The 53,928-nt window shown below is 68.3% G+C and carries 65 protein-coding genes and 3 tRNA genes (2 of these 68 running past the window's edge); 38 read left to right on the top strand and 30 right to left on the bottom strand.

Going from position 1 to position 53,928, the window contains the following annotated elements:
* From nuoF to QM634_RS07365, 10 genes are all read left to right on the top strand, one after another.
* Positions 1-1,864: the 3' portion of an NADH-quinone oxidoreductase subunit NuoF gene (gene nuoF / locus QM634_RS07410; RefSeq protein ID WP_415042127.1), read on the top strand. The gene continues 209 nt to the left of window position 1, outside the view; the window shows 1,864 of its 2,073 coding nt (coding positions 210-2,073); the start codon falls outside the window, past its left edge; it ends in the stop codon at positions 1,862-1,864.
* Positions 1,861-4,233, top strand: a complete 2,373-nt coding sequence (locus tag QM634_RS07405) for an NADH-quinone oxidoreductase subunit G (RefSeq protein WP_415042126.1) — start codon at positions 1,861-1,863, stop codon at positions 4,231-4,233. Before nuoF ends, QM634_RS07405 begins: the two co-directional genes overlap by 4 nt.
* Positions 4,230-5,480: an NADH-quinone oxidoreductase subunit NuoH gene (gene nuoH, locus QM634_RS07400; protein ID WP_415042125.1), complete on the top strand. Its 1,251-nt coding sequence runs from the start codon at positions 4,230-4,232 to the stop codon at positions 5,478-5,480. The genes QM634_RS07405 and nuoH overlap by 4 nt, the downstream gene beginning before the upstream one ends.
* Positions 5,473-6,027, top strand: coding sequence for an NADH-quinone oxidoreductase subunit NuoI (gene nuoI / locus QM634_RS07395; RefSeq protein WP_415042124.1), 555 nt, complete (start codon positions 5,473-5,475; stop codon positions 6,025-6,027). The genes nuoH and nuoI overlap by 8 nt, the downstream gene beginning before the upstream one ends.
* Positions 6,024-6,821: an NADH-quinone oxidoreductase subunit J gene (locus tag QM634_RS07390; protein WP_415042123.1), complete on the top strand. Its 798-nt coding sequence runs from the start codon at positions 6,024-6,026 to the stop codon at positions 6,819-6,821. Before nuoI ends, QM634_RS07390 begins: the two co-directional genes overlap by 4 nt.
* A complete protein-coding gene (gene nuoK, locus QM634_RS07385) occupies positions 6,818-7,117 on the top strand; it encodes an NADH-quinone oxidoreductase subunit NuoK (RefSeq protein ID WP_415042122.1) in 300 nt (99 codons plus the stop codon). Before QM634_RS07390 ends, nuoK begins: the two co-directional genes overlap by 4 nt.
* A gap of 7 nt (positions 7,118-7,124) precedes the next feature.
* A complete protein-coding gene (nuoL, locus tag QM634_RS07380) occupies positions 7,125-9,014 on the top strand; it encodes an NADH-quinone oxidoreductase subunit L (protein WP_415042121.1) in 1,890 nt (629 codons plus the stop codon).
* Complete coding sequence (locus tag QM634_RS07375) at positions 9,011-10,702, top strand: NADH-quinone oxidoreductase subunit M (RefSeq protein ID WP_415042120.1); 1,692 nt, start codon at positions 9,011-9,013, stop codon at positions 10,700-10,702. The genes nuoL and QM634_RS07375 overlap by 4 nt, the downstream gene beginning before the upstream one ends.
* Complete coding sequence (gene nuoN, locus QM634_RS07370; RefSeq protein WP_415042119.1) at positions 10,699-12,348, top strand: NADH-quinone oxidoreductase subunit NuoN; 1,650 nt, start codon at positions 10,699-10,701, stop codon at positions 12,346-12,348. Before QM634_RS07375 ends, nuoN begins: the two co-directional genes overlap by 4 nt.
* A 150-nt stretch (positions 12,349-12,498) precedes the next feature.
* The gene (locus QM634_RS07365; RefSeq protein WP_415042118.1) at positions 12,499-13,515 is read left to right on the top strand and encodes a zinc-dependent alcohol dehydrogenase family protein; all 1,017 of its coding nucleotides are present in this window, start codon (positions 12,499-12,501) and stop codon (positions 13,513-13,515) included.
* A gap of 66 nt (positions 13,516-13,581) precedes the next feature.
* Here the strand turns inward: QM634_RS07365 and QM634_RS07360 are convergent.
* The 4 genes from QM634_RS07360 to QM634_RS07345 all read right to left on the bottom strand — a co-directional run bounded on the left by QM634_RS07360 (position 13,582) and on the right by QM634_RS07345 (position 15,050).
* Positions 13,582-13,669: transfer RNA gene (locus tag QM634_RS07360), tRNA-Ser, on the bottom strand.
* Between the two features lie 93 nt (positions 13,670-13,762).
* Positions 13,763-13,978 carry a hypothetical protein gene (locus QM634_RS07355; protein ID WP_415042117.1) on the bottom strand — a complete coding sequence of 72 codons (216 nt, stop codon included), beginning with the start codon at positions 13,976-13,978 and terminating at the stop codon, positions 13,763-13,765.
* A gap of 91 nt (positions 13,979-14,069) precedes the next feature.
* Positions 14,070-14,534: a nucleoside deaminase gene (locus tag QM634_RS07350; protein ID WP_415042116.1), complete on the bottom strand. Its 465-nt coding sequence runs from the start codon at positions 14,532-14,534 to the stop codon at positions 14,070-14,072.
* Positions 14,535-14,537: 3 nt separating this feature from the next.
* Positions 14,538-15,050: a tRNA adenosine deaminase-associated protein gene (locus QM634_RS07345; RefSeq protein WP_415042115.1), complete on the bottom strand. Its 513-nt coding sequence runs from the start codon at positions 15,048-15,050 to the stop codon at positions 14,538-14,540.
* Between the two features lie 66 nt (positions 15,051-15,116).
* Here QM634_RS07345 and QM634_RS07340 point away from each other — a divergent pair, with 66 nt between their 5' ends.
* Entirely contained in the window at positions 15,117-16,070 is a 954-nt protein-coding gene (locus QM634_RS07340; protein ID WP_415042114.1) for a prephenate dehydrogenase, read from the top strand.
* 85 nt (positions 16,071-16,155) lie between these two features.
* Here QM634_RS07340 and aqpZ read toward each other — a convergent pair whose 3' ends face one another.
* Together aqpZ and QM634_RS07330 are read right to left on the bottom strand one after the other, a co-directional pair.
* A complete protein-coding gene (aqpZ, locus tag QM634_RS07335) occupies positions 16,156-16,902 on the bottom strand; it encodes an aquaporin Z (protein ID WP_415042113.1) in 747 nt (248 codons plus the stop codon).
* A gap of 77 nt (positions 16,903-16,979) precedes the next feature.
* Complete coding sequence (locus tag QM634_RS07330; protein ID WP_415042112.1) at positions 16,980-17,423, bottom strand: ester cyclase; 444 nt, start codon at positions 17,421-17,423, stop codon at positions 16,980-16,982.
* A 78-nt stretch (positions 17,424-17,501) separates the two neighbouring features.
* On the opposite strand from QM634_RS07330, the gene QM634_RS07325 reads away from it, so the two are divergent.
* The 10 genes from QM634_RS07325 to QM634_RS07280 all read left to right on the top strand — a co-directional run bounded on the left by QM634_RS07325 (position 17,502) and on the right by QM634_RS07280 (position 25,184).
* Positions 17,502-18,137 carry a TetR/AcrR family transcriptional regulator gene (locus QM634_RS07325; RefSeq protein WP_415042111.1) on the top strand — a complete coding sequence of 212 codons (636 nt, stop codon included), beginning with the start codon at positions 17,502-17,504 and terminating at the stop codon, positions 18,135-18,137.
* Between the two features lie 176 nt (positions 18,138-18,313).
* On the top strand, positions 18,314-18,616 hold the full coding sequence (locus QM634_RS07320; RefSeq protein ID WP_415042110.1) for an urease subunit gamma: 303 nt from the start codon (positions 18,314-18,316) through the stop codon (positions 18,614-18,616).
* A gap of 15 nt (positions 18,617-18,631) precedes the next feature.
* Positions 18,632-19,108 carry an urease subunit beta gene (locus QM634_RS07315; protein WP_415042109.1) on the top strand — a complete coding sequence of 159 codons (477 nt, stop codon included), beginning with the start codon at positions 18,632-18,634 and terminating at the stop codon, positions 19,106-19,108.
* Positions 19,109-19,131: 23 nt separating this feature from the next.
* On the top strand, positions 19,132-20,850 hold the full coding sequence (locus QM634_RS07310) for an urease subunit alpha (RefSeq protein ID WP_415042108.1): 1,719 nt from the start codon (positions 19,132-19,134) through the stop codon (positions 20,848-20,850).
* Positions 20,851-20,867: 17 nt separating this feature from the next.
* Positions 20,868-21,470: an urease accessory protein UreE gene (ureE, locus tag QM634_RS07305; protein WP_415042107.1), complete on the top strand. Its 603-nt coding sequence runs from the start codon at positions 20,868-20,870 to the stop codon at positions 21,468-21,470.
* On the top strand, positions 21,457-22,173 hold the full coding sequence (locus tag QM634_RS07300; RefSeq protein ID WP_415042106.1) for an urease accessory protein UreF: 717 nt from the start codon (positions 21,457-21,459) through the stop codon (positions 22,171-22,173). Before ureE ends, QM634_RS07300 begins: the two co-directional genes overlap by 14 nt.
* A gap of 13 nt (positions 22,174-22,186) precedes the next feature.
* Complete coding sequence (gene ureG, locus QM634_RS07295) at positions 22,187-22,819, top strand: urease accessory protein UreG (protein ID WP_415042105.1); 633 nt, start codon at positions 22,187-22,189, stop codon at positions 22,817-22,819.
* A gap of 8 nt (positions 22,820-22,827) precedes the next feature.
* Positions 22,828-23,733 (top strand): urease accessory protein UreD, encoded by a 906-nt coding sequence (locus tag QM634_RS07290; RefSeq protein ID WP_415042104.1) that lies wholly within the window; start codon positions 22,828-22,830, stop codon positions 23,731-23,733.
* A 14-nt stretch (positions 23,734-23,747) separates the two neighbouring features.
* The gene (locus QM634_RS07285; protein WP_415042103.1) at positions 23,748-24,773 is read left to right on the top strand and encodes an urea transporter; all 1,026 of its coding nucleotides are present in this window, start codon (positions 23,748-23,750) and stop codon (positions 24,771-24,773) included.
* A 60-nt stretch (positions 24,774-24,833) separates the two neighbouring features.
* Positions 24,834-25,184, top strand: coding sequence for an ArsR/SmtB family transcription factor (locus QM634_RS07280; protein ID WP_415042102.1), 351 nt, complete (start codon positions 24,834-24,836; stop codon positions 25,182-25,184).
* Here the strand turns inward: QM634_RS07280 and QM634_RS07275 are convergent.
* Positions 25,159-25,629, bottom strand: coding sequence for a hypothetical protein (locus QM634_RS07275; RefSeq protein ID WP_415042101.1), 471 nt, complete (start codon positions 25,627-25,629; stop codon positions 25,159-25,161). The two genes, QM634_RS07280 and QM634_RS07275, sit on opposite strands and share 26 nt — an antisense overlap.
* A 57-nt stretch (positions 25,630-25,686) precedes the next feature.
* The gene (locus tag QM634_RS07270) at positions 25,687-26,820 is read right to left on the bottom strand and encodes a PEP/pyruvate-binding domain-containing protein (RefSeq protein ID WP_415042100.1); all 1,134 of its coding nucleotides are present in this window, start codon (positions 26,818-26,820) and stop codon (positions 25,687-25,689) included.
* Positions 26,821-26,886: 66 nt separating this feature from the next.
* Here QM634_RS07270 and QM634_RS07265 point away from each other — a divergent pair, with 66 nt between their 5' ends.
* Positions 26,887-27,273, top strand: coding sequence for a MarR family transcriptional regulator (locus QM634_RS07265; protein WP_415042099.1), 387 nt, complete (start codon positions 26,887-26,889; stop codon positions 27,271-27,273).
* Entirely contained in the window at positions 27,270-27,908 is a 639-nt protein-coding gene (locus QM634_RS07260) for a hypothetical protein (protein ID WP_415042098.1), read from the top strand. Before QM634_RS07265 ends, QM634_RS07260 begins: the two co-directional genes overlap by 4 nt.
* A 142-nt stretch (positions 27,909-28,050) precedes the next feature.
* Here QM634_RS07260 and QM634_RS07255 read toward each other — a convergent pair whose 3' ends face one another.
* Both QM634_RS07255 and QM634_RS07250 read right to left on the bottom strand, forming a co-directional pair.
* The gene (locus QM634_RS07255) at positions 28,051-29,301 is read right to left on the bottom strand and encodes a tyrosine-type recombinase/integrase (protein ID WP_415042097.1); all 1,251 of its coding nucleotides are present in this window, start codon (positions 29,299-29,301) and stop codon (positions 28,051-28,053) included.
* Positions 29,277-29,696, bottom strand: coding sequence for a helix-turn-helix domain-containing protein (locus QM634_RS07250; RefSeq protein ID WP_415042096.1), 420 nt, complete (start codon positions 29,694-29,696; stop codon positions 29,277-29,279). The genes QM634_RS07255 and QM634_RS07250 overlap by 25 nt, the downstream gene beginning before the upstream one ends.
* Before the next feature lie 120 nt (positions 29,697-29,816).
* Between QM634_RS07250 and QM634_RS07245 the strand changes: the two genes are divergently transcribed.
* The 5 genes from QM634_RS07245 to QM634_RS07225 all read left to right on the top strand — a co-directional run bounded on the left by QM634_RS07245 (position 29,817) and on the right by QM634_RS07225 (position 33,059).
* The gene (locus QM634_RS07245; protein WP_415042095.1) at positions 29,817-30,002 is read left to right on the top strand and encodes a helix-turn-helix domain-containing protein; all 186 of its coding nucleotides are present in this window, start codon (positions 29,817-29,819) and stop codon (positions 30,000-30,002) included.
* Between the two features lie 85 nt (positions 30,003-30,087).
* Positions 30,088-30,474 carry a hypothetical protein gene (locus QM634_RS07240; RefSeq protein WP_415042094.1) on the top strand — a complete coding sequence of 129 codons (387 nt, stop codon included), beginning with the start codon at positions 30,088-30,090 and terminating at the stop codon, positions 30,472-30,474.
* A 235-nt stretch (positions 30,475-30,709) separates the two neighbouring features.
* Entirely contained in the window at positions 30,710-30,961 is a 252-nt protein-coding gene (locus QM634_RS07235) for a hypothetical protein (protein ID WP_415042093.1), read from the top strand.
* Entirely contained in the window at positions 30,954-31,322 is a 369-nt protein-coding gene (locus QM634_RS07230; protein ID WP_415042092.1) for a hypothetical protein, read from the top strand. Before QM634_RS07235 ends, QM634_RS07230 begins: the two co-directional genes overlap by 8 nt.
* A gap of 60 nt (positions 31,323-31,382) precedes the next feature.
* Positions 31,383-33,059, top strand: a complete 1,677-nt coding sequence (locus QM634_RS07225; protein WP_415042091.1) for an AAA family ATPase — start codon at positions 31,383-31,385, stop codon at positions 33,057-33,059.
* A gap of 199 nt (positions 33,060-33,258) precedes the next feature.
* On the opposite strand, the gene QM634_RS07220 is transcribed toward QM634_RS07225, so the two are convergent.
* The 7 genes from QM634_RS07220 to QM634_RS07190 form a co-directional block, all read right to left on the bottom strand.
* Positions 33,259-33,963, bottom strand: coding sequence for a PaeR7I family type II restriction endonuclease (locus QM634_RS07220; RefSeq protein WP_415042090.1), 705 nt, complete (start codon positions 33,961-33,963; stop codon positions 33,259-33,261).
* A complete protein-coding gene (locus tag QM634_RS07215; protein ID WP_415042089.1) occupies positions 33,960-34,676 on the bottom strand; it encodes a PaeR7I family type II restriction endonuclease in 717 nt (238 codons plus the stop codon). Before QM634_RS07215 ends, QM634_RS07220 begins: the two co-directional genes overlap by 4 nt.
* A gap of 10 nt (positions 34,677-34,686) precedes the next feature.
* Complete coding sequence (locus QM634_RS07210; RefSeq protein ID WP_415042088.1) at positions 34,687-36,321, bottom strand: Eco57I restriction-modification methylase domain-containing protein; 1,635 nt, start codon at positions 36,319-36,321, stop codon at positions 34,687-34,689.
* A gap of 53 nt (positions 36,322-36,374) precedes the next feature.
* Positions 36,375-36,830, bottom strand: a complete 456-nt coding sequence (locus QM634_RS07205; RefSeq protein WP_415042087.1) for a hypothetical protein — start codon at positions 36,828-36,830, stop codon at positions 36,375-36,377.
* Positions 36,827-37,447: a MerR family transcriptional regulator gene (locus QM634_RS07200; RefSeq protein WP_415042086.1), complete on the bottom strand. Its 621-nt coding sequence runs from the start codon at positions 37,445-37,447 to the stop codon at positions 36,827-36,829. Before QM634_RS07200 ends, QM634_RS07205 begins: the two co-directional genes overlap by 4 nt.
* A gap of 372 nt (positions 37,448-37,819) precedes the next feature.
* Positions 37,820-37,892: transfer RNA gene (locus QM634_RS07195), tRNA-Arg, on the bottom strand.
* Between the two features lie 35 nt (positions 37,893-37,927).
* A tRNA-Ser gene (locus QM634_RS07190) sits at positions 37,928-38,019 on the bottom strand.
* Positions 38,020-38,107: 88 nt separating this feature from the next.
* Between QM634_RS07190 and hisC the strand changes: the two genes are divergently transcribed.
* On the top strand, positions 38,108-39,172 hold the full coding sequence (hisC, locus tag QM634_RS07185) for a histidinol-phosphate transaminase (RefSeq protein ID WP_415042085.1): 1,065 nt from the start codon (positions 38,108-38,110) through the stop codon (positions 39,170-39,172).
* A 132-nt stretch (positions 39,173-39,304) separates the two neighbouring features.
* Here hisC and QM634_RS07180 read toward each other — a convergent pair whose 3' ends face one another.
* Positions 39,305-40,288, bottom strand: a complete 984-nt coding sequence (locus QM634_RS07180; RefSeq protein WP_415042084.1) for an alpha/beta hydrolase — start codon at positions 40,286-40,288, stop codon at positions 39,305-39,307.
* Positions 40,289-40,442: 154 nt separating this feature from the next.
* On the opposite strand from QM634_RS07180, the gene QM634_RS07175 reads away from it, so the two are divergent.
* On the top strand, positions 40,443-40,916 hold the full coding sequence (locus QM634_RS07175; RefSeq protein WP_415042083.1) for an acyl-CoA thioesterase: 474 nt from the start codon (positions 40,443-40,445) through the stop codon (positions 40,914-40,916).
* Here the strand turns inward: QM634_RS07175 and QM634_RS07170 are convergent.
* Positions 40,889-42,136 carry a hypothetical protein gene (locus tag QM634_RS07170; RefSeq protein ID WP_415042082.1) on the bottom strand — a complete coding sequence of 416 codons (1,248 nt, stop codon included), beginning with the start codon at positions 42,134-42,136 and terminating at the stop codon, positions 40,889-40,891. The genes QM634_RS07175 and QM634_RS07170 overlap by 28 nt on opposite strands.
* A gap of 10 nt (positions 42,137-42,146) precedes the next feature.
* Positions 42,147-43,247 (bottom strand): acyltransferase family protein, encoded by a 1,101-nt coding sequence (locus QM634_RS07165; RefSeq protein WP_415042081.1) that lies wholly within the window; start codon positions 43,245-43,247, stop codon positions 42,147-42,149.
* A 296-nt stretch (positions 43,248-43,543) separates the two neighbouring features.
* On the opposite strand from QM634_RS07165, the gene QM634_RS07160 reads away from it, so the two are divergent.
* Positions 43,544-44,524 carry an alpha/beta hydrolase gene (locus tag QM634_RS07160; RefSeq protein WP_415042080.1) on the top strand — a complete coding sequence of 327 codons (981 nt, stop codon included), beginning with the start codon at positions 43,544-43,546 and terminating at the stop codon, positions 44,522-44,524.
* 49 nt (positions 44,525-44,573) lie between these two features.
* Here the strand turns inward: QM634_RS07160 and QM634_RS07155 are convergent, their stop codons facing one another.
* Genes QM634_RS07155 through rpmB form a run of 5 tightly spaced genes read right to left on the bottom strand, consistent with a single transcriptional unit; the run spans position 44,574 to position 45,998 of the window.
* Entirely contained in the window at positions 44,574-44,990 is a 417-nt protein-coding gene (locus QM634_RS07155; RefSeq protein WP_415042079.1) for a hypothetical protein, read from the bottom strand.
* A gap of 20 nt (positions 44,991-45,010) precedes the next feature.
* Positions 45,011-45,277 (bottom strand): 30S ribosomal protein S18, encoded by a 267-nt coding sequence (gene rpsR, locus QM634_RS07150; RefSeq protein WP_415042078.1) that lies wholly within the window; start codon positions 45,275-45,277, stop codon positions 45,011-45,013.
* Between the two features lie 12 nt (positions 45,278-45,289).
* Entirely contained in the window at positions 45,290-45,595 is a 306-nt protein-coding gene (rpsN, locus tag QM634_RS07145) for a 30S ribosomal protein S14 (RefSeq protein ID WP_415042077.1), read from the bottom strand.
* A complete protein-coding gene (gene rpmG / locus QM634_RS07140; protein WP_415042076.1) occupies positions 45,595-45,762 on the bottom strand; it encodes a 50S ribosomal protein L33 in 168 nt (55 codons plus the stop codon). The genes rpsN and rpmG overlap by 1 nt, the downstream gene beginning before the upstream one ends.
* A complete protein-coding gene (gene rpmB / locus QM634_RS07135; protein ID WP_415042075.1) occupies positions 45,762-45,998 on the bottom strand; it encodes a 50S ribosomal protein L28 in 237 nt (78 codons plus the stop codon). Before rpmB ends, rpmG begins: the two co-directional genes overlap by 1 nt.
* A gap of 67 nt (positions 45,999-46,065) precedes the next feature.
* On the opposite strand from rpmB, the gene mrf reads away from it, so the two are divergent.
* The 5 genes from mrf (at position 46,066) to QM634_RS07110 (ending at position 49,666) form a co-directional block, all read left to right on the top strand.
* Positions 46,066-47,385 (top strand): ribosome hibernation factor-recruiting GTPase MRF, encoded by a 1,320-nt coding sequence (gene mrf, locus QM634_RS07130; RefSeq protein ID WP_415042140.1) that lies wholly within the window; start codon positions 46,066-46,068, stop codon positions 47,383-47,385.
* The gene (locus tag QM634_RS07125; protein ID WP_415042074.1) at positions 47,382-47,627 is read left to right on the top strand and encodes a type B 50S ribosomal protein L31; all 246 of its coding nucleotides are present in this window, start codon (positions 47,382-47,384) and stop codon (positions 47,625-47,627) included. Before mrf ends, QM634_RS07125 begins: the two co-directional genes overlap by 4 nt.
* Positions 47,628-47,797: 170 nt before the next feature.
* On the top strand, positions 47,798-48,178 hold the full coding sequence (locus QM634_RS07120) for a carboxymuconolactone decarboxylase family protein (protein WP_415042139.1): 381 nt from the start codon (positions 47,798-47,800) through the stop codon (positions 48,176-48,178).
* Positions 48,179-48,190: 12 nt separating this feature from the next.
* On the top strand, positions 48,191-48,349 hold the full coding sequence (locus QM634_RS07115) for a hypothetical protein (RefSeq protein ID WP_415042073.1): 159 nt from the start codon (positions 48,191-48,193) through the stop codon (positions 48,347-48,349).
* Between the two features lie 27 nt (positions 48,350-48,376).
* Entirely contained in the window at positions 48,377-49,666 is a 1,290-nt protein-coding gene (locus tag QM634_RS07110; protein ID WP_415042072.1) for a serine hydrolase domain-containing protein, read from the top strand.
* On the opposite strand, the gene QM634_RS07105 is transcribed toward QM634_RS07110, so the two are convergent.
* The 3 genes from QM634_RS07105 to QM634_RS07095 form a co-directional block, all read right to left on the bottom strand.
* A complete protein-coding gene (locus QM634_RS07105) occupies positions 49,632-50,159 on the bottom strand; it encodes a hypothetical protein (RefSeq protein ID WP_415042071.1) in 528 nt (175 codons plus the stop codon). The two genes, QM634_RS07110 and QM634_RS07105, sit on opposite strands and share 35 nt — an antisense overlap.
* Before the next feature lie 314 nt (positions 50,160-50,473).
* Positions 50,474-50,656 carry a hypothetical protein gene (locus QM634_RS07100; protein WP_415042070.1) on the bottom strand — a complete coding sequence of 61 codons (183 nt, stop codon included), beginning with the start codon at positions 50,654-50,656 and terminating at the stop codon, positions 50,474-50,476.
* Between the two features lie 121 nt (positions 50,657-50,777).
* Positions 50,778-51,617 (bottom strand): esterase/lipase family protein, encoded by an 840-nt coding sequence (locus QM634_RS07095; protein WP_415042069.1) that lies wholly within the window; start codon positions 51,615-51,617, stop codon positions 50,778-50,780.
* 168 nt (positions 51,618-51,785) lie between these two features.
* Between QM634_RS07095 and QM634_RS07090 the strand changes: the two genes are divergently transcribed.
* On the top strand, positions 51,786-51,962 hold the full coding sequence (locus QM634_RS07090) for a hypothetical protein (protein ID WP_415042068.1): 177 nt from the start codon (positions 51,786-51,788) through the stop codon (positions 51,960-51,962).
* Positions 51,963-52,001: 39 nt separating this feature from the next.
* Here the strand turns inward: QM634_RS07090 and QM634_RS07085 are convergent, their stop codons facing one another.
* Positions 52,002-52,382 (bottom strand): hypothetical protein, encoded by a 381-nt coding sequence (locus tag QM634_RS07085; RefSeq protein ID WP_415042067.1) that lies wholly within the window; start codon positions 52,380-52,382, stop codon positions 52,002-52,004.
* Positions 52,383-52,459: 77 nt separating this feature from the next.
* On the bottom strand, positions 52,460-53,191 hold the full coding sequence (locus QM634_RS07080; RefSeq protein ID WP_415042066.1) for a glucose 1-dehydrogenase: 732 nt from the start codon (positions 53,189-53,191) through the stop codon (positions 52,460-52,462).
* 147 nt (positions 53,192-53,338) lie between these two features.
* Here QM634_RS07080 and QM634_RS07075 point away from each other — a divergent pair, with 147 nt between their 5' ends.
* Positions 53,339-53,928: the 5' portion of a diacylglycerol kinase gene (locus QM634_RS07075; protein WP_415042065.1), read on the top strand. The gene runs 481 nt beyond the window's last position; 590 of the gene's 1,071 nt are visible here — the first part of the coding sequence; it begins with the start codon at positions 53,339-53,341; its stop codon lies beyond the right edge, outside the window.

The raw sequence follows: 53,928 nt of genomic DNA, 5'->3' as shown, positions 1-53,928 counted from the left end.
GCACCTGGTGCAGTCCCGCGACGGCTACCTCACCAAGGCCGGAATCGCGTTCTGCGCCGACCGGCTCGGTCTCACCCGCGCCCAGGTCGCCGCCGTCGCGACCTTCTACTCGATGTACCGCCAGCGGCCCACCGGCGAATACCTCGTCGGCGTCTGCACCAACGCCACCTGCGCGGTGATGGGCGGCGACGACATCCTCGCGACGCTGTCCGAGCACCTCGGCGTGCAGCCCGGCGAGACGACCTCGGACGGGCGCATCACCCTCGAGCACGTCGAGTGCAACGCGGCCTGCGACTACGCCCCCGTCGTCATGGTCAACTGGGAGTACTTCGACGACCAGTCCCCGACCTCGGCCGTCGAACTCGTCGACGACCTGCGTGCCGGCGTCGACCTCGCGCCCAGTCGCGGCGTGCCGACTCTCTGCTCCTTCCGCAAGGTGTCCCGCCTGCTGGCCGGCGCGGACACCCCCGAGCCGCCCCACCCCGACGACCGCACGCCGTTCAGCCTCGGCGAGCGGATCGTCGAACCGCCGAAGCCGCCCGTGCTGAGCAGCAACTGGGGGCAGCCGCAGTCGTGGACGCTGGAGAGCTACCGCTACGCCAACGGGTACCACGGCCTGCGCGAGGCGCTGACCCTGTCGCCGGACGAGGTCATCGAGATCGTCAAGGCCTCCGGGCTGCGCGGCCGCGGCGGTGCCGGCTTCCCGGTCGGCACCAAATGGTCGTTCATCCCGCAGCGCTCGAATGAGCCCGCTCGCTCCGCTCCCGGCGCTCAGGGCGACGACAAACCCCACTACCTGGTGGTCAACGCCGACGAGTCCGAGCCCGGCACCTGCAAGGACATGCCGCTCATGCTGGCCTCGCCGCACACGTTGATCGAGGGCATGATCATCGCCAGCTACGCGATCCGCAGCAACCACGCGTTCATCTACGTCCGCGGCGAGGTCGCCTCGGTCATCGCCCGGCTGCGCGACGCCGTCGCCGAGGCCTACGACGCGGGCCTGCTCGGCCCGAACATCCTCGGCTCGGATTTCGACCTCGACATCGTCGTGCACGCCGGCGCCGGCGCCTACATCTGCGGCGAGGAGACGGCGCTGCTCGATTCGCTCGAGGGCCGCCGCGGCCAGCCCCGCCTGCGCCCTCCCTTCCCCGCGGTCGCCGGCCTCTACGCCAGCCCGACCGTCGTCAACAACGTCGAGTCGATCTCCAGCGTCCCGGCCATCCTGCGCAACAGCGCCGACTGGTTCCGACAGATGGGCACCGAGAAGTCCCCCGGCTTCACGCTGTACTCGCTGTCCGGGCACGTGGCCAACCCCGGGCAGTACGAGGCCCCGCTGGGCATCACCCTGCGCGAGTTGCTCGACCTCGCCGGCGGCATGCGCCCGGGCCACGAGTTGAAGTTCTGGACCCCCGGTGGGTCGTCGACGCCGCTGTTCACCGCCGATCACCTGGACGTGCCGCTGGACTACGAGGGCGTCGCCGAGGCCGGATCGATGCTCGGCACCAAGGCGCTGCAGCTGTTCGACGAGACGACCTGCGTGCTGCGCACGGTGCTGCGCTGGAGCGAGTTCTACAAGCACGAGTCCTGCGGCAAGTGCACGCCCTGCCGCGAGGGCACCTACTGGCTCGTCGAGATGATGCAGCGACTCGAGGACGGGCAGGGCCGCCCCGGCGACCTGGACAAGCTCCTCGACATCACCGACAGCATCGTCGGCAAGGCCTTCTGCGCACTCGGCGACGCGGCCGGTGCGCCGATCACCTCGTCGCTGCGGCTGTTCCGCGACGAGTACCTCGAACACGCCCGCCTGGGTCGGTGCCCCTACGACCCGGCCGACTCGGTGACCTACCGGGGAGGTGCGCGATGACGACGGTCGAGACGAACCTGGTGACCCTCACCATCGACGGGCAGTCGATCACGGTGCCCAAGGGCACCCTGGTGATCCGCGCCGCCGAGATGCTCGGCATCGAGATCCCCCGCTTCTGCGACCACCCGCTGTTGGACCCGGTCGGCGCCTGCCGGCAGTGCCTCGTCGACGTCGAGGGGCAGCGCAAGCCGATGGCCTCGTGCACCACGACCGTCGCCGACGAGATGATCGTGCGCACCCAGGCCACCTCCGACGACGCGGCGCGCGCCCAACACGGGGTGATGGAGCTGCTGCTCATCAACCACCCCCTCGACTGCCCCACCTGCGACAAGGGCGGCGAATGCCCCCTGCAGAACCAGGCGATGGGCGCGGCCAGCCCCGACACCCGGTTCGACGGCGAGAAGCGGCGGTACACCAAGCCGGTGAAGCTCTCGGCCGAGGTGATCCTCAACCGCGAGCGCTGCATTCTGTGCGCGCGCTGCACCCGGTTCGCCGACGAGATCGCCGGGGACCCGCTCATCGACCTCGCCGACCGCGGCGCGCTGCAGCAGGTGAACGCCTATGAGGACGACCCCTTCGACTCCTACTTCTCGGGCAACACCGTGCAGATCTGCCCGGTCGGGGCGCTGACCAACACGACCTACCGCTTCCGCGCCCGGCCGTTCGACCTGGCGTCGACGCCGAGTGTCTGCGAGCACTGCGCCGGCGGCTGCGCCCAGCGCACCGATGAGCGCCGCGGCAAGGTGCTGCGCCGCCTCGCCGGCGACGATCCCGCCGTCAACGAGGAGTGGAACTGCGACAAGGGCCGCTGGGCGTTCGCCTACGCGCAGCAGGCCGACCGGCTGACCGTGCCGCTGGTCCGCGGCGACGACGGCCAGCTGCACCCGTCCTCCTGGCCGAACGCGCTGGCGGTCGCCGCCGCCGGACTCGCCGACACCCGTGCGGGCGTGCTCGTCGGGGGCCGCGCGACGGTGGAGGACGCCTACGCGTACAGCAAGTTCGCCCGGACGGTGCTGGGCACCAACGACGTCGACTTCCGCGCCCGCGCCTGCAGCGAGGAGGAAACCGACTTCCTCGCCCACCAGATCGCCGCCGCCGGAATGCCGGTGACCTACACCGACCTGGACACGGCGCCCGTGGTGCTGCTCGCCGGCCTCGAGCCGGAGGAGGAGTCGCCGATGATCTTCCTGCGGCTGCGCAAGGCGGTGCGCGCCGGGCGGACCAAGGTGTTCTCGATCGCGCCGTGGTCCACGCGCGGGCTGACCAAGATGTCCGGCACGCGGATCGACTGCCTGCCCGGCGGCGAGGCGACCGCCCTCGCGGACTCGTACACCCAGCAGCTGCTGTCCACCCCCGGGGCGGTGCTGCTGCTCGGCGAGCGGCTCGCGCTGAGCCCGGGAGCCCTGACGCTCGCGGCCACCGTCGGCGAGCACACCGGGGCCGCCCTCGCCTGGGTTCCGCGCCGCGCCGGGGAGCGCGGGGCCGCCGACGTCGGCGCACTGCCCAACCTGCTGCCCGGCGGTCGCCCGGTCGCCGACGCACAGGCCCGCGCCGAGATCGCGGCGGTCTGGGGGACCGACGACCTGCCCGACCACCTGGGCCGCACCGCACCGGCGATCCTCGACGCCCTCGCCGGACAGCGGCTCGACACGCTGCTCGTCGGCGGGGTCGAACTCGACGACCTGCCCGACGTGGAGACCGCGCGGGCCGCACTGTCGGCGGCACGCTTCGTCGTCAGCCTCGAACAGCGGCCGTCGGCGGTCACCGAGTACGCCGACGTGGTGCTGCCGGTGGCCGCGGTCGCGGAGAAGTCGGGCACCTTCGTCGACTGGGAGGGCCGCCCCCGCGCCTTCGGTCCGTCGGTCGACGGCCGCGGCGCGATGTCCGATCACCGGGTCCTCGGCGCCCTCGCGAAGGAGGCCGGCATGCCGTTGGCCTGCGACACCGCCGAGGACGTGCACGCCGAGCTGCAGCGCATGGGCGCGTGGACCGGCAAGCGGGCCGACCTGCCCGCCGCACCGAGTCCGGAACCGGTCGCCCCCAACACCGGGCACGCGCTGCTGGCCAGTTGGCGACTGCTCCTGGACGCCGGGCGCATGCAGGACGGCGAGCCCAACCTCGCCGCGACCGCCCACGCGCCGGTCGCCCGACTGTCGGCGGCCACCGCCGCGCAGACCGGCGCGACCGATGGGAAGAGGCTGACCGTCACCGGCAAGACCGGGTCGGTCACCCTGCCGCTGGTCGTCACCGACATGCCCGACGGGGTCGTGTGGCTGCCGATGAACTCGCCCGGCTGCCGAATCTACCCGGACCTGGGGGCCCGCCCGGGCGACGTCGTCGCACTCTCGAGCGAGGAGGCGCGCGGATGACCTTCCCTAACCTGGACTCCTTCGGCCACGACCCGTGGTGGCTGGTCGTCGCCAAAGCGGTGGTGGTCTTCGTCTTCCTGGTGCTGACCGTCCTGGTCGCGATCCTCGCCGAGCGCAAGGTCATGGCCCGGATGCAGCGCCGCCTCGGGCCCAACCGCGTCGGCTGGCACGGGGCGCTGCAGAGTCTCGCCGACGGCGTGAAACTGGCGCTCAAGGAGGGCCTCACCCCGGTCGGCGTGGACAAGCCGATCTACCTGCTCGCGCCGATCATCGCGGTCATCCCGGCGGTCACCGCCTTCGCGGTCATCCCGTTCGGGCCGATGGTGTCGGTCTTCGGCCATCACACTCCGCTCCAGCTGACCGACCTGCCGGTCGCCGTGCTGTTCATCCTGGCCATCACCTCCATCGGCGTGTACGGCATCGTGCTGGCCGGCTGGTCGTCGGGCAGCACCTACCCGCTGCTGGGCGGACTGCGCTCGACCGCGCAGGTCATCTCCTACGAGATCGCGATGGGCCTGTGTTTCGCCGCGGTCTTCCTGCTGTCCTCGACCATGTCGACGTCGGAGATCATCAGCAGCCAGCACCGGCACTGGTTCATCCTGCTGCTCCTTCCGTCGTTCGTCATCTACGCCATCTCGATGGTCGGCGAGACGAACCGCGCGCCCTTCGACCTGCCCGAAGCCGAGGGCGAACTCGTCGGCGGCTTCCACACCGAGTACTCGTCCCTGAAGTTCGCGATGTTCATGCTCGCCGAGTACATCAACATGACGACGGTGTCCGCCCTGGCGACGACGCTGTTCCTCGGCGGATGGATGGCCCCGTGGCCGCTGAGCCTGCTCCCCGGCGCGAACTCGGGCTGGCTTCCGGTGGTGTGGTTCGTCGCCAAGGTGTGGGTGTTCATGTTCGTGTTCATCTGGCTGCGCACGACGCTGCCGCGGCTGCGCTACGACCAGTTCATGAACCTGGGCTGGAAGGTGCTGATCCCGACCTCGCTGGCGTGGGTGGTCGTCGTGGCGCTGATCCGGGCGGCGACGATGCACTCCGCCGACGGCACGCGCGCGCTGATCCTCGCCGGTGCCGGCGTCCTGGTCGCCGTCGCCCTGCTCGCCGGGATCGTCCGCGCGATGCGCGCCCCCGCCGAGGCACTCGCGCCACCACCCGCTGCGCCGGGCGTCGACGCCGGATTCCCGACGCCGCCGCTGCCCGCGGCCCGATCCGCCCGAGTCCCGGAGGTGAGCAATGTCTGATTTCGGCAAACCGATCGCCGGCTTCGGCGAGATGTTCCGGGGGATGTTCCGCGAACCGGTCACCCAGCAGTACCCGGAGGAACCGGCCAAGGTCGCACCGCGCTACCACGGCCGCCACCAGCTGAACCGGTACGACGACGGGCTGGAGAAGTGCATCGGCTGCGAACTGTGCGCGTGGGCCTGCCCGGCGGACGCGATCTTCGTCGAGGGCGCCCAGAACAGCGACGAAGAGCGCTACTCCCCCGCCGAGCGGTACGGCCGGGTGTACCAGATCAACTACCTGCGCTGCATCGGCTGCGGGTTGTGCATCGAGGCCTGCCCGACGCGGGCCTTGACGATGACGAACGAGTTCGAGCTCGCCGACGACAACCGCGCCGACCTCATCTACGAGAAGGACCGGCTGCTGGCCCCACCCCCGTCGGGCGCGGAGCCGACGCCGCAGCACAAGCCCGCGCGGGCCGTCGACTATTACCTCGGTCGGGCGGGACGGGCCGGCGAGGGAGAGGCGACCGCAGACCCGGAGGAATCCGCGGAGTCGCCGCGATGACGGCGGCGCTGGGTGCGACGAGCGTGGGCTTCGTCGCCGAACTGGCCCGCACCTCGACCGGGGAATCGGTGCAGTTCTGGGTACTCGGCGTGATCGTCGTGCTGGGCGCCCTCGGGGTGGTCGTGTCACCGAAGGCCGTGTACTCGGCACTGTTCCTCGCCATGACGATGCTGATCCTGGCGGTGTTCTACATCGCGCAGGGCGCCCTGTTCCTCGGCGTCGTGCAGATCGTCGTCTACACCGGCGCGGTCATGATGTTGTTCCTGTTCGTCATCATGCTGATCGGCGTCGACTCCTCCGACTCGTTGAAGGAGACCATCCGGGGGCAGCGGTTCGTCGCCGTCGGCCTGGGATTGGGATTCGGCGCCCTGCTGATCGCGGGCATCGGCCGGGCCGCGCTCGACGCCTTCCTCGGCTTCGGCACCGAGACCGGCGGCAACCAGGCCGTCGTCGAGCTCGCCGAACTGATCTTCGGCAAGTACCTGTGGGCCTTCGAGCTCACCGGCGCGCTGCTCATCACCGCGACGCTGGGCGCGATGGTCCTCGCGCACCGGCCCCGGATCACCGCGCGACCGACCCAGCGGGAGATGTCGATCGCCCGGTTCCGCGCCGACTCGCCGGTCCCGCCGACGCCACTGCCCCCGTCGGGAGTCTTCGCCCGGCACAACTCCGTCGACACCCCCGCGCGGTTGCCCGACGGCTCGCCGGCGCACCTGTCGGTGAACCGGACCCTGGGCGGCGGCTCGGACGACACTCCGGCCGCCGACCGACCGATCGAGAGCGAGGACTCGTGAACCCCGCCAACTACCTGTACGTCGCCGCGCTGCTGTTCACGATCGGCGCCGCCGGCGTCCTGTTGCGGCGCAACGCGATCGTCGTGTTCATGTGCGTCGAGCTGATGCTGAACGCGGCGAACCTGTCGTTCGTGACCTTCGCACGGATGCACGGCACCCTCGACGGACAGGTCATCGCGTTCTTCACCATGGTGGTCGCGGCGGCGGAGGTCGTCGTCGGGCTGGCCATCATCATGACCATCTACCGGACCAGGCGCTCGGCGTCGGTCGACGACGCGAACCTGCTGGCCCGGTGAGGCGTCGATGAGCAACACGTCCATCCAGCTCCTGCCGCTGGTGCCCGCGCTGCCGGCCGCCGGCGCCGCGGTGACGCTGCTGGTCGGTCGGCGCGGCGATCGGTGGGGACATTGGCTCGCCACCGCGGTGGTCGGCGCCTCCTTCGTGCTGTCGGTGACCCTGTGGTTGCGGATGCTGCGGCGCGACGAGGAGGACCGGTCGATCACCAACGTCCTGTACAGCTGGATCCCGGTCGACAAGCTGCGAGTGGACTTCGCGCTCTACCTCGACCAGCTCTCGGTGTGTTTCATCCTGCTGATCACCGGTGTCGGGCTCCTCATCCACGTCTATTCGATCGGGTACATGAGCCACGACCCGGATCGTCGACGGTTCTTCGCGTACCTCAACCTGTTCCTCGCGGCGATGCTGGTGCTGGTGCTGGCCGACAACTACGTCCTGATGTACGCCGGCTGGGAGGGGGTGGGCCTGGCCTCCTACCTGCTGATCGGGTTCTGGCAGTACAAGAAGTCCGCGGCGACGGCGGCGAAGAAGGCCTTCGTCGTCAACCGGGTCGGCGACATGGGCTTTGTGATCGCGCTGATGATCGTCTTCGCCAACCTCGGCTCCTTCAAGGTCACCGAGGTGCTGGCGTGGGCGCACACCGCATCGGAGTCCACGCTCACGGCGCTGGGCCTGATGTTGCTGCTGGCCGCCTGCGCCAAGTCGGCGCAGGTGCCCCTGCAATCGTGGCTGGGAGACGCGATGGAGGGTCCGACGCCGGTCTCCGCGTTGATCCACGCGGCGACGATGGTCACCGCCGGCGTCTACCTGATCGTGCGCTCGGGGGCCGTGTTCGAGGAGGCCCCGACCGCGCAGACGGTGGTGCTGGTCGTCGGGGCGGTGACGGTGCTGTTCGGCGCGATCATCGGCTGCGCCAAGGACGACATCAAGAAGGCGCTGGCCGCGTCGACGATGAGCCAGATCGGCTACATGGTCCTGGCCGCCGGACTCGGACCCGCCGGGTACGTGTTCGCCATCGCGCACCTGCTCGCCCACGGCTTCTTCAAAGCCGGCCTGTTCCTCGGCTCCGGCGCGGTGATGCACGCGATGGGCGACGAGACCGACATGCGCCGCTACGGCGGGCTGCGCACCCGGATGCCGATCACCTTCGCCACTTTCGGCCTGGCCTACCTGGCGATCATCGGGATCCCACCGCTCGCCGGGTTCTTCACCAAAGACCACATCATCGAGGCCGCCTTCGGCGCGGGCGGGGTCCGCGGGCCGCTGCTCGGCATCGCGTGCGTGCTCGGCGCCGCACTGACCGCCTTCTACATGACCCGCGTGATGCTGCTGACCTTCTTCGGCGAGCCGCGGTGGGACGACGGCGCGCAGCCGCACGAGGCGCCGCCGTCGATGACCGGCCCGATGATCGTGCTGGCCGTCGGGTCGGTCGCGTCGGGGGCGCTGCTGATCATCGGCGGCCGGTTGACGCACTGGCTCGAGCCGGTCACCCGCGAGGCCCACCACGAGCTGCCGGTGCCCGCCTGGCTGGTCAGCCTCGGCGTGCTGGCGGTCGTGGCCGCGGGAATCGCGCTGGCCTGGTACCGGTACCGCGAAACGGTGCCGCGGACCGCACCCGCCGGCTCGCCGCTGACCCGCGCGGCGCGGGCCGACCTCTACGGCGACCGCATCAACGAGACGGTGCTGATGGTGCCCGGCCAATACCTCGCCAAGGGGCTGCGCGTCGTCGAGGACCGCGGATTCGCCGGTGCCGAGCAGGGTCTGGCGCTCGGCGTCGGCGGAGGGTCGCAGCTGTTGCGGCGGGCGCAGAACGGATACGTGCGGTCGTATGCGCTGACGATCCTGTCCGGCGCGGTCATCGTCGTCGCGGTCGTGGTGGGGGTGGCGCTGACATGAACTCGATTCCGTGGCTGAGCATCCTCTGGCTACTGCCCGCGCTCGGCGCGATCGGCGTCGCGCTGATCCGCACCGGTGAGCACCGTCGACACTGGCCGGTGTACGCGGGGCTGACGGTCTCGGTCCTCACGCTCGGCTGGTCGATCGCGACGGCCGCCGCCCACCATCGCGGACCGCGGTTCGACCTGACCGAGTCGCACCGGTGGATCCCGGCGATCGGTGCGCGCTACGACCTGGGCCTGGACGGCATCGGCCTGGTGCTCGTCCTGCTGACCACCGCGCTGGTGCCGCTGCTGCTCCTCGCGTCCCGGCACGTGGGACGCGACGCGTCGGAGACCGACCCGAGCATCTACGTAGCGTTGACGCTGGCCGTGGAGGCGATGGTGCTGCTCAGCTTCGTCGCCACCGACATCCTGCTGTTCTACCTCGTCTTCGAGGCGATGCTCATCCCGATGTACTTCCTCGTCGGCGGCTGGGGCGAGCTGGACCGGGCGGTGCGGGCGCGGGCCGCGCTGAAGTTCCTGCTGTACAACCTCTTCGGCGGTCTGGTGATGCTCGCCGGCGTCATCGGGCTGTGGGTGTTGACCTCGCGCGCCGGGCTCGGCGACGACGGCGGCGGCACCTTCGGGCTGGCCGAGATCACCAAGGCGATCGCCGACGGCAAGGTCGACGTCGGGGGCGGCGCCGGGATTGCGATCTGCGGCGCCTTCCTCTTTGCCTTCGCGGTGAAGGCGCCGGTCTGGCCGGTGCACGCCTGGCTGCCCGACGCGGCCGTCGCCGGCACCCCGTCCACGGGCGTGCTGATGATGGCCGTGATGGACAAGGTCGGCACCTTCGCGATGCTGCGCTTCGTCGTCGGCCTGTTCGGCGAGACCTCGAAGGTCTTCGCCCCGTGGATGTGCGGGCTCGCGGTCGTCAGCATCGTCTACGGGCTGATCCTGGCGATCGCGCAGACCGACGTCATGCGGTTGATCGCCTACACGTCCATCTCCCACTTCGGCTTCATCGTACTCGGCGTCTTCGCACTGAACCCGCAGTCGCAGGCCGGGGCGACGCTGTACATGGTCAACCACGGTATCTCGACGGCCGCGCTGTTCCTGGTGGCCGGCTTCCTCGTGCACCGACGGGGCAGCCGGGAGATCGCCGACTTCGGCGGGGTGCAGAAGGTCGCGCCGGTGCTGTCCGCGGTGTTCCTGGTCGCCGGCCTGGCGACGATCTCACTGCCCGGTCTCGCGCCGTTCGTCTCCGAGTTCCTGGTGATGGTCGGCAGCTTCACCCGGTATCCGGCGGCCGCGATCGTGGCGACCGTCGCGCTCGTCGGGTCGGCGATCTACGTCCTGTGGACCTACCAGCGGATGTTCGGCGGCCCCCCGGTCGACGGTGTGACGGGCATGGCGGATCTGGGCGGTCGGGAACGGTCGGTGCTGCTGCCCCTCGTCGCCGCGCTGCTCGTGCTCGGGTTCTGGCCGGCACCGGCGCTCGACGCGGTCACGCCGTCGGTCGACCACACACTCAAGGCGGTCTCGGCTCCCACGCCCGCACCACCGCCCGCACCCGCCCCGGCACCGCCGGTCGCACCGCCGCAACCGCCCGCGCCGCCCCCTGCGCCGATCGGACCGATGGGCCCGCCGGAGTACACCGCGCCCGGACCGGTCATTCCCGAACCGCAGGAGGGGGAGCAAGGATGAGCACCGTCTCCCAGGCGGCGGCCATGGTCGCGCCCAGCATCGACTACCGCGCCCTGTCCCCGATGCTCGCCGTCTTCGGCGCGGCCGTCCTGGCCGTCCTCGTCGACGCCTTCGCACCGAAGCGCTGGCGGGCCGGCGCCCAACTCGGGGTCGCGCTGCTCGGGCTCCTCGGCGGTCTCGGCTGCATCATCGCGCTCGGGCTGGCCCACGGCGACCAGCGCTCGACGATGAGCGGCGCGGTCGTCGTCGACAGTCCCGCACTCTTCGCCCAGGGGGTGATCGTCGCCGTCGGCATCCTGACCGTCCTGGTCTGCAGCGAGCGCCGGCTCGACAACGTCTGGGCACCGGTGGCCCTCGCCTCGTCGGTGCCCGTCGCCGGCGGGCGGGCCGACGACGACCTCGTGGCCGACCCGTTCACCCCGGCCGCGTCGACGGTGCCGGGATCGGAGGGCGAGCTGGCCGCCGGTCGGGCCGGTTCGCGCACGACCGAGGTCTATCCGCTGGCGCTGTTCGCCACCGGCGGCATGATGCTGTTCGGCGCCGCCGGCGATCTACTCACGATGTTCATCGCCCTGGAGGTCTTCTCGCTGCCGCTCTACATCCTGTGCGGCGTGGCCCGTCGGCGACGGTTGCTGTCCCAGGAGGCGGCACTCAAGTACTTCCTGCTCGGTGCATTCTCGTCGGCCTTCTTCCTGTTCGGCGCGTCATTCGTCTACGGCGCGACCGGCACCCTGTCGCTGGCCGAGGCGGGCAAGTCCATCGCCGGCGCGGCCGATTCGACGCTGGCGTTTATCGGACTGGGGCTGCTGGCGGTGGGGCTGCTGTTCAAGGTCGGCGCGGTGCCGTTCGGCTCCTGGGTGCCCGACGTCTACCAGGGGGCGCCGACGCCGATCACCGCCTTCATGGCGTCGGCCACCAAGGTGGCGGCCTTCGTCGCGCTGGCCCGCGTGTTCTACGTGACGTTCCCGTCGTTGGTGCACGAGTGGCGCCCGGCGCTGTGGGTGGTCGCGATCGCGACGATGGTGATCGCGACGGTGATGGCGGTCAGCCAGGACGACATCAAGCGCATGTTCGCCTACTCGTCGATGGTGCACGCCGGGTTCATCCTGCTCGGCGTCATCGCGCTGAGCGAGGCCGGGTTGGCGGCCGTCCTGTTCTACCTCGCGACCTACGCCTTCTCCGCCTTCGGCGGCTTCGCGCTGCTGTCGGTGGTGCGCGACGGCGCCGGGCGCGAGGCCACCGACTTCGACTCGTGGGCCGGCATCGGCCGCAGCCGACCGCTCGTCGGCGCCCTGTTCGCACTGTTCCTCCTGGCGTTCGCGGGCATCCCGATCACCACCGGGTTCATCGCGAAGTTCGTCGTGTTCGCCGCCGCCGGGAAGTCCGGCGCCTGGGCGCTGGTCATCGTCGGCGTGTTGGCCAGTGCGGTCGCCGCCTACTTCTACCTGCGGGTCATCGTCGCGATGTTCTTCACCGAGCCCGCCGACGACGCCGACGAGGTGCAGGTCCGCCAGCCGAGCCTGGCCACGACCCTCCCGATCGCCCTCTGCGCGCTGGTCACGATCGGCTTCGGCATCGCCCCCGAACCCCTGCTGCACCTGGCGCAGCTCTCCTCGACCTTCCTGGGAGCCTCCTTCCCGCAGTAGCCCCCCCTTCCCCCTCCGCCGAGTGGGCGCTGATTTTCCGCCGAGTGGGCGGTCAATCCCGCCGAGTGGGCGCTGATTTTCCGCCGAGTGGGCGGTCATTCGCGCCGAGTGGGCGCTCGGGCCATGCGTCGACGGGCATATCGTGGAGTCATGCGCGGAACAATGATCCACGGCCCCGAAGACGTCCGATCCGAAACGATCCCGGACCCGGCCATCATCGAACCCACCGACGCCATCATCGAGACGTCGGCGACGTGTGTCTGCGGCTCGGACCTCTGGTACTACCGCGGCATCAACACCTTCGAGCAGCCGTGGGCCATCGGCCACGAATACGTCGGGGTCGTGCGCGAGGTGGGATCGGAGGTCACGACCGTCAAGCCCGGCCAATTCGTGATCGGCTCCTTCTTCGCGTCGGACAACACCTGCCCGCACTGCCTGGCCGGCTACCAGTCCGGGTGCGCGCAAGCGGTGCCCGTGACGGGCTGCCAGTCCGAGGCCATCCGCATCCCGTTGGCCGACGGCACCCTGGTCCCGACCCCCGACACCCCCTCGGCCGAGATGCTCCCCGACCTCCTCACGCTGTCCGACGTGATGGGCACCGGCTGGTATGCGGCCCGCGCGGCCGGCGTGCGGCCCGGGCACACGACCGTGGTCGTCGGCGACGGCGCGGTCGGACTGTCGGCGGTACTGGCCGCCAAGGAGCTGGGTGCCGAGCGGATCATCGCGATGTCGCGCCACCCGCAGCGACAGGCGGTGGCACAGGAGTTCGGCGCCACCGACATCGTCACCGAACGCGGCGACGAGGCCGTCGAGCGCGTCAAGGAGCTGACCGGCGGCATCGGCGCGGACAGCATCGCCGAGTGCGTCGGCACCGACGAGGCGATGAGCACCGCGCTCGGCGCGGCCCGACAGGGCGGCGGCGTCGGATTCGTCGGCGTCCCACACGGCGTGAAGCTCTCGGCCGGGAAACTCTTCGCCAACCACGTCCGATTGCAGGGCGGCGGCGCGCCGGTCCGCGACTACCTGCCCGACCTGATCAGCCGCGTCTACTCCGGTGACTTCCACCCCGGTCGCGTCTTCGACCTCAAGGTGCCGCTGGCCGACGTCGCCGACGCGTATCGGGCGATGGACGACCGCACGGCCATCAAGGCGTTCCTGACGCCGTAGCCCGTCGACCCGGAAACGGCAGAACCCCCGGCTGCGAGCGGCGAGCCGGGGGTTCTGTTCTTCCTGCGGTGGCGGGGGGATTCGAACCCCCGGTACGGGGTTACCGCACACAGCATTTCGAGTGCTGCACCTTCGGCCGCTCGGACACGCCACCGCCGAAAACAGTACCGCAGGCGCCCGCCGACACTAAATCAGCAGGTCACCTGCGGTACAGATGTGCAGCCTCGACGGCCGCAGGGGAAACGACTTACTTGTCGCCGCCGGTCAGCTTGTCCTTGAGCTCGCCGAACTTCTCCTTGGCGCCCTCGACGACCTCGTTGACCTTCTCGTTGTTGGCCAGGTCGCCGAGCTTCTCCTTGGCGTTGTCCACGACCTCGCTGACCTTCTCGTTGTTGGCCAGGTCGCTGACCTTCTCCTTGGCAGCGTTGACGGCCTCGGTGACCTTGTCGCTCGCATCAGACATGGGGTGCTCCTTCAAGTCGCGGAATGTTCTGACCCGCTAAATGTGCCACGTCCCCTGGGCCGCGTCCACGTTTCACAGTGGATACCCAGGTTCAACGATCGCGGTGATCGGAAAAGAACTCCGTCAGCAGCGCGGCGCACTCGTCGACCAGCACCCCGCCGCGGACCTCCGGCCGGTGCGACAGGCGCGGATCGCGCAGCACGTCCCACAGCGATCCGACCGCCCCGGTCTTCGGCTCCCACGCACCGAACACGACCTTGTCGATGCGCGCGAGCCCGATGGCGCCGGCGCACATCGTGCACGGTTCGACGGTGACCGCCAGCGTGCAACCGCCCAGGCGCCACCCGTCGCCGAACCGCTGCGCGGCCGCCCGCAGGGCGAGCACCTCGGCGTGGGCGCACGGGTCGCCGTCGGCCTCGCGCCGGTTGCCCGCGCGGGCGAGTTCGAATCCCTCGGGGTCGATGACGACCGCGCCGATCGGCACGTCGTCGGGACCGGATTCGGCGGCGGCCTCGATGGCCAGGCGGACCAGCCGCTCGTCGTCGCGGGCCGCCATCGCCTAGTGGCCCAGCGAGTCGAGGACCTTGCCCAGCTCGTCGGCGAAGCCCATGCGCGCGGCGATCATGCCGATCTGCTCGTCGGCGTACAAGTCGGTGTCGCCGACGATCACGCTCATCACCGCGTCGGGCAGCCCCAGGTCCGACAGCACGGCGAGGTCGCCCTCCTCCCACGGCTCGACGTCGTCGAGCTCGTCGGGGTCGTAGTCCGGGATGTCGACGTCGAGGGCGTCGAGCACGTCGGCCGCGACGTCGTAGTCGAGTGCGGCGGTGGCGTCGGAGACGAGCAGTCGGGAGCCGCCGGGAGCCGGCCGCACGACGATGAAGAACTCGTCGTCGACGTCGAGCAGGCCGAAGGCCGCCCCGGCCGCGCGCAGGTCGCGCAGTTGCCGCTCGGCGTCGTCGAGGTTGGTCAGCGCCGACGCGTCGAGCGGGGTGACCTTCCAGGCGGTCTCCTCGCGCACGACCGCCACTGCGAAGCCCTCGGGTTCGGAATCACTCGCGCTCGCGGCCATGCTGGTCACCGTAGTCGCACCGGCAGCCTTACCCAAGTCGTCTTCACAATGTGACACGCTGGAGCGGTGACGGATTCATCGCGCCCGCCGGTCTGCGTTTTGGGGCTGGGCCTCATCGGCGGTTCGGTGCTGCGCGCGGTGGTCCGCGAGGGGCGAACGGCCTTCGGCTACAACCGATCTGAGGATGGCGCGGCGGCCGCGCGCGCGGACGGGTTCGACGCCGACACCGACCTGGAGGCGGTGCTGCGGCGCGCCGCCGACGAGGGTGCGCTGATCGTCGTGAGCACGCCGGCGACCACGCTCGACGACCTGCTGCCGACGGTCGCTCGGCTGGCCCCCGACTGCCTCCTCACCGACGTCGTCAGCGTGAAGGAACCCGTCGCGCAGGCCGTCCAGCGGTGCCACCCGGGCGCCCGCTACGTCGGCGGGCACCCGATGGCCGGGACGAGCCAATCCGGTTGGGCGGCCACCGACCCCGACCTGTTCGTCGACGCGATGTGGATGGTGACCACACAGGACGACACCGATCCGGCGGCCTGGCTCACCGTCGCGACCCTGGCGCGCGACTGCGGCGCCCAGGTCGTGCCCGCGGCCAACGACGCCCACGACCGGGCCGTCGCCGCGATCTCCCACCTGCCGCACCTCACCGCCGCCGCGACCGCCGCCGTCGGGGCCGGCGAGAGCGGACTGGCGCTGCGCCTGGCGGCCGGCAGCTTCCGCGACGGGACGCGCGTCGCCGGCACCGCGCCCGCGTTGCAGCGGGCGATGCTCGAGGCGAACCGCATCGCGCTGCTGAACGCGCTGTCGGAGACGATCGACCGGCTGGTCGCGGCCCGCGACGAGCTGCGCGACGCCGGAACGGTCGCCACCCTCGTCGACGACGGGCACCGCGCCCGGCTGGCCTACGAGGAGATGGCGTCGACGCCCGCCCCCGCCATCGCCGACGTCGAGCCGGGCGACGACGGCTGGGCCGCACAGATGCGCCGCCAGGCCCACCTCGGCCACACCTGGCAGCGCTGACCCCGCACAAACCCCGCACAACGGGACAGACCCGACACCTTCTCGGTGTCGGGTCTGTCCTGAACCGCTGGGTTTACGATCGGGCCTAGACCTCGACCTTCAGCTTCTCGTCGGTGAACAGCAGCACGTAGGCCGCCGCACCGATCGCCGCGCCCACGAGCGGGGCGAGCCAGAAGACCCACAGCTGATCCGCCGCACCGGCCTGGTTGAAGAACGCGACGCCGGTCGAGCGCGCCGGGTTCACCGAGGTGTTGGAGATCGGGATCGAGATGAGGTGGATCAGGGTCAGCGTGAAGCCGATGGCGATGCCGGCGAAGCCCTTGGGGGCCCGCTTGTCGGTGGCACCGAGGATCACGATGAGGAAGAACGCGGTCAGCAGGATCTCGGCGATGAGCACCGAGGCCAGCGAGTAGCCGTCGGGCGAGTGCGCGCCGTAACCGTTGGCGGCCATGTCCCCGACCCGTTCGAATCCGGGACGGCCCTTGGCGATGCCCCACAGCGCGGTGCCGGCCAGCAGACCACCGATGACCTGGGCGACCCAATAGGGCAGCAGATCCTTGGCGGGCATGCGCCCGGCGACGACGGCGCCCAGCGAGACAGCCGGGTTGAAGTGGCCGCCGGAGATGTGGCCGACGGCGTAGACCATGGTCAGCACGGTGAGGCCGAAGGCCAGCGCGACGCCGATGTAGCCGATACCGATGTTCAGCTTGACGCCGTCGTCGGTGTTGGCGATCTCCTTGGCCGCGAAGATGGCGGAACCACAGCCGCCGAACACGAGCCAGAAGGTGCCGAACAGTTCGGCGAGCCCGCGGCGGGTGAGGGATTCAGACACGAGATTTCCTCTCTGAAAATGAAGTTTTGCCAGGCCACACTAACCCGGGCATTCCGGGCGGCGCCGGGTTTCGCGCGCTACTCGCCGGTGGCGGTGTCGAGTCCCGTCGGGTCGGGCGCGGGGATCACCCCCATCTGGATCATCGCCCCCACCTCGTCGCGCACTCCCCAGTGCTCGGCGAGACGGGTGCCCTCGGTGCGGTAGATGTGGATCGTCGGCATGAGGTAGTCGTGGCCCACGGCCTCGGGGCCGTGGATCTGCGCGACGCCGGAGCCGTGGGCCACCGCGCGCAGGACGATGCGGTCGTCGATCGTGATGGTGTCGACGATTTCGTAGCGCAGGGCCAGGACGCCCGACACCCAGGTGAGGATGCGGACGTAACCGTCGGGCCCGGGCGGGATGGGGAACGGCGATCCATGGTCGACGAAGTCGTCGGTCACGCAGTCCGGGATGGCGGAGAGGTCGCCGGAGTTGATGGCCTCGAAGACCGCGTGTGCTGCGGGTAGTGCGGGGTTGGGCATGGGATGCTCCCTTCACCAGATCCAGTGGAATCTAATTCCACTGGAATATGATTCCAGGTAAATGTGGAGGCGTGGGCAATGGCCAAGCGCGGTTACGACAACTCCCGGCGCACGGAGTCGGCGCGACAGACACGAGCGCGGATCGTCGCCGCCGCCTACGACCTGCTCCTCGACGGCAGCTACGGCGAGATGACGGTCGCCGGGCTCGCCCGCGCCGCCGGCGTCAGCCCGCAGACGGTCTACAACTCGATCGGCGGCAAGGCCGAGGTGGTCAAGGCCGTCTACGACGTCACCCTCGCCGGTGACGACGACCCGACGCCGATGAGCCAGCGGCCACAGTTCCTCGCGATGCGCGAGAGCGCCGACGCCGCGGGCTTCCTGCGCGCCTACGCCGGGTGGACGCGCGTGATCTACGAGCACGTCGGCCCGCTGCTGGGCGTGCTGCTGCACGGCGGCGCCGGCGACGACACGACCTTGCGCGACTTCCTCGCGACGATCGAAGCCGAGCGGCGGACCGGCAGCGGCCACGCACTCGACGGCCTGGCGGCGTCGCACGGAATCCCCACTCCCCCCGGTCGCGACCGCCTGCACGACATCGTGTGGACGCTGACCGCCCCCGAGGTGGCCGACCGACTGGTCCGGCGCTGCGGGTGGTCCCCCGACGAATACGAGCGCTGGCTCGGCGACCAGCTGGTCGCCGCCATCGCACGCTGAGCGCCGCACGGTGAGCCGGCCGCGACCGGGATGCGTGCCGCGCCATGTGTCCCGATGGACATATATCCGCTGTTCAGAGGGATTTGCCCCGACGGTTGGCGAAGGTTGTTAGGTTGCAGTCAGTGGGGTGACCTGGGTCACCCCGTGTCGCGGCAGACGTGAATCAAGGAGTGGCAATGCATCTGACACCTCGCGAACTGGACAAGCTGACGATCCTCACCCTGGCCGACATCGCCCAGCGCCGGAAGGACAAGGGCCTCAAGCTCAACCACCCCGAATCGGTGGCCATCATCACCGCGGCGGCCCTCGAGGGTGCCCGCGAGGGCAAGACCGTCGAGCAGGTGATGGAGGACGCGTCCAAGGCGCTCACCACCGACGACGTCATGGACGGCGTCGCGGACATGATCTCCAAGGTCCAGGTCGAAGCCGTGTTCACCGACGGCACCCGCCTGGTCACCGTCCACAACCCCATTCGCTGACCGAGGAGCGTCGCCATGCCGAGCAAGCCCAGGAAGTCCACCGATTCCACCGCCGCGACCCCCAAGGACAAGAAGTCGAAGGTTCCGGTCGGCGGCTACGTCCTGCGCGCCGAGCCGATCGAGATCAACGTCGGCCGCCCCCGACAGACCATCACCGTCCGCAACACCGGCGACCGTCCGATCCAGGTCGGCTCGCACTACCACTTCATGGAGGTGAACCGGGCCCTCGAATTCGACCGCCCGGCCACCTTCGGTTGGCGGCTGGACATCCCGGCCGGCACCGCGGTGCGATTCGAACCCGGCGATCAGCAGGACGTGACGCTCGTTCCGTTCGGCGGCAAGCAGCGCGTCCACGGGTTCAACGGTCTCGTCGACGGCTGGGCGCCCACCGACGCCGAATACCGACCCCGCTTCCAGCAGGCCGTCGACAAGCTCGCCGAGCTCGGCTTCAAGTCCAAGGCCCTCAAGCCGGCCGCGAAGAAATCCAAGTAACCCCGGTCCGCAGGAGGAGAATCATGACCAGCATTTCCCGCAAGGAGTACTCGGGTCTCTTCGGGCCGACGACCGGCGACCAGATCCGGCTCGGCAACACCGACCTCTACGTGGAGATCGAGAAGGATCTCCGCGTCATCGGCGACGAGTCGATCTACGGCGGCGGCAAGACGCTCCGCGACGGCATGGGCCAGGACCCCGCGGCGACCAGCGACAGCGGCGCCCTGGACATCGTGATCACGAACGTGGTGATCGTCGACCCGCTGCTCGGCGTCATCAAGGCCGACGTCGGCATCAAGGACGGGCGGATCGCCGGCATCGGCAAGGCCGGCAACGCATCGACGATGGACGGTGTGACGCCCGGGATGACCTGCGGGCCGGCGACCGACGCGATCTCCGGCGAGCAGTTGATCCTGACCGCCGCCGGACTCGACCCCCACGTGCACCTGATCTCGCCGCAGCAGGCCTACACCGCGCTGGCCGGCGGGATCACGACCCTCATCGGCGGCGGCATCGGTCCGACCGACGGCACGAACGGGACGACCATCACCTCGGGCACCTGGAACACCGAGATGATGTTGAAGGCCAACGAGGGCCTCCCGGTCAACATGCTGATGTGCGGCAAGGGCAACTCGTCGGGGAAGCTGTCCATGGAGGAGCAGCTCAAGGCGGGCAACGCCGGCCTGAAGATCCACGAGGACTGGGGGTCCACCCCGGCGGCCATCGACGCCGCGCTGAGCGTCGCCGACGACTACGACGTGCAGGTGGCCATCCACACCGACACCCTCAACGAGGCCGGCTACGTGGAGGACACGATCGCCGCCTTCGACGGTCGGACCATCCACACCTATCACTCGGAGGGAGCGGGCGGCGGTCACGCCCCGGACCTGCTGCGGGTCACCGCCGAACACAACGTGTTGCCCGCGTCGACGAATCCGACCCTGCCCTACGGCATCAACTCGCAGGCCGAGCTGTTCGACATGATCATGGTCTGCCACAACCTGAATCCGAACGTGCCGTCGGACGTGGCCTTCGCCGAGAGTCGGGTGCGCGCCGAGACGATCGGCGCGGAGAACGTGCTGCACGACATGGGCGTCATCTCGGTGATCTCCAGCGACTCGCAGGCGATGGGACGCATCGGCGAGAACTGGCTGCGCTGCCTGCAGATGGCCGATTCGATGAAGAAGGCACGCGGCAAGCTGCCCGAGGACGCCGCCGGCAACGACAACTTCCGGGTGCTGCGGTACATCGCGAAGGTCACCATCAACCCCGCGATCACCTTCGGGATCTCCAACCACGTCGGGTCGATCGCCGAGGGAAAGCTCGCCGACCTCATCCTGTGGGAACCGGCGTTCTTCGGCGCCAAGCCGCGGACCGTCATCAAGGGCGGGGCGATCAACTGGCACGCCATGGGCGACCCGAACGCCTCGCTGCCGACGCCGCAGCCGGTGATCTACCGGCCGATGTTCGGTGCTTTCGGCAAGACCCTGCAGGAGACGTCGGTCTCCTTCGTCTCCAAGGCCGCGGCCGAATCGGGCATCGCCGACCGCCTCGGGTTGGAGCGGCAGGTGATCCCGGTCGAGAACACCCGCGGGATCACCAAGCACCACATGGTGCACAACTCGGCGCTACCCGAGATCAAGGTCGATCCGGAGACCTTCGCGGTCACGGTCGACGGGGAACACGCCTACGTCGAGCCGGCCGAGTCGATCAGCCTCAACCAGCTCTACTTCTTCAGCTGAACCGGAGGACTACCAGAGTGAACAACACCCAGCAGCTGGTCATCGTCGAGGAGCTCCTCGGGAACGAGGGCGACGAACAGTGGTCGACCAGACTGGCCGACGCCACCGTCGACGCGGTCTACCTCGACCAGTGGGAGGCCCAGAAGAGCCGTCTGCGCCGTCCGACCGCGGGCGGCGGCGAGGTCGCGATCTCCCTCGATCGCGGCGTCCAACTCAAGGACGGCGACGTCCTCGCGTGGGACGAGGACACCTCGACGGCCATCGTCGCCCGGATCAGCCTCAAAGAGGTGATGGAGGTCGACCTGTCCGAGGTCGCCGGCGAGGACACCGAGACGGTGATCCAGACCTGCCTCGAACTCGGGCACGCGATCGGCAACCAGCACTGGCCGGCGGTCATCAAGGGGACCAAGCTCTACGTCCCGCTGACCGTCGCCCAGCCGGTGATGAACTCGGTGATGCGCACCCACGCCCTCGAGGGGGTCAAACACCGTTTCATCCCGGGTGCCGAGGTGATCCCCTACATCGCGCCGCACGAGGCCCGACGGCTGTTCGGCGGCGCGCAGCGCGAGGGGGAGGGACACACCCATCCGCACGACCACGGCGGTCATGACCATCACTGAGGCGGCCGACCCGGGGGCGATGGTCCGCGCGATGCGCGCCATGCAGTTCTCCGACACGATGCTCCCCGTCGGCTCCTTCTCCTTCTCCAACGGATTGGAGACCGGCGTCGCCGAGGGGCTGATCGTCGACGAGCCGAGTCTGCGCGAGTTCGTGGCGGCCTCGGTGCACCAGGCGGCCGGGTGCGACGGGATCGCCGTGCTGCACGCACACCGCGCCGCGACGGCGCAGGATCCCACGGGCGTCGCCGAGGCGGACGCGGCGGTGTGGGAGCGCAAACTCAACGAAGAGGCGCGCACCATGGTGACCCGGATGGGCCGCAAAGCGGCGGAGCTGGGACTGCGCCTGGTGCCCGGGTCGGCGCCGATCGGCGACTGGCTCGCGCAGATCAAGGCCGGCGCCACCCCGGGCACGTATCCGGCGACGCAGGGGCTGATCCTCGCCGAGGTCGGCGGGACCGAGGAGGAGGCCTTCGGCGTCCACCAGTACGGCATCGCCGCGACCGTCCTCGGCGCCGCCCTGCGCCTGGTGCGCGTGGACCACCTGGACGCCCAGAAGATCCTGTACGACGTCAACGCGTCGATCGGTGAGGACTACGAGCGCATCCGCGGACTCGGCCTGGACGACATGTCGACATTCGCACCGATGCTCGACATCTTCGCGTCGATCCACGTCGGCTCACACGTCCGCATGTTCATGAATTGAGATGAGGAGAGAAATGAAGAAGACCACGCGTATCGGCGTCGGCGGTCCCGTCGGGTCCGGCAAGACCGCCCTGATCGAGGCGATCACGCCCCACTTCATCGACCGGGACACGAGCATCCTGATCATCACCAACGACGTGGTCACCACCGAGGACGCCAAACACGTGCAGAAGGCGCTGAAGGGTGTGCTGCTCGAGGAGCGGATCGTCGGCGTGGAGACGGGCGCGTGCCCGCACACCGCCGTCCGCGAGGACCCGAGCATGAACCTCGCGGCCGTCGAGGAGATGGAAGAGACCTTTCCCGACGCGGACATCGTGTTCATCGAGAGCGGCGGCGACAACCTCACCCTGACCTTCAGCCCGGCGCTGGTGGACTTCTTCATCTACGTGATCGACGTCGCCGCCGGCGACAAGATCCCCCGTAAGAACGGGCCGGGAATCGCCCAGTCCGACATCCTGGTCATCAACAAGACCGACCTCGCGCCGTACGTGGGCGCCGACCTCTCGGTCATGGAGCGGGACTCGGCGGCCCAGCGCAACGGCAAGCCGTTCGTGTTCACCAATTGCAAGACCGACGAGGGCATCACCGAGGTCGTCGACCTCATCGCGCACGGCGTCCTCTTCGATCAGGCGGATGCCGCCGGCTGAGTCGACAGATGAGTGCGGTAGAGCTCCCCGAGCTGGTCGACTACCAGGATCAGCCGAAACAGGCGCCTGCGGGCAAGTCGGCCAAGACCGGCGAACTGCGCATGCGGTTCGTCGACAAGGACGACCGCACGGTGCTGGCCGACCTCTATCGCAAGACCCCCCTGCTCGTGCAGCAGGCGCTGTACTGGGACGAGCAGATCCCGGATATGGCCTGCGTCTACATCATCTCGATCTCCGGCGGGGTGCTGCAGGGCGATCGGCTGAGCGTGGACATCACCCTGGAAGCCGGGGCGAAGGCCCACATCACCACGCAGTCCGCCACCAAGGTCCACCAGATGGACGCCAACTACGCGGTGCAGGACCAACGGATCGTGCTGGGCCCGGACTCGTACCTGGAGTATCTGCCGGGCATCACCATCCCCCACCGGAACTCGCGCTACGTCACCCGCAGCGACGTCGTGATCGACGAGTCGGCGACGCTCCTGTTCTCCGAGGTCGTCATGCCCGGGCGCAAGTATCACCACGACGACGAGGTCTTCGGCTACGACGTCTACTCGGCCCTGCTGCGCGCCCGGCGCCCCGACGGTCGGCGACTGTTCACCGAGAAGATCCTCATCGAACCGGCGCGGACGCCGGTGCGGCTGATCGGCGTGATGGGCGAATACGACGTCTTCGGCAACGTGTTCGTGCTGACGCCGCCGGAGCGGGCCGCGGCGATCCTGGCGCGCACCCCCGCCGGATTGCGCGACGGCGTCTACAGCGGCGCCAGCCGGCTGCCCGGGGACTGCGGCCTGGTGTTCAAGGCGATCGGCGCCGAGAGCAGACCGGTCCTCGAGCGCGTCCGCGAGTTCTGGGCGGTGGTCCGCGACGAGGTGCTCGCCGCCGAGCTCGGACCGCGACCCCTGTGGATGTGAGAGAAGGAGATCCGATGAGTGAATCGACGGCGGGCCCCGGCGCCCGCTGGACCAGGCTGACCGACCGCCTCCCGGCCGCGCGGATCGCCGACGTGACGCTGCGGGGGTCGGGGCAGGTGATGTTCCAGGCCAACGCCCTCACCGGCCTGCTGTTCCTCGTCGGGATCGGCTACGGGGCGATCGCGGCGGACTCGCCGCAGGTGGTGATCGGCGCGCTGATCGGACTCGTCGTCTCGACTCTCACCGCACTGGCGCTGCAACCGGACACCAGCACGATGCGGGCCGGGTTGTACGGCTACAACGGCATCCTGGTCGGTGCGGCGCTGCCGACCTTCCTCGCCGACAACGCCTGGTTGTGGCCGTACGTCGTCGTCGGGGCAGCGGCGTCGACGGTGGCGTTCATGGCGACGGCCCGGGTCTTCAAGACGTGGGGGGTGCCGGCGCTCACCTTCCCGTTCAACCTGGTCAACTGGGTGCTGCTGCTCGGGGCCTTCAAGTTCGCCGCACTCGACACCAATCCGCTCGGCGATGCCCACCTGCCCACCGACGGTGCGACGAACGACGCGGCCGCGTACGTCGACGTCACCGCGAGCTGGCTGCTCGAGGTGCTGTTCAAGAACGTCGCCCAGGTCTTCCTCATCAACAACTGGGTCACCGGCGTGATCTTCGTCGTCGCGATCGCGGTGTCGTCGTTGACGGCGGCCGCTCTGGCGCTCGCCGGCTCGGCCGTGGCCATCGGCGTGAGTCTGGCGCTGGGCGCCCCCGCGGTCGACATCGGCAACGGCATCTACGGCTTCAGCGCCGTGCTGACCGCCATCGCGCTCGGATGCGTCTTCTACACCCCCGGCCCCCGGGTGCTCGCCTACGCACTGCTCGGCGTGGTGACCACGGTGATCTTCCACGCCGGACTGGCGACCCTGCTGGCCGCCTGGGCACTTCCCGCGGGAACCGGCCCGTTCGTGTTCGCCACCTGGCTGTTCCTGCTGGCCAAGAAGAAGTTCCGGCCCGTCCACCACGAGACCCTGCCCGTCGACGGGTGACGCAATCGCCTCTCGGCGTGAAAGGATCGTCAGCAGGACACGCGCTCGAGAGGAAGCCCCGTGGCGTCAGATCACACGCACACCCGGTTGAACTCGGGCCAGATCACGCACTGGGCCACCCGCTTCGCCATGCTCGGCGATCCGACGCGCCTGGCCCTGCTGGTCGAGATGCACGCCGAACCGAATCTGTCGGTCGCGGTCCTGGCCGACCGCGTCGGGATCACCGAGAACGCCGCATCGCAATCGCTGCGATCCCTGCGCGCGCAGGGCTGGGTCCACGCCGACCGGTCCGGGCGGATGGTCCTCTACTCGCTGGTCTACGACGCGGTGGTGCACCAGATCCTGCACGACGTGGTCGGCATCGGGCATCGGAACCCGACCGGGCTCAACGGAGCCGATAGCCCGTCGTAGAAACGGTGAACCCGTGCTGCCCGGCATCGCACGAGACGCCGGTGGCCGCGTCGACCGAACAGGTGTAGCCGCCGACGCTCAGCACCTGGCCGTAGCCGAGAACGCGCGCGGGCGACGGGGCCGACAGGCTCGTGTCGCTGGTGAAGCCGAGGGTGGCGCGGCTGCCGCGGCGAACCATCGCGTTGTTGGGATGGATCGACGCCACGCCACCACCGGACACGCTCGGCGCATCGGCGGGCAGGCGACCCTTGCAGCCCGCATAGCCGTCTTTCGTCGAGATGGCACACTTCCAGCCACCCGACGGGGTGGTGAAGTAGTACGCCCCGGTCTGCAGGTACGGCGCGGGATCGACGGGTGCCGCCTGCGCCGACGGGGCGCCCAGGCACATCCAGCCGGCCGTCGCGGCCAGTGCGATCAGCGGGGTGAGCAGCTTCGTGGTTCTCATGTCCCCCACTATCGGCGCCCGTCGGCTCGGTGTCGATGGGGAGAACTCCCCGGTGGACTACCTCCCGCTCGTCGGGGCGATGGTTCCGGCCGCTCCGTCGAGCCGGATCTGCTGGCCGTCGACGATCCGGGACAAGGCCCCGGCCACGCCGAGAACCGCCGGGATCCCGTATTCGCGGGCGACGATCGCCGCGTGGGACAGGGCGCCGCCGGTCTCGGTGACCACGCCCCCGGCGACGGTGAACAATGGCGTCCACGCCGGGTCGGTGTACGGGCAGACGATGATCTCGCCGGGTCGCACCCGCGCGAAGTCGTTCGGCCCGTGGACGAGACGGGCCGGCGCGGTCAGCCGGCCGGGGGATCCGGGAGTCCCGGTCAGCTCCCCGTCGACCGTCGACCGCGGCGCCACGACGCCCGGCACCGGCGCGGTGATCGGCCGGGCCTGCAGCACCCAGATATCGGTGCCCACGACGGCCCACTCGACGTCCTGCGGAGCTCCTCGGACATCGGCGACCATTCGCCCGAGCACGGTCAGCCGCCGCACCCTGTCGTCGTAGAGCGTGCGGCCGCGCTGCTGCACCGGTGACACCTCCGTCCTGACCAGGCCGCCGGCGGGATCGAGGTCGATGCGGGTCTGCTTGCCGCCGACGGCGACGGTGACCGATCCATCGGTGGCGACCTCGTACGAGTCCGGGCCGACCGTTCCGCCGACGACGCCGAGACCCAGCCCCCAGGCCGCTTCGATCCGGGTCGGCCCACCGGGGTGCTCGGGCGTGAACATCACCCCGGAGGAATCCGCGGCGACCATGCTCTGCACGAGCACCGCCACCTCACCCGCCTCGACGCCCGTCCTCGCCTGATACGCCTGCACCCGGGCTGCCTGCGCCGATTCCCGGCACGCGTCGACCGCGGCGCAGACATCATCGACTCTCTGCAGGCCGAGGAAGCTCTCGTATTGGCCGGCCGCCGATGCCGCCGCGGTGTCTTCACCCGCCGCGGACGAGCGCACCGCGACGACGGGGTCGCCGAGGCCCTGCAGCGCCCGGGCGAGTTCCGCCCGCGTCGTCGCGGCGGTGACGACGAATCCGTCGGGCACCGGGAGGCCTTCGCGCAGGAGGGCGCCGAGCGCGCCGGCCTTGCCGCCGCAGGCGCCGACCGTGGCGTCGCGCAGCATCACCACCACGCTGCTCACCTCACCCGCACATTCGCCGTCAATGTTTTGTTGACATCCCTGCCCGACGGTAGCAGACTGCGCGGCATGGGAGAGATCCACGACGACGCCGCACAGGACCAGGCGCGGGCACGACGCGAGGAGCGGGCCCGAGACCTGCTGCTCGCCCACGGCGCCGATCGGCTCAGCCCACGGCCCTGGCGTCCGCCGCCCGTGCCGACGTCGGCGACCGACCTGACCCAGTACGCGCTCTGGCATGCCGCGGAGCTGACGCGCGAGGAACTCCTCGGCGCACTCTCCCTCGTGTCCGCGGCCCGCGACGAACAGGAGGGGGTCGAGGCCGGGCTGCTGTTCGTCGCCCGCGGCGAGGGGCTGACCTGGTCGGAAATCGCCGACGCGATGGGGTTCCGCTCCAAACAGGCCTGCCAGCAGCACGTCGATCGTCTGACGGCGAGACGGGGAAACCGCTCATGAGCCACCAGTCGACGCCGGACCTGCGCACGCTGCACGCCGTGCGCGTCCTCGGATACGCCGACACCGACGTCGTGGCCGATCGAGCCGGTGTCGCCGTCGACGAGGCCGACTGGATCCTGCGCAAGGCGCAGAAGCAGGGCTGGGTGCAGCGCACCGCCTTCGCCGGCGACGGCGGATGGTCGTTGACCGAGGAGGGCAAGTCGGCGAACGAGGACCAGCTCGCGACTGAGCGCCGGCAGACCGACGCCGGCGCCGTCGTGGGCGCCGCCTACCGGGAGTTCCTCCCACTCAACGGCCGCCTCGTCAAAGCCGTCACCGACTGGCAGATGCGGCCGACCGACGCCGACCGCTTCGCGGTCAACGACCACCGCGACGGCGAGTGGGACGGGCGGGTGCTCGACGAACTGGCGGCGATCAGTGCCGACGCCCGGCCGATCGTCGGCGCCGTGGCTCGGGTACTCGCGCGGTTCGACGGCTACCTGGACCGCTACGACGCCGCCCTGCTCCGCGCACGGTCGGGCGGGCACGACTGGATCGACAAGACCGACCGCGACTCCTGCCACAAGGTCTGGTTCCAGCTCCACGAGGACCTGATCGCCACACTGGGGATCGACCGCCACACCGGCGGCGCGTAACCCTCCGCGTACGAAGAGACCCGCACCGATCGGTGCGGGTCTCTTCTCTGTGCGCCCGTAGGGATTCGAACCCCAAACCTTCTGATCCGTAGTTATAGGGAGCACTGTTTTCCGAGGCCAGAAGGATCGACCGCGATCCCGGTCAATCACCGCTGACCAGCGACAACCCGCCGGGGTCTCCCGGTTCCTCCTGATCCGTCCCGCTCGCTTTGGGGTCAGAACTGGGGTCAGAATCGGTTTGACCCCACATGGCCGAACTCAGCGAATCGAGAGCCGACCGCTGTGCTTCGTCGTGCTGGTGGGCGTAGATGTCGATCGTCACCTGTGCGCTCGAATGACCCAAGATGGACGAGACATTCTTGACGTGCGCGCCGCCTTCCAGGAGTGCCGTTGCGGCGCTGTGGCGCAGGGTGTGGATACCCACCGACTCGGCGAGGCCGAGTCGCTTCGAGGCGTTCTGAACCGTCCTCAGGACGTTGCGCGGACCCAGGGGCTTACCCGTGTCCGTGGTGAACACCAGCCCGAGAGGATTCGACCACTCAACGCCTGCCGCGTCCTGTTGTTCGACCTGTCGGCGACGAACCTCGCGCAACATGTCGAGCACTGCGGCCGACGCCGGAATCGCCCGAGGCTTACCGTTCTTCGTCCACGCCTGACGCTTCATCGTGAGACCGTTGAGCGTCCCCGCAACGCGGATCGTCCGGCGCTGGAAGTCGACATCACGCCAGCGGAGGGCCAGCGCTTCACCGCGACGCAGCCCGGTCGCCGCAACGAGCATGATCGCCGGGGCGTGGCTACTGTGAGCGACCTCGGCCAGGAGCCGGGCGACATCCTCGGGGCGAAGGTACTCGACATCGCTTCGACGCTTGGACGGACGCGCGACACCACGTAGCGGACTCTCTGCGATCAGCCCGTCACGTACCGCTGTCCGACAGATGTGAGTCAAGATCGCGAAGTCCGTTCGAAGCGACGACGCGGCCACCCCGTCGTCGGTCGCCTGGGCGATCCACCGCTCGATGTGAGCGGGCCTGAGCGACGCCATCGAAAACCGGGCGAGGGAGGACGATTCGAGGTGAAGCCGCGTGCGGTCGCCATACAGACGACGAGTGCTATCGCTGACGTCCAACACCGGGAGAGTGACGGTGCGCCACTGCCGGGCAACCTCTCGGAACGTGGCCCGACTATCGGTCAGCGGCAGCCCCTTCCGAAGTCGCTTCTCCTTCTCCTGGAAGTCGGCCAGCGCCGCGTTCTCCGTCTGGCCGTACCCATACAAGCGGACGCCCTCAACGGTCTGCCGCGCGACGTATCGCCCGTCAGACCGCAACCGGATCGACGGCCCGGTGCGCTTGCTCTTACCCGTGCGCGCAGTCATCGCGGACACCAGTCCGGCCATGTCATCCGCTTCATCGTTTCGATCTCCTCGATGTCGGGGTCGACCCAATCGCCGTCCCATGTTCCTTCACCTCTGAGCGCCGCCCACACGGTCGCTGCGTCGTAGAGCCGGTCGCCAACCATCTGGACCGCCGCCGCCGGTTCATAAGTCGGCGGCATGAGAAGCGATACGACGGGCACGTCGAGCGCAATCGAGAGCGCCACGAGATCGTCCACGTCGACTCGGCGGCGCATGTTCTCGATCTCTGAGACGGTCGCGCGAGAGAGTGGCCGACCTTGCGCTGCGAGCCTGTCGGCCAGTTCCGCGCCGGTCAATCGGCGCAATGCTCTGAACCGCGACACGTTGATCGCGACGTTCCGACTGACTTCTGACTTCGGTAGATCCTTCGGTGGCATACCGACAGAGTATCGGAAAAGTTTCGTTGTGTCGTGGCATATCGGGATTTGTTGGGGTATATGTAGGCCTGTCGGATTTTCCAACGCCCGAGAGTCGGGACCTAACAAGGAGGAAGCAGAATGACGAACGCCATTTTCGACGACCAGGTGATCGAGGCCGACACGGCCCGTCGCGAGGTCGGGATCGGACGCGACCAGTGGAACAGGGTTCTCCGGTCGGGAGACCTTCCGGTGGCAAAGATCGGTCGCCGTCGGTACGTCCGACGCAGCGATCTGCGCGACTACATCGACGCCCAGTTCAACTGAAAGCGGTTTGACAATGAGCACACAGGATCGACAGGTCGTAGTGGACCATGACGAACTCTCGGACTACTCGCGGAGGTTGCGAACCGTGGGAGACGACATCTTCCAGACGGTCCACAAAGAAGCCGACGCGCTGCTGGAAGCCGCCACCCGCGAGGCGAGTCCGTGCGGCGTTGTCATGCCGATTTACATCGACGTGTTGCGCGGATTTGAGTCGTCGCTCGATGTGCTGCGACAGAACGCCGTGACCATTCGCGACAACCTGTACCGGGACGCAGATTTCATCGACCGGTACCGGCAGACCGCCCAGAGCATTGACGACGACAGCGCTCGCACGATGGACGCCGTGGATACGTCGATCAGCGTGGACAAGGGCATGTACATTTCCCCGGCCACCCCGGCGGAACCGCGCACCATTCCCGTCGCCAAAGGGATGGACACCCGCCCTACCGCTCTCCCTACGGAGGACCAGTGACTGCGGTATCCGCCACCCTGTCCAACTACCGGGATGGCAGTACAGGGGCATTTCTCTACGTGAGGCGAGGTCAGAGCATGAATCCTCGCGGGGCAAACCACTGGTCGCAAAATCCTACGACGACCCCTACGGTGACCCCCTCTCACCGCCCCTACGCCGGGTCCGACGACACAGACTACGGACGCCCCTCCGAGTTCGGCCGGCGCCTTGACGATTCGCACCGGAGCGCGGACCGATGAGCGGCTGCCCGAGCACCGAACCCGCATACGAGCTGGCGGCGCTCTCCGACACCGTGAGTGGCACCGCTGCCACCCTGCGAGCGATGGCGGAGCGCGGGGTGCTGACCGACCGGCTCGACCTCGCGGCTCGCTTGGAGATGACAGCCCGCACCGCTCGATTCATCGACTGGCTCACCACTGTGGGCGCGAAGATTGACGCGGAGTCGCGGTGGATCGACGCCACCCTCGGCGGTGAGCGCGATGACTGATGACACGGAGTGGATGGACCCGCCACCAGTTGCCTACTGCGCGCGCGACCTGATCGAACTCGCGGGTGAGATCGAGAGGGTGCGGGACAGGATCAGCGGACACGTCGAGAACTCGATCAGGCGCGGCGAGGTAGACGACGACGCACGCCTGTCGGTACGCGAACACACCCGGTCTGTTGCTCGGTCGCTTAGCGCCGTCGTCCGCTTTCTGGACACCGAGGCGGACTATCTCGACCATCTCGCCAGAGGTGCCGGACACCTCGGTGGAGACGGTCAGTGGCGACCTGACGACGCCGCGCGCGGAGCCGCGCACCCGGTGGTCGAGGACGCTCGGCTTACCCGACAAATGACAACCAACTAACGACAAGACCCGCCGGTGGGCGGCGGGTCGAGTCGAAACGATTTCGGGAAGGAAATCACTATGCAGTCTACCGATGAGATCACTCTGGTGCGGGGCTACACGCCCCCTTCGGGAATCCCTTCGCTGGTGGCGAGGACTACGCCGGTCGAACAGCTCATCGACGACGAGTTGGCGAACATCGGCGTGACCCGATCCACCCTCGACTCCGCACCCGAGGAGGAGGTGCTCGCGGCCATCAAACGCGCCGACAAGGCGGCTGTGAAGCAGTGGAAGAAGGCCCAGAAGAAGATCGACGCGGAGTTCAAGGCGACGTACGGCGTGAAGGAAGACGACTGGATGTGGAAGTGGGAGTCACGTGACCTCGTGTTGAGCGAGTTGGTCGCGCGTCGACACCTCACAACGGACAGTTACGACCCCAAGGACCGCGCGGTGTTCAACGATCTCGACAGGGCACTCAGCACCCTTCCGGCAGAGACCCTGTGGGAGCTGTACCAGCGTATCCGCCGCGACGAGATGACCGACCCGCTCGGAGTCATTCGGACCTACACGAACGACCGTGATCGAAAGGTCGCAAAGGGTCTCGTCGACACACGGACGCGGCGTCGACGGATCGACAGGTCGCTCGCAGCACGGGGTCGACGCGACTTGTCCGGACTGCCCGCCCGCATTGCTCCGGAAACACCGGAGTACATGGAGCTGTTCTACAAGAAGGCGCTCCACATCACGGGCGGAAAGGCCAAGTGCGGCAAGTCGTCGCTTGCTCTCATGCTCCTGATCAACGTCGGAGCTGGCCTCTACATAGACATGGACTCGAATGGTCGGTACGAACGGAGCAACGGGGACGACGAGTTGACCCGCAAGATTCTGATGTACGGTGCCGACCCGGACCTGATCGCGGATTTGCAGATCGATTTCTTCTCTCCACACGAGCACGCGGAGAAGCACGGCGGGACTGTTCATGAGGCACTGCTCGACGTTCTGGACGCGTGTGCCGACGACCCGCCCCCGGTGATTGTCGTCGACAGTCTCAGCAAGGTAATGCTGCACGCCGGTCTCATCGAGTCTGATCCGCGCGACTGCTCGCGGGCACTCGACATCTTCTCCCGGCTGCGGGCACGAACTTGCGTCGTCGTCATCGACCACTACGGCCACGACAACGACCGTCTGCGCGGTGGTTCGTCCAAGCTGGACGACGCCGATCTGGTGCTCGGAGTCCGCCGCGCGGCACTTCCGAAAACTGCGGACATCGACGAAATCCGAATGAAGGCTGAGGTCATGGATCGCCGTCATGGCGTGGACTCTCTGCACGCCGCGCCTGACTCCGCCGGACGCACGACGCGCGACATCGGTGTCATACGCCTCACCCCGCAGCGCGACAAGAGCGGGCACATCGAGCGGTACTCCTGCACGCTGGAATCCGCGCTGGACCGCTACCGGGCAAAGAACCCCGCCCCCAATGGGGAATCGGCTCAGATCGACGCTGAGGCACCGGAACCCTCACTTGCTGACACCCTGTGGGACACGGCCCGCGACTACGCGTGCAGCATGGCCGGGGAAGGCTTCTCCAAGTCCTCGCTCGCGAAGCATATCGCGCCGCCTGGCAAGGAACGCGCGACCCGAGACAGCGCGGCTCCCGATCTGATCGACCGCATGGAGACCGACAAGTTGATCGAACCGTTTACCCGTGGCGGTCACATTCGGTACCGCTGGATCGCGGCACCGTTCAAGGGTGATTGAGTTCGGACCCCACTGCCGTTTCACACTCGCGGCAGGCGGGGGTCCTAACGGACCCCCGCCGCTGCCCGCGAGTGCTCACGGCGCGGGTGAGTCCCCTGGTAAACGCGGGTTTTGCAGTCGCGGGCTGTGGCCGCGACTGCTCATCAAGAGTTCTTTGCACTCCGCCACCGCAGTATCTACTAGCCGGCCTCGCGACCATTCAGAGGTCGAGCGCCTTGATGTACGCCATTCGTCCCGCAATCGCGGCGGCGAGATTGTTGAGACTCAACTCCGGCTCTGGGTCGCTGTGGACGCCTCCACCCTTCTCGGTGGCGACGACAGCAGCAGCGTCATACAGGCGTTCGCGGACCTGGCGACGCAGCATGATCCGGTACCGGTCGATGTAGCTGGTGTCGGTGAAGATCGGGTCAGCCGGGTACAGCAGCCGTGGGTTCGTCAGCGGCTGCGACGACTTGTCCGCGTGCTCGATCACCATGACGAACGCGAGCCACGGGCGCACCGGCCCGAGTAGTCCTTCCTCGGTCGCCCGCCAGATGTCGACGGCGTTTCCGAGGGATTCCTCGGTGCGATTGTTGAAGTTGTTTCCGAACGACGGCCCGACTTGCGACTTGAACTCGATGGCCGCGACGAGGGCGTCTTTGTACTGGACCACCAGGTCCCAGTCTTTCGAGCGGCGGTAGTAGCCGGGAAGGGTGATCTTGCCCTTCTGCCGGATCACCAGCTCGTCACCGAGGTCGGGGTCCTCGAATAGTTCGGCCACGGCGTCCTGCATGGGCTGTAGGTGTCCGCCACCGGTGACCGCGCCACGAGTACCGGCGTCGACCTTCCCGGACTCGATCTGCTTCTGCGCTTGGAGGTCTCGGCCAGTCCAGAACGCCTGGATCGCGCTGTCGAAGTCGGTCATGGCTTCCTCGCAGCCTTGGCGCGAATGAACGCCATCCTGCCAGCAATCTCGTCTTCAAAGTTCTGGAAGCTAAGCAGCGGGTCCGGCTCTCTGAACACACCCTGTCCCTTCTCGGTGGTTGCTAGGACCGCAGCGTCGTAGATTCGTTCGCGGACCATGCGGTGCAGCGCAACCTTGTATCGGTCCGTGAAGCTGCTGTTGGTCGCAAATATCGGATCAAGGTCATAGAGAGGTTTGCTTGCCATGCCGACCGGTTTGGTCGTCTCGTGGCACTCTTCGATCAACATGACGTACCCGAGCCAAGGACGGACCGAGCCGAGCAATCCCTCTTCGTAGGACTTCCAGGTGTCCACCGCGTTGCCGATGACCTCCTCACTGCGATTGTTCGCGTTGTTGCCGACGGAACCGACCTGGCTCTTGAACTCCACTGCCGCGACGAGGATGTCTCTGTACATGACAATGATGTCCCAGTTCTTCGACCTTCTGTAGTGACCGGGGAGGGTTAGTTTCCCTGTCGCTCGGACCACCAGGTCACTACCCAACGTGGGATCGGAGAACAGTCCCGCGACAGCCTCTTGCAGAGGGTCCAGGTGCCTTCCACCGGTGACCGCCCCTCGTGTGCCAGCGTCGATCTTGCCCGAGTCGATCTGCTTCTGTGTCTGCAAGTCGCGGCCTGCCCACTGGGCGCGGACTGCCGAGTCGAAATCGGTCACGGGTCGGACTCTAACCGAGGTCGTAGTCGTCCAGGTTGATCCCGAAGGCGGAGGCGGCTGCTCGTGTCGCGCGCTCGGTGTCGCGGTCGCGGAACGCTGCGGCCAGTTCACCCGCGACCTCAGCGGGGAGATCAGCGAGCGAGGGCACACGGAGCGTCTTGAGGTACTGCGCCTGGAAGCGGAGAGTGCCACCGCGCATACGGACACAGAACGCCTCGATCCATGCCTGCGCGATCCGAGACAGCAGGATTCCGCCGAGCACTTCCATGTCCCACTTCTCGGAGACGACGTAATACAGGTTGTGGTGCGGGTAGTACCCGCCGCGTTCCAACACAGGGTGAATCGTCGTCCGCATGTCTTGGAGAAGCAGCTTCGGAGTATCGGTGAGCGGTGCCGACACCTTGTCGATGGTCCGGTACCAGGCACGAGGATTCTTGCGCGCCACGAAGCGATCCCGCAGCTTCGGTGAGTTCTCGAAGTAGTCGGCGAGACGGGGGAACTGGTCCAGGTCCACGAGGTCGCCGTCGGCAGTCCACGGGTTCACCAGGTAGTGCCCACTCCACACAAAGTCGCCCGATTCCAGATCGCCGACCATGCTCATCGGGAGGAGCCGGTCAGGCTCCACGATGTCGGCGTTCTTGGTGACGAAGGTGCCGTCGGCACCGGTGGCGACACCGATGGAGACACGGGTACCGGTGGCCGGATCGTGGAGCGGCGGGAAGTGGTCCATCAGGTGCTCGACAAGGCTCAGCCGGTCAGGGCTACCGGTCGGCCAGAACCCGCTGCCGGAGAACCAGTGCGGGAGGCGGTGAGCCTTCGCCCCGGCCACGTTCCGGCGCTCCGGGGACTGGGGATCAGTCGCCCACTCGGTGAGCGCGGCGGCACTGTTCGAGCCGAACACGGCGGTGCAGTCGGCGACGGTGACCGGACCCTGTGAGCCTTGGGCGAGGACTGTGATCGCCGGGTACGCACTGACCTGAGCCTCGAAGGCGTCCACGTCGTGCATGGTCCACACATGCTCCACCGCGAAGCCCTCGGAGACCAGCTCCCGCAGCCGTGCGCCATAAGCGTTTCTCATCCACCGGTCGGCGCAGATGTAGCCGAGCCGACCACCCGGGCGGAGGAGCGACAGACCGCGCTCATAGAACCCGATGTAGATGTCAGCGCGACCGCGCATGGTCTCCCACTGCTCCCGGTACTGCGCCTCGACCTCATCGTCCAGGTCATCGGATCGGATGTAGGGCGGGTTGCCGATCACGAAGTCGGCAGCCGGGATGTCGGGGTCGAGGAGGAAGTCGGCGGGACGAATCCACGTCTCTGCCAGGTCGTCGGCAGCGGCGCAGCCGTGCCGCCGGAGAACGTCGGCGACAACCCGGCGAGAGGTCTCGACGTGGATCGCTTGGAGGTCGTACCCGCGCACCGCAGCGGTGAGTGATTCGAGTGCCACGCCGTCCCGGTCAGCCGACTCGATCAGTCGCTCAACGATGGGGACCAGGAACGCGCCGGAGCCGACCGACGGCTCGACCACGACCTTCGCGTAGAGACGTTGATCGGCGGTGTACCCACTGAGATCGAGGATGGTGTCGACCACCCACCGGCGGGTGAATACTTCGCCGTACTGAACTTCGGGGAGGGTTGCGGTCACGGCTCAACGGTAGTCGCCGGGGCGGACAGCACTCGGTAGGCACGGGGACGACTTCACGCGATTCCAAGGCCCGAACGACGAGGACGACCCCACCCTGCGAGACCAACGGCCTGAACCTTCACCCGCTGCGATTGCTCTGACGGGATACCTTTCAGCAAGTAGCTGTGCGGCTCCGGGCGGAGGTCGTTCAACACGTAGATAAGTCCAGCGGTGACAGTGGCCGTCTCGATGGAAACAGCCTTAAGTCCTTTGTGATCTTTCGCCCTATGACCAATCCAATGGAGGCCCGCGTCGAACAGTGCGCGACGCTCCTCACTGTCGCTGAGTTGGTTGCGATCCTTGGTGATGATTGCGTCGTAGCTCTGCTCGCCGAGGCGTCCAAACAGAGGGATGTCCTCAACCCCCGAGAACCCTTCGTCATATGCATGGCGGAACTCGTGCTCTGCGTAGACAGCGCGCAACGGTGCCAGGCTGCCGTAGTTGACGTTCTCGTCCAGAAAGAACTTCACGCCGACCTCCGACTGGCAACTTCCTGCGCGAGGTCGAGCGCGTCCTGCGCTGCCACCGGGGTCACACCGGGGTAGAACCGCCGGAGATCTTCGGCGCGGATAGCCATGTCACCTGTGAGCGCGTCAGCCACGGTATCGAAGGGGACTCGACTTCCTTCGATGGTCGGCCACCCACCGAGACGCCGCGCGTTCACTTCCAGGCGGGGGCGCGGGCGCTCGAAATCGACCACCTGCTCGCCGCGCATGTTCACGAACGGTCGGTAGATCGTTTCGAGTGTGTACAGCTCGTACTGGCCGGGTTCCTGAACCAGGTCCATGAAGCCTTCATCCGTCCACACAGCGATTGTCTTGCCGTGTACGGCGAAGCGATACTCCGAAGGATGATCCGTAAGGTCGAACTCGCCAAGGTTGCTGAACGCTCTGCGGATACGTTGAAGCGAAGTTGAGGCGCGCAGTTTCGCTACCGTACGCAGCGCCACCAGATCGCGGAATGAGTACAGCGGCGGACGCTCAGTGCTTATCTCAGGCACCAGTAGTCCCGTGCGTCGCCAGTTCGCGAGCTGGTACTTCGTGACCCCGGTGAGGGCCATCGTCAGGTCTGCTGGAAACCCGGTCATCGCCCTCCTCCTCCGATTGTTGGTCGTCTCGCTGCCATGACGGTAGCGCAGGGGACTGACCACGGTTCCCATTCAGCCGGTGAGTCGATGGAACCGAACCGGGTTGCCGTGCGTCTAAGTAGGCATGGAAAACAACGCACCCGAGTATGCGGAAGACATCGAGGGACTCGAAGCGCTCCCTTCCGAGGTCCGCGACTGGCTGGCCGAAAGCCGTCAGTTTCATCGTCAGTGGAGAGGTGACCCGGGACCCGCCACCCAGTAGGAATGGGGTCAACTTTGGGGTCAACTCCGTCGCCGACTGGGTATCCCGACACTGGCCAAGACAAGAAGAAACCCGCTCCGACCGAGGTCAGAGCGGGTTTCCCCTCAACGTGCGCCCGTAGGGATTCGAACCCCAAACCTTCTGATCCGTAGTCAGATGCTCTATCCGTTGAGCTACGGGCGCGAGCCTTTTCAATTGTGCCGCACTTGTGGTGCGGGTGGCGGAGGCGAGAGGATTTGAACCTCCGGTCCGGTGTTGGCCGGACAACTCATTAGCAGTGAGTCCCATTCGGCCGCTCTGGCACGCCTCCCGGTGCGGAGTCCTTTCGAACTGCCGAACACGTAGGTTACACACCCAGCGCGACCAGTCGCAAACCACAATACCGATACCCTGGCAGCGTGACCGTTCGCCTGCGACCCGACATCGACGACCTACCCGTCTACGTCCCCGGCAAGAGCCATCCCGGGGCCATCAAACTCGCCAGCAACGAAGTCACCTTCGGCCCGCTGCCCAGCGTCGCGGCCGCCATCGCCGACGCCGCGTCGACGGTCAACCGCTACCCCGACAACGCGATGGTCGAACTGACCGGTGCCCTGGCGAAGAAGCTCGACGTCACGCCCGAGGAGGTCCAGGTCGGCTGCGGTTCGGTGACGCTGTGCCAGAACCTGATCACCATCACCTGCCGCCCCGGCGACGAGGTGCTGTTCGGGTGGCGCTCCTTCGAGACCTATCCGCTCGCGACACGGATCGCCGGGGCCACGCCGGTGCAGGTCCCCCTCGACGAGGAGGCGGTCTACGACCTGCCCGCGATGGCCAAGGCCGTCACCGATCGCACGCGCCTGGTCTTCATCTGCAACCCCAACAACCCGACGGGGACGGTCGTGACGCGCGAAGACCTGGTGGTCTTCTTGCGCGCGGTGCCGAGCGATCTCGTCGTCGCACTGGACGAGGCGTACTTCGAGTACATGCGGCTGGGTGAGTCGCAGGCGTACGACGCGCTCGAGCTGCGCAACGAATTCCCCAACCTGGTCATCCTGCGCACCTTCTCCAAGGCGTACGGGCTGGCCGGGCTGCGGGTGGGTTATGCCGTGGCCGACCCGCAGATCATCACCGCGCTGGGCAAGGCCCACATCCCGTTCTCGATCAACTCGTTGGCGCAGGCCGCCGCCGTCGCCTGCCTGCGGGCCGACGACGAGCTCCTCGCCCGCACCGACGCCGTCGTCACCGAGCGCATCCGGGTGAGCGCCGAACTGCGCGCCCTGGGCTACCGCGTGCCGCAGTCACAGGCGAACTTCGTCTGGCTCGAGCTCGGCGCCGACGCGCTTGCCTTCGCGCGGGCCTGCGCCGATGCGGGGGTGATCGTGCGCCCCTTCGACGGCGACGGGGTGCGCGTGACGGTCACCGAGCCGCAGGAGGACGAGGTGTTCCTCGCCTTCGCGAAGACGTGGGCCGCCGAGCACTAAGGCACGCTCGGCGAAAATCTGGGCACGCTCGGCGAGAATTTGGGCACGCTCGGCGAAAATCGCGGTGGTCGAGTGCCGTCGAGGCGCTAGCCGAGACGGTGTACGAGACCTCGTGGGCCGGCGGCGCCGACGCTAGAAGAGCCCGCGCGAGACGGTCGCCCAGGCGGCGGGGAGGTCGCCGCGCCAATACGGCCAGCTGTGCGTGCCGATGAGCCGGAAGCCGTCGGTGTACGCGATACCCGCGTGCCGCAGCTGCAGGGAGAACTCCAGCGAGCACCGGTAGGCGCCCAACTCGAGCGCCGAGCCCGACGCGTTGACGGCTTCCTTGGGCATGTCCTCGTCGGGGCGCGACTGCAGGTCCATCGGACCGATCGCACCGGATCCGGCGGACAGGTACAGGTGCTTGCCGCGCAGCGCGTCGAGGTGCATCGCCGGGTCGTGCGCCTGCCACTGCTTCGAGCCGGGCGGGCCCCACATGTTGTCGGCGTCGCCGCCGGACTTGGCGACGGTGGTCCGCACGTACCCCTGATTGAGGGGTCCCGACACCGGCGGGCAACCCGAGAGCGAGGCGGCACCGGTGTACAGGCGCGGGTTGCGGGCCAGCAGCGCATAGGCCGCCTGCCCGCCCATCGACAGACCGATCAGCGCGTTGCGCCCGGTGCCGTTGAAGCGGGAGTCGACCAGCGGAGGCAACTCGCGGGTCAGGAAGGTCTCCCACTGCGGCTTGCCGAGCTTGCGGTCGCGCTTGCGCCAATTCGTGTAAAAGCTCCCGGCGCCGCCCATCGGCAGCACGACGTTGACGTTCTTGTTCGCGAAGAACTGGCCGGCCTTGCCCTTGGTGATCCAGTCGCTGACGCCCTTGGTCGCGCCGGCGCCGTCGAGCAGGTACACCGTCGGGCGCGGCCCCCCGCCGGTGCGCGGGGTGAGCACCGAGACGCGGATCGCCTTGCCCATCGACGGCGAGTCGACGACGAGGTCGGTGCGCAGGGCGCTGAGCTTGATCGTCTTGGAAATCTTGGCGCGGGGCGACGCGTCGGCGATCGCGGGCAGCACCTGGCACATGGTCGCGCCTACCGCCGCGACCATGACAGAGCTGCCCAACCGGCGAAAACGCATGAACTCCCCGAACCGATGACTAGTTGATTTCGATACCTTCAACGGTACGGGCGTACGACTCCGAGCTGAACCCCGCGAGGCTAATTCTCAGCAAATGTGTGGATACGTGCGTGTTACGAAGTGGCCCCGCTCACACGATTGGGCGCCCATTACGATGGCCCGGGTGAGCGACGACACAAACCCGACCCCGACCGGCCATCTAGGCAAACACGAATTCGCGTTCGTTGCGCGGGTCCCGGTCCGCTGGTCGGACATGGACGCCTTCGGCCACGTCAACCACGCGCGCATGGTCACGCTGATGGAGGAGGCCCGCGTCGAGTGGTTGTTGTCGGCCGGACCGGAATACCAGCCGCTGATCAAGAGCGCGATGATCGTCCACGTCGACATCCGCTACCAGGACCAGTTGCGCCACCGCGACACCCCGCTGCAGATCGGCATGTGGATCAAGGGCTTCCGCTCGGTGGACTTCACCATCGGCTACGAGATCCGCGCCGACGGGGCCGACGTGACGAGCAAGGCCGCGTGCGTCGCGACGACGCAGATGGCCGTCGTCGACATCGAGGCGCACAGCCTGCGGCGCCTCACCGACGAGGAGAAGGCCTACCTGGCATCCTGGTCGCGCGGCTGAGACGGTTCGTACCGCTCGGGCAGCTCCTGCGGCGGCGGCATGCCCGGTGAGATGCGGGCGATGTTGCCGGCGAGCACGTCGCGGTAGATCCGCAGCTGCTCCTCGCCGACGCGCACCTGCTCGGTGAGCCGCTGCGAGTTGTCGGCGGAGATCTCCCGGTGACCCGACCGCGACACGAGGTCGACGATGCGGTCGTCGATCGTGGTCGCCCGGTTGTACTCGTCGAGCAGGCGCAGTTCGACGCCGGCGGAGTCCATGACGTGCGAGACGTCCGCGAGCGCCTTGACCCGGTTGATCAGCTGGGTCCACACCGGGCGCAGCTCCTGCTCCTTGGCGGCGATGTGGTCGACGAAGTGCTGGTCGAAACCCCCGTTGCGCATCGCACGGTCGAGGTCGACGCGCACCGCGCGCAGGGCCACGACGTCGGCGGAGATCTCGGCGAGCTCGGCGTGCAGGTTCACCTGGCCGCGCTGGACGATGAAGTGCTCCGAGCGCCAGGCCGGGCTCGCCTGGATGCGGTCGTAGTACTGGCCGGCGACGAAGAGCAGCGTCTCGTAGCCGTCGATGAACGCCATGTGCTGCGGTGCCGGTTGCGCAGCCGGGACCGGCCGCTCGGCGAAGGCCTCGCGCGCCCACTGCTCGACCTGCGGCCCCATGGCGCGCATCGCCAGGCCGCCCACCGCTCCGGCGAGCTTGCCGAAGGCGGCACCACCGGCGCGGCGCACATAACCGCCGGCGTTCACGTCCGGCGTCGGCGTGTGCAGCAGACCGTCGAACAGCCGCTCGCGGGCCTCGATCTCGAGGTAGACGCCCTCACGGCGTTCACGTCGGACGGCCCGCGTCCCACTCGGGTAGACGCCCTTGCCCAGGACGATCTGCTTGCGCGCGTCCTCGCGTCGTCGGGTCAGGCCGTTGAGACGGTTGCGCAGGCCGGACTGGACCATCGTGGGCAGCACCGGGTTCGCCAGTTGGGCCTCGATCTGCGCGATGGCCCGCTGGAGGCGCCGCAGGTTCCCGAAACCGTCGCCCAGGGCGGCCAACGCCAGCCCCGACGTCTGTCGGCGGACGACGACCTCGCGCGCCTCCGGCTCGAGGAAGCCGGCGGCGATCAGGTTCGCCGCCACCTCGGACAGTTCGCGCCGCGGTCCGGGCACCTGGGCGGCCTCGGTCCACCGCCGGATGTCGGCGGCGGTCGGCGCGGGCGGGACGCGGTGGTTCACGTCGCCAATACTACCGGCTGACGGCGACCCGGTTCCGGCGCCAGATCGGCCGGGTGACCCGGTGCAACAGCCAGGCCGGCGGAATCGAGACGACCGCGGTCACCGCGAACGCCAGCCACGTCGACCCGGTGAACACCCGGTACCCCAGCAGCCCCATGACGAACTCGAGCACGACCACGTGCACGCAGAAGAACTCGTAGGAGATCTCGCCGAACCAGACGGCGGGTCTGCTCCCCCACAGCCGCGACCACCAGCCATCGGACGCGCGGGCGAGCGGGACGAGGAACCCGAGCGCCACGACGAGGTAGAGCAGGTGCTTGACGATGGTCTGGCCCGGGGTCTGCGGCGCGATCGTCGGGGCGCCGGCGCCCGCGGTCCCCGCCAGCAGGAAGGCCGCGACACCGGCCGCGACCCACCACTGGGCGCGCGTTCTCCCCATCATGGGGAGACAGACCGCCAGGCCCATCCCGGCGACGAACCACCAGAGGAAGGTCGGCGGCCACAGCGGTGCGGTCGGATCGGCGTCGCCCCCCACCACCGCGAAGATCCAAATCGGCGAGACCAGCGCGAGCCCGCCGAGCAACGTCAACAGCAGGTCGGGACGCCAACGACCACGGCACAGCGCGACGCCCGCGACGGCGACCACCGGCAGCACCAGGTAGAAGGCGACCTCGGCGACCATGCTCCACATCTGGGTCAGGCCGGTGTGCTGGTACCCGAAGCCGAACAGCTGCGTGAAGGTCATGTTCCGCACGAACCCGCCCCAGCCCGTGCCGTACTCGGTCGGGTTGTCGCGGAACAGGTAGATCCCGTAGACGCCGAGCACCGTCAGCCAGTAGGCCGGCAGGATGCGGCGGGCGCGGCGGGTGAAGTATGAGCGCACAGAGACCGGTCGGGCCCCGGGGCCCGCGCGCAGCCGCCGCACCCACTCCGAATAGAGCAGGAACCCGGAGAGGACGAAGAAGATCGTGACGCCGACCTCGAAGCGCGCGGCCAGGCGCCCGGTGTAGTCGTCGGTGTAGTGGCCGGTCCAGTACGCCGCGTGGGTCAGGCACACCGCCAGCGCCGCAAGGGTGCGGATCCCGGTGAGTGCGGGGACGCGTTCGGCCATGCGGTGCATCCTAGGGGTCTCAGCCCCATCTCGTTTTGGTGTCCGCCCTAGGCAATCAGTCCCGCGCCCCCACATACTTCACCTGTTACTGAAGTGACGCGTGTGACTGGGGATGCGACGCGTCGAGGAGAGGTCGGGATCGAGTGCTTACCCCCTTCGTGCGGGACAGCGTCGCGGTGGCGACGGCGCTGACCGTCGGCCTAACCTTCGGTATCACCGTCGCCGACGGAGCTCCGCCACCCCCGCGACCGCGCGGCCCGAAAGCCGGGCCACCCCCACCCCCGAAAAGCCGGGTGGTGGCGGTGACCCCGTTCCAGGGCCGTGAGCGGTTGCGGGTCTACTCCGCGGCGATGGACCGGGAGGTGATCGTCGACCTGCAGCGTCCGCTGGACCTGCCGCGCCCGTCGGGCCCGGGGGACAAGTCCCGGCCACGACCACGACCCGGTCAGCGGCCCACCATCTACCTGCTCGACGGCGCCGAGGCCCACGACACGCAGTCGGGCTGGTACTCCGAGACCCAACTCGCCGATCTGGCGGCGAAAACCGACGTCAACGTCGTGACGCCCGTGGGCGACCCGCACAGCTACTACACCGACTGGCGCAATCGCGAGCCCGGCATGGGCAACAAGAAGTTCATGTGGGAGACCTTCCTGACCCGCGAGCTGCCGCCGCTGCTGACCAGGTTCGGCTCCAACAACGTCAAGGCGATCGCCGGGGCGTCGATGGGCGGGCTCGCCGCGCTGACCCTCGCCACGCGCAACCCGCAGCTGTACCGCGCCGTCGGCGGCTTCAGCGACTGCGCCCACGTCTCCAGCCCCGAGAACCAGTTCCTCACGCAATGGGACATCAGCCGCGGCGGCGGGAACGCGATGAACATGTGGGGCAAGTTCGACGACCCGCAGTGGCGGGCGCACGACCCCTTCCTCAACGCCGGTCGACTGGCGGGCAAGACCGTGTACCTCTCCGCCGGCAGCGGCATGCCCGGGCGGTACAACAAGGTCGCCGCCGACCCGATGGACGGCACGGTCAAAGGCGCCTTCCTGGAGTTCGGCAGCGCCGTCTGCACCGGCAGGATGACCGCTCAGCTGCGCAAGCTGGGCATCCCGTTCCACGGCAAGGTCCAGGTCGCGGGCACCCACCGGTGGGAGTACTGGCGCGACGAGCTGCAGACCGCGTGGCCGATCCTGATGAAGGCGATCGGGGCGCGGGTCACCGCACCCATCCCACCGGCGCCGGCAGCCTCACTCGGCGACGGCAGCGGGTCGGTCGGCAGCTGAGATCTGCACCGGCACACGACCTCGGCGCGATAATCACGCCCATCCACTCCTACTGTGCAGATTCCAGTCGCGTGGGTGCCAGCGCGCGGCTCCACACCTCTCGGATCGCGACGCCGAGCAGGGTCAGCGCGAACAGCAGCCACAGACTGAACCGCGCGTCGCCGATCCCACCCAGGGCGACGACGGTGATCAGCGCGCCACCGACGATCGGCGCACCGATCGTGAGGAGACCCGGCTCCCACCGTTTGCCCAAGATCGCCTCGGCCACCGCCGCCATCAGCACGACCAGTGCGGCGGCCAGCATCAACATGGCGAAGGTGTTGCCCTCGTCGAAGCCGTCGTCGGGGAGGTAGTCCGCGTAGCGTCGCGGCATCCCCGACACCGGGCTCTGCGCGAAGCACGTGAAGAGCGCGCTGACGACGAACACCCACCAACCGACATGGCCCGCGGCCCGCACAGTTCTCATGCCAGTGAGGCTAGAGCAATCTACTTCCCGGGACCGGACGTGTACGGCAAGAGGGCCATCTCCCGCGCATTGCGGATCGCGGTGGCAACCTGCCGCTGCTGCTGCGGGGTCAACCCGGTGACGCGACGGCTGCGGATCTTGCCGCGATCGGTGAGGAACTGCCGCAGCAGCGCGGTGTCCTTGTAGTCGATGACCAGTTCCTGGCCGGTCTTCGCCCGCAGCGCGTGCAGCTTGTTGGGGACCTTCTTGCCGGCGGCGTCGGACCGTCGGGGGGCTCGCTTGGCCATGGAATCTGCTCTCTACCAGCTGGACTTGTGGATACCGGGGAGCTCACCACGGTGGGCGAGCTCGCGGAACCGGACGCGGGAGACACCGGCCTTGCCGACGAAGCCGCGCGGCCGACCGTCGATCCCGTCGCGGTTGCGCACCCGGGTGGGACTGGCGTCGCGCGGAAGGGCCTGCAGCTTGCGGCGCGCCTCTTCGCGCTGCTCGTCGGTGGCGGCGGGCGAGGCGAGGACGGCCTTGAGCTCGGCGCGCACCGGCGCATACTTCGCGACGATCGCCTTACGGCGCTCGTTCTTGATGATCTTGGACTTCTTGGCCATCAGCGCTCCTCCTTGAAGTCGACGTGGCGCTTGACGACGGGGTCGTACTTGCGCAGGACCAGGCGGTCGGGGTCGTTGCGACGGTTCTTGCGCGTCACGTAGGTGAAGCCGGTGCCCGCGGTGGACTTGAGCTTGACAATCGGACGCAGATCGGTGCGGCTGGCCATCAGACCTTCTCCCCTCGGGCGCGGATCTCGGCGACAACGGCCTCGATGCCGCGCCGGTCGATCGTCTTGATGCCCTTGGCCGAGACGCGCAGCGTGACGTAGCGCCCCTCGCTGGGCAGGAAGAAGCGACGGCGCTGGATGTTCGGGTTCCACCGGCGCGACGTCCGCTTGTGCGAGTGCGAGACCTGTTTGCCGAAGCCCGACTCGCGACCGGTGACCTGACACCGCGCTGACATATGCATTCCTCCTAATGACAATGATTCGCATTAACGCTGCGGCCACGCTACCGTGTTGACCGTGCAAATGAAAATCGATCCCAACAACGGTGACGGCCGGACGCCTCTCGTCCTGGTCACCGGGCTCGACGCCGACGCCGTGGCCCGCACCGCCGGCGCCTTCGTCGTCCCTGGCACGACCCTGGTCCACCACGACCTGGGCGAGCTCGCCGCCGGACGGGTCCGCCGAACGCTGCGGACCGTCGACGACGAGGGCAACGAGCGGGTCCACCAGAGCGTCCTGCTGCTCGAGCACGGCTGCGTGTCGTGCACGCTGCGCAACGACCTTCTGCCCCTGCTGCGCCAGCTGCACCGACGCGACCAGGTGGACCGCATCGTGCTGCAGCTGGACTGCGCGCTGGAACCCGAGTCGCTCGCCTTCGCCATCGAGCACGCCGTCGTCTCGGACATGCCCGGCTTCCCCGACGCCCCGGCCGGTGTCGACGTGCGGGTCGACGCCACCGTCGCCTGCATCCACGAGGCCGACTGGCTCGAGGCCGCCACCGGCGACGTCACCATGGCCGAGGCCGGACTCTCCGCCACCGTCGATGACGCGGACGAGCGCACCCTGGCGCAGGTCGCCGTCGGACAGGTCTCCTTTGCCGACGCCTTGGTCGTCGTCGGTTGCGACCCCGCGATGCGCAACGCGTGGGAGTCGGCGCGACTGGCCGCCGTGCTCAAACGACTGGCCCCGTCGGCGCCGATGATCATGGAGACGCCCCACCGCCAGATGAACCCGATCCTGGCCGGGCAGCTCCTCGCCGGAATTCCGGTCGGTTCGCGGCGCGGCCGCATCGATGCCCCGCACGACCCGCTGCTGCGCGACCAGCCGCCACTGGAACCGGACTGCGGCGTCGAGATGTTCACCTTCGAGGTGGGTCGCCCCTTCCATCCGGCGCGACTGCACGAGGCGATCGATCAGCTGCTCGAGGGCGTCGTCTGCTCCCGCGGCCGGGTGTGGATCGCGACCCAGCCCGACGCGTCGCTGTGGATCGAGTCCGCCGGCGGCGGGCTCCGCGTCGGCGAGGGTGCGCCCTGGCTCGCCGCCATGAGTGAGAGCGAGCTCGCCGACGTCGAACCCGAGCGACGCGCCCTGGCCGCGCTGCGGTGGGACGAGCGGCACGGCGACCGCCACTCGTCGCTGGTCATCCTCACGCACCGCCCCGAACAGCCCGACGCAATCCTCGAGGCGCTGCGCGACGCCTGTCTGACCGACGCCGAGATGGCGTTGGGGCCGGTCGGCTGGCAGGGCTTTGACGACCCCTTCGGCCTCGCCCACTCCGACCCGTGCGACGACCTGCCGCGCGGCGTCGACGTCGAACTGACCAACCGAGAGGACAACCGATGAAACCCGGCATCCACCCCGACTACCACCCCGTCGTGTTCCGCGACGCGAGCACCGGCAGCCAGTTCCTGACCCGCTCGACGGCGCAGTCGGAGAAGACCGTCGAGTGGTCGGACGGCAACACCTACCCGCTGATCGTCGTCGAGGTCAGCAGCGACTCGCACCCGTTCTGGACCGGCGAGCAGCGCCTGATGGACACGGCCGGCCGCGTCGAGAAGTTCAACCGGAAGTACGGGAAGCGGTAGCTCGACACCGACCTCTGTCAATAGTCAGGCCGTCGAGGCAATGGGCCCTCGGCGGCCTGACCATTTGCCGTTTACCGCCGGTTGCATAACCCCCTGGGGGGTTGTTAGGCTCGGTGGAATATCCCCCTAGGGGGATATCACCCGACCGCTGCCCAAAGGAATCGATCATGATGTCCGAACACACCCACACCTCCGGCGCCGAGACGTTGCGTGCGCTGGGCCCCCAGCACCGGGAGCTGCGCCAGGCGATCCCCGAGGTCTACCAGGGTTTCGGCGCACTGTCCGGCGCGGCCTTCGCCGACGGCGCGATCGACCGCAAGACCAAGGAACTGATGGCGCTGGCCATCGGCGTCGTCGAGGGGTGTGACGGTTGCATCGCCTCGCACGCACAGGCAGCGGCCCGTGCCGGTGCGACCGACCAGGAGGCCGCCGAGGCCATCGGCGTCACCTTCCTCATGCACGGCGGCCCGGCCACCATCCACGGTGCCCGGGCCTACCAGGTGTTCCGCGAGTTCCGGGCCGCCGCCGACGCCGGCGAGCGGGCCAGCTGAGAGGATCGACCCATGTGCCACGCAGTCAAGTGCCGCACCTGCGGCAAGACGACCTGGTCCGGATGCGGCAGCCACGTCGCACAGGTGAAGGCGATGGTGCCGCCCGACCAGTGGTGTGAAGGCCACCAAGGTGAGGGCGCCAAGCGCCAAGGCGGCTGGTTCCGCCGCTAGACCCGATCGCCCGGTAACGTCCGCAGCGTGTCATCACGATCGCTGCGGGCCACGGTGCAGGGCGGCAGCCTGCTGGGCGCACCGCGGTTCGGTGCGTTCCTGCGCGCGCTGCTCACCAAGTACCGCCCGCGCTATTGGGGACGGTGGCTGCGGCAACTCACCCGGTACGACGCGGTACTCCTGCCCCTGCCCGTCGACCCGGTGAAGCCGGATCTGTTCCTCCCTCATGCGCCGATCGCCGTCGGCGACCGAACGTCGCCACTGCCGACCGAGACCGGTGCGCTGGCAGACCTCGGCTACGAGTGGCAGGGACAGCGCAAGTCGGTGACCGACTTCCTCGACAGCACTGAGACCGATGTCGTGCTGTTCGTGCACGACGGCGCCGTCGTCGGACAGTGGTTCGCGAACGGGTGGTCGGCCGACCGTCCGCATCAGGGGTGGTCGACGACCAAGTCGTTCGTCTCGTCGGCCGTCGGGCGCGCCTTCGACCAGGGACTGATCGGCCTCGACGACCCGATCGAGCGCCACCTGCCCGCACTGACCGACACCGCGTGGGCGGGCACGACCATCCGCAACATCCTGCTCATGCGGTCGGGGGTCTACTGGGACGAGCACACCGAGAAGCTCGGCGAGAACACCCAGGTTCGGCAGTGGCGCGACCACATCGTCGACAACATCACCGGTGGACGCCGCGGCAGGACCCGCAACGAATTCCTCGCGGCTCTGCCCCGCGTCGCACCGCAGGGTCAGCGGTTCACCTACAACAGCGCCAACACCCAGGTGCTCGCGTGGCTCTTGGAAACCGTCTACGACGAGCCGTTCAACGTGGTCCTTTCCCGCCAGCTGTGGCAGCCGATGGGCATGGAGGCACCGGCGAACATCGTCACCGACCGCACCGGGGCCGCCTTGGGGTCGCAGGGCCTCTACGCGACGCCGCGCGACTTCGCCCGATTGGGCGAGCTGCTGCGCCGCGGCGGAATGACCGCGGACGGCGAGCGGGTCCTGTCCGACGAGTGGGTGCGCCTGGCGACCACCGGCATGCTGCCCGCGCGCGACGCCGACGACACCCACGACGTCGGCTACGGATTCCAGTGGTGGAGTGGCGCGACGCCCGACGGGTTTCAGGCCAACGGGTTCCTCGGGCAGTTCATCACCGTCGACCCGCAGGCGCGATTGACCGGGGTGCGCCTCGCGCACACCCTGCAGCTGACCCGTCGCCTCCGGTTCGCCGGGCAGGGCAAGGCCGAGTGGCAGACCCTGTTCCGCGCGGCGGCGGATTCGCTCAGCTCAGACCCATGTCGCGGAAGTACTGGGTGATCGGATCGGCGGGCGCCGGATTGGGGGTGCCCGGCTTGTTCTTCGGCACAATCTTGATCGGCTTCTGCGGCAGCTTCTCCTTCGCCGGCGGCTTCGGCGGAGGCGGCGGCACGTCCTTCTTCACCGTGATCGTCCCCGATCCCTGGACCTTGTACTTGGGGGCGACCAAGGTGGAGTCCTGATAGGACTTGCACAGGATGGCGATCTTGTGGGCGCCGTACGAGGACTTCACCGAGCCCACGCCCTTGGAACCCTTGGGGATCTCGTAGGCGGGCTGGTTGAAGCCGTCCACCGTCCACCCGCACGTGATGTCTCGGTCGGTTTGGTTGAAGGCCTTGAAGGCGATCTGGGCGCCGCTGGCCGGGTAGACCGTCATGTCGAAGCCCACGATCGACGCCTGGACGTAGCTCGTCGCGGCCGCGCCGCCGGTGGAGGCGACGGCAGCGGCAACCGCCAGCGACGCGATCCCCGCCGCCATCGATGTCTTTCTCATTGGTGACCTTCCCATATGCCGACAAAAAGTCGGGGTGTTTGTTGGCGGGAATGACGTTAGGAGCGCATAGGGTCGTGGGCACGAGTAGCGGACTACTCGAATCTCGTCTCAGACCGGCGGCACCGGTGTGGACCACCGGTCGGAAACAAGTAGTGGACTACTCGCGGTTTCCTGGGCAGACAGCCGTACGTTCGCAGGGTCGGCGCCAGTTGTCGACGCGAACGTGCGGGAAGCGCGATTCGTCGGGGAGTCGCCATCCCCACGAAGCACGGCGTCCCCGGCCCTATGTGGGGGCCGGGGACGTCGATGCTTGATTACAGGCCGAGTCCGGGGATGAGGCTGGTGCCGGTCTCGTTGAGGTAGACCAGGTCTGCGACGAGCGCGACGATCAGGAAGAGGCTGACGACGATGGCCGACAGGATCATCGTCACGCGACGATGAGCGCGGTAGTCCGGCGAGGTCACGATGCTGTGCCTGCCCGTGTGCCGAATGCTCATGCCGTCCTCCTCGGGTTCTCGGTGTAACCCAAGGTTCGCACCCGCAGAAGCCGAGGTAAAGGAGCCTAAGCAGGCCCGAACCGACCTCCCAGGTGGTTCCCAGATTCCGGCGGTGTTCGCATCAGGCCGGCATGTCCGGGCCGCACACGACCGGTCGCCGGTGCGCGGGGTCGAGGGCGTTCATGATGATGCGGCGCACGGTCGGACTCTTCGACATCGCATCGTGCCCCACGCGCATGTGCGGGCAGTAGGACTGGACCAGGACGTTGCGCACGTTGGGCGCCGGTTTCATCAGGGAGACCGCCGTCGGACTGACGACCTCGTCGGTGCTGGTCGCTATGTTCGTGTACTCGATGTCGGGGTAGTTCCTGAAGTGGTAGGTCGACGGGTCGGTGAGACCGCTGCACGACGGGCAGCCCGCCAGCAGCGAGGGCGGCACCTGTCGGAGCAGCGCGGTGAAACCGCCGGCGCTCGGGATCCCCGACACCACCCCGGCGAGGTCGATGACGCGGCGCGCGTGCTTGGCGCCGCCGTAGTCGCGGAGGTAGGACAGCTGGAGGGTCGCGCCCTGGGAGTGGCCGACGAAGTCGAGCTCATCCGATCCGGTGCGCTTGATGACCGTGTTGACGAATCGAGCCAGTTGTCTGGTGGAGGTCGTCAGGCGGTCGAGACCGCCGTAGCCGGGCAGGCCGGGGAGCACGCCCATCGTGACGGTGTAGACGCAGTAACCCGCGCGCGTGAGCGCCGGGGCCAGGACATGCCAGTTCTGGTTCTGATTGGCGCCCGTCCCGTGGACGAGGACCACCGGCGTCGGGTGGGACGCGCTCCTGCACGACCAGTTGTTCGCCCCCGGCGGCGGGACGTCGGGTTCGGCCGATGCCGTCGTCGGCGTTACCGCGAGCAGGCCGGCGGCGGCGATCGCTGCAACCGCGCCGATCGTGCGGCTGGATTCTCGACGCATGGTCGCCCTCCTTTGGTGTCGGTCGTGACGCTAGTCCGGAGCGGGGCACGGCGATCGTCTTTCGCGAACCGCGACGTCAGGATCGACGGCAAGCTGCGAGTAGTTCGCCGATCTCGCTGGGTGAACACGATCCCCGGTAGTGTCTAGTCAGAGCACGAAGGAGTCACCATGGCCTACCAACTCATCTGCCCTTGTGGAGAGAACATCACGTCCCTCAACGACGAGTTCGTCGACGACGTTCAGGCGCACCTGCAGTCTGAGCATCCCGGCCGGAACTACTCCGAGGGCGACATCATGTCGATGGCGATGGAAGTCTCCGACAAGCTGGTCAAGCCCAAGCCCTAACTCGGGAAGCCATCGCCCCGAGACGGGGAACGACGTTGCCTACCAGCGCGTCCAGATGGTGATGAGCCGCGGCGACCGCCGGTTGAACGAGATCCACGACCGCCCATTCGGGTGGCTGGCTGCCTCACGCAGCAGCATGTGCACGTTCGCCCGGATCATGTGGCCCTTGCCGGGGACGTAGAACCGCTGGAACCGGGAGTCGCGGTCTACCGACACGTTGTAATACGGGCGGACCGCCGGATTGGCGAAGATCGAGTCGACCCCGCTGTTCGCGATCTGCTTGGTCTCTTCGTGGGTGAAGCCGACGAACACCCGCGGGCCGGTGTCCTTCACGAACGCCGCATTCGCATCGCCGGGAGCCGCCAGCGCGACGGTCGCCGCCACCGCGGCCAGGCCGCCTGCCACAGTCCGAGTCTTCATTTTGACCACCCTTCGACAGCTACGTTTGGTGGTTCAGAATAACGAAGACGCGTTGCGCGCGGACCGATTTCCGAGTGCTAAGGAGCCTCACCCGCGGTGAGTCCGCCGTCCATGACGAACTCGGTGCCGGTCGCATACGACGACTCGTCGCTGGCCAGGAACACGATGAAGGTCGCGACCTCGGCCGGTTCGGCGGCACGGCCCATCGGGATCTTGATCATGCCGTCGGGGATGTTCTCGGTCATCGGTGTGCGGATGAGCCCCGGATGGATCGAGTTGACCCGGATGTTGTGCGGCGCGAGCTCGAGCGCGGCCGACTTGGCGATGCCGCGCACTCCCCACTTCGACGCGACGTAGCCGTGTGCCCACGGGCTGCCCTGCAACCCCTCCACCGACGAGACGTTGATGATCGAGCCGCCGCCGGCCTCCTTCATCGGATCCACCGACTTGACCATGCCGATGAAGGTTCCGGTCAGGTTGACGTCGATGATCTGGCGCCATTTGTCGATCTTGAACTTCTCGATCGGTGCGCCGTTCACAATGCCGGCATTGTTCACCAGGACGTTGAGCTTGCCGAACTCGTCGACGGCGGTCTTGATCGCCGCATCCCAGTCGTCCTCGCTCGTGACGTCGAGGTGGACGTACCGGGCCGACGGCCCGATCTCTTTCGCGAGAGCCTGCCCCTCGTCGTCGAGGATGTCGCCGATGACGACCTTCCCACCCTCGGCGACGAGCGCCCGTGCGTGCTCGGCGCCCATCCCGCGAGCGCCTCCGGTGATCAGTGCGACTTTGTCATCTACGCGTCCCATGGGCAGCACGGTACCCCGCAAACCCCAAAATGAGAACACGTTCTACCAATCTGTGGTCTACTGAATTGGACAGTAGTCCAGACGCATGTACATCTACCTGCGGAAACGTCTGGACCTGCCCATTCGTCGCCGAGGAGGCAAAACGTCATGGCCATCCGTGTCGCACACGTCGGGACCGGGAACGTCGGTCGCCTGGCACTCACCCAGCTCATCGAGGACCCGCGCTTCGAACTCGTCGGACTGAGCGTGTCGACCCCGGAGAAGGTCGGCAAGGACGCCGGTGAACTCGCCGGTCTCGACACGACGACCGGCATCACCGCCGTCGACTCGCTCGACGCGCTGATCGCCACCAAACCCGACTGCGCGGTCTACTGCGCCATGGGCGACACCCGACCGATCGAGTCCTTCAACGACGTCCTGGCCCTGCTGTCGGCGGGCATCAACGTCGTCGGCTCGGCGCCCGGCGGCCTGCAATACCCGTGGAACGTCATGCCGGAGAAGACCATCACCAAGATCGACGCGGCCTGCGCGGACAACGACGTCTCCCTGTTCATCAGCGGTGTCGACCCTGGGTTCGCCAACGACCTCATCCCGTTCGCCTTCGCCGGCACCTGTCAACGCGTCACCCAGGTCCGCTGCCTCGAGTTGGCCGACTACGCCACCTACGACGGCAGCACCGTCATGTTCGACGTCATGGGCTTCGGGAAGCCGCTCGACGAGTCGCCGATGCTGTTCCT

Source organism: Gordonia sp. (in: high G+C Gram-positive bacteria), assembly GCF_047606305.1.
In the GTDB taxonomy this organism is placed as follows: Bacteria; Actinomycetota; Actinomycetes; order Mycobacteriales; family Mycobacteriaceae; genus Gordonia.
The sequence above is the reverse complement of the archived record's forward strand: the minus strand, read 5'-3'. Positions and strand labels throughout refer to the sequence as shown.

Excerpts from the sequence above, each read along its gene's own strand:
- QM634_RS07405 (WP_415042126.1), top strand. The coding sequence starts at position 1,861 with ATGACGACGGTCGAGACGAACCTGGTGACCCTCACCATCGACGGGCAG.
- nuoH (WP_415042125.1), top strand. The coding sequence starts at position 4,230 with ATGACCTTCCCTAACCTGGACTCCTTCGGCCACGACCCGTGGTGGCTG.
- nuoI (WP_415042124.1), top strand. The coding sequence starts at position 5,473 with ATGTCTGATTTCGGCAAACCGATCGCCGGCTTCGGCGAGATGTTCCGG.
- QM634_RS07390 (WP_415042123.1), top strand. The coding sequence starts at position 6,024 with ATGACGGCGGCGCTGGGTGCGACGAGCGTGGGCTTCGTCGCCGAACTG.
- nuoL (WP_415042121.1), top strand. The coding sequence starts at position 7,125 with ATGAGCAACACGTCCATCCAGCTCCTGCCGCTGGTGCCCGCGCTGCCG.
- QM634_RS07375 (WP_415042120.1), top strand. The coding sequence starts at position 9,011 with ATGAACTCGATTCCGTGGCTGAGCATCCTCTGGCTACTGCCCGCGCTC.
- nuoN (WP_415042119.1), top strand. The coding sequence starts at position 10,699 with ATGAGCACCGTCTCCCAGGCGGCGGCCATGGTCGCGCCCAGCATCGAC.
- QM634_RS07365 (WP_415042118.1), top strand. The coding sequence starts at position 12,499 with ATGCGCGGAACAATGATCCACGGCCCCGAAGACGTCCGATCCGAAACG.
- QM634_RS07355 (WP_415042117.1), bottom strand. The coding sequence starts at position 13,978 with ATGTCTGATGCGAGCGACAAGGTCACCGAGGCCGTCAACGCTGCCAAG.
- QM634_RS07350 (WP_415042116.1), bottom strand. The coding sequence starts at position 14,534 with ATGGCGGCCCGCGACGACGAGCGGCTGGTCCGCCTGGCCATCGAGGCC.
- QM634_RS07345 (WP_415042115.1), bottom strand. The coding sequence starts at position 15,050 with ATGGCCGCGAGCGCGAGTGATTCCGAACCCGAGGGCTTCGCAGTGGCG.
- QM634_RS07330 (WP_415042112.1), bottom strand. The coding sequence starts at position 17,423 with ATGCCCAACCCCGCACTACCCGCAGCACACGCGGTCTTCGAGGCCATC.
- QM634_RS07325 (WP_415042111.1), top strand. The coding sequence starts at position 17,502 with ATGGCCAAGCGCGGTTACGACAACTCCCGGCGCACGGAGTCGGCGCGA.
- QM634_RS07320 (WP_415042110.1), top strand. The coding sequence starts at position 18,314 with ATGCATCTGACACCTCGCGAACTGGACAAGCTGACGATCCTCACCCTG.
- QM634_RS07315 (WP_415042109.1), top strand. The coding sequence starts at position 18,632 with ATGCCGAGCAAGCCCAGGAAGTCCACCGATTCCACCGCCGCGACCCCC.
- QM634_RS07310 (WP_415042108.1), top strand. The coding sequence starts at position 19,132 with ATGACCAGCATTTCCCGCAAGGAGTACTCGGGTCTCTTCGGGCCGACG.
- QM634_RS07300 (WP_415042106.1), top strand. The coding sequence starts at position 21,457 with ATGACCATCACTGAGGCGGCCGACCCGGGGGCGATGGTCCGCGCGATG.
- ureG (WP_415042105.1), top strand. The coding sequence starts at position 22,187 with ATGAAGAAGACCACGCGTATCGGCGTCGGCGGTCCCGTCGGGTCCGGC.
- QM634_RS07290 (WP_415042104.1), top strand. The coding sequence starts at position 22,828 with ATGAGTGCGGTAGAGCTCCCCGAGCTGGTCGACTACCAGGATCAGCCG.
- QM634_RS07285 (WP_415042103.1), top strand. The coding sequence starts at position 23,748 with ATGAGTGAATCGACGGCGGGCCCCGGCGCCCGCTGGACCAGGCTGACC.
- QM634_RS07275 (WP_415042101.1), bottom strand. The coding sequence starts at position 25,629 with ATGAGAACCACGAAGCTGCTCACCCCGCTGATCGCACTGGCCGCGACG.
- QM634_RS07265 (WP_415042099.1), top strand. The coding sequence starts at position 26,887 with ATGGGAGAGATCCACGACGACGCCGCACAGGACCAGGCGCGGGCACGA.
- QM634_RS07260 (WP_415042098.1), top strand. The coding sequence starts at position 27,270 with ATGAGCCACCAGTCGACGCCGGACCTGCGCACGCTGCACGCCGTGCGC.
- QM634_RS07255 (WP_415042097.1), bottom strand. The coding sequence starts at position 29,301 with ATGGCCGGACTGGTGTCCGCGATGACTGCGCGCACGGGTAAGAGCAAG.
- QM634_RS07250 (WP_415042096.1), bottom strand. The coding sequence starts at position 29,696 with ATGCCACCGAAGGATCTACCGAAGTCAGAAGTCAGTCGGAACGTCGCG.
- QM634_RS07245 (WP_415042095.1), top strand. The coding sequence starts at position 29,817 with ATGACGAACGCCATTTTCGACGACCAGGTGATCGAGGCCGACACGGCC.
- QM634_RS07235 (WP_415042093.1), top strand. The coding sequence starts at position 30,710 with ATGAGCGGCTGCCCGAGCACCGAACCCGCATACGAGCTGGCGGCGCTC.
- QM634_RS07230 (WP_415042092.1), top strand. The coding sequence starts at position 30,954 with ATGACTGATGACACGGAGTGGATGGACCCGCCACCAGTTGCCTACTGC.
- QM634_RS07225 (WP_415042091.1), top strand. The coding sequence starts at position 31,383 with ATGCAGTCTACCGATGAGATCACTCTGGTGCGGGGCTACACGCCCCCT.
- QM634_RS07220 (WP_415042090.1), bottom strand. The coding sequence starts at position 33,963 with ATGACCGACTTCGACAGCGCGATCCAGGCGTTCTGGACTGGCCGAGAC.
- QM634_RS07200 (WP_415042086.1), bottom strand. The coding sequence starts at position 37,447 with ATGACCGGGTTTCCAGCAGACCTGACGATGGCCCTCACCGGGGTCACG.
- QM634_RS07180 (WP_415042084.1), bottom strand. The coding sequence starts at position 40,288 with ATGCGTTTTCGCCGGTTGGGCAGCTCTGTCATGGTCGCGGCGGTAGGC.
- QM634_RS07175 (WP_415042083.1), top strand. The coding sequence starts at position 40,443 with ATGGCCCGGGTGAGCGACGACACAAACCCGACCCCGACCGGCCATCTA.
- QM634_RS07165 (WP_415042081.1), bottom strand. The coding sequence starts at position 43,247 with ATGGCCGAACGCGTCCCCGCACTCACCGGGATCCGCACCCTTGCGGCG.
- QM634_RS07155 (WP_415042079.1), bottom strand. The coding sequence starts at position 44,990 with ATGAGAACTGTGCGGGCCGCGGGCCATGTCGGTTGGTGGGTGTTCGTC.
- rpsR (WP_415042078.1), bottom strand. The coding sequence starts at position 45,277 with ATGGCCAAGCGAGCCCCCCGACGGTCCGACGCCGCCGGCAAGAAGGTC.
- rpsN (WP_415042077.1), bottom strand. The coding sequence starts at position 45,595 with ATGGCCAAGAAGTCCAAGATCATCAAGAACGAGCGCCGTAAGGCGATC.
- rpmG (WP_415042076.1), bottom strand. The coding sequence starts at position 45,762 with ATGGCCAGCCGCACCGATCTGCGTCCGATTGTCAAGCTCAAGTCCACC.
- rpmB (WP_415042075.1), bottom strand. The coding sequence starts at position 45,998 with ATGTCAGCGCGGTGTCAGGTCACCGGTCGCGAGTCGGGCTTCGGCAAA.
- mrf (WP_415042140.1), top strand. The coding sequence starts at position 46,066 with ATGAAAATCGATCCCAACAACGGTGACGGCCGGACGCCTCTCGTCCTG.
- QM634_RS07125 (WP_415042074.1), top strand. The coding sequence starts at position 47,382 with ATGAAACCCGGCATCCACCCCGACTACCACCCCGTCGTGTTCCGCGAC.
- QM634_RS07120 (WP_415042139.1), top strand. The coding sequence starts at position 47,798 with ATGTCCGAACACACCCACACCTCCGGCGCCGAGACGTTGCGTGCGCTG.
- QM634_RS07115 (WP_415042073.1), top strand. The coding sequence starts at position 48,191 with ATGTGCCACGCAGTCAAGTGCCGCACCTGCGGCAAGACGACCTGGTCC.
- QM634_RS07105 (WP_415042071.1), bottom strand. The coding sequence starts at position 50,159 with ATGAGAAAGACATCGATGGCGGCGGGGATCGCGTCGCTGGCGGTTGCC.
- QM634_RS07100 (WP_415042070.1), bottom strand. The coding sequence starts at position 50,656 with ATGAGCATTCGGCACACGGGCAGGCACAGCATCGTGACCTCGCCGGAC.
- QM634_RS07095 (WP_415042069.1), bottom strand. The coding sequence starts at position 51,617 with ATGCGTCGAGAATCCAGCCGCACGATCGGCGCGGTTGCAGCGATCGCC.
- QM634_RS07090 (WP_415042068.1), top strand. The coding sequence starts at position 51,786 with ATGGCCTACCAACTCATCTGCCCTTGTGGAGAGAACATCACGTCCCTC.
- QM634_RS07085 (WP_415042067.1), bottom strand. The coding sequence starts at position 52,382 with ATGAAGACTCGGACTGTGGCAGGCGGCCTGGCCGCGGTGGCGGCGACC.
- QM634_RS07080 (WP_415042066.1), bottom strand. The coding sequence starts at position 53,191 with ATGGGACGCGTAGATGACAAAGTCGCACTGATCACCGGAGGCGCTCGC.